We start from the raw sequence: 50,857 nt of genomic DNA on the forward strand, positions 1-50,857 counted from the left end.
GCCCAACTGCTCGACCAACCGGTATCGCTCACCGAGCAGTTGCACGCCGTTCCTGACCGCTCCGCCCATGGTCGGTGCAGTTGCCCGAAGTCGACCTCGCTACACCTGTGCGGTCGTAATCGGTCAGGGAAGTCACCCGTTCAGGCGGTCGCGAGGAGCTGGTCCACCGGCGCGTAGTCGTCGGTGAGCACCCGCGCGTCCCCGATCCACTCGGCCGTCCGCGCCTCGTCGAGCAGCTCCGCCGGCTCGGGGAGCGGCTTCAGGCCGGCCGGGATCCCGGCCAGCGGCAACGGCACGTCCGAGGCGACGATCACGAAGTTGGCCCCGTGCCGGCCGGCGATCGCACCCGGCGGCGCGATCAGCGCGACGTGTTCGAACACGGCGGAGACGGTGGCCAGCTCGGCCCGGATGAACCGGTCCGGCGGGTAGTCGATGACGTTCTGCACGTAGATGCCGTCCGGTCGGAGCACCCGGCGGATGTCGGCGGCCATCTCCCGGGTCGCCAGGTGCCAGGGCACGACCAGGTGACCGAACGCGTCGCCGACGACGAAGTCGCGGCTGTCGGTCGGCTCGGCGCCGAGCAGCACCCGCGCGTCGCCGACCCGGGCGCGCAGCTTCGGCCCGGTGCGCAGGCCCATCTCCCGCCGGTCCAGCTCGACCAGGCCGCCGTCGACCTCGAAGACCAGGTTGTCGCTGCCGGGCCGGGTCGCGGCCAGGTAGTTGGGCACGGTGAAGCCGCCGCCGCCCAGGTGCAGCGCGTCCATCGGCTGCCGCGCCGGCCGGGCCAGGTCCGCGACCAGGCCGATCCACTGCGCGTACGAGTACTTGAGGTGGGTCGGGTCGGCCAGGTCGACGTAGGAGTGCTCGGCCGAGTTGAGGTAGAGGGTGCGCCCATCCGGGGAGTCCGGGTCCTCCTCCACCCGGGCGCAGTGGTAGGCGGTCTCCACGTCGCACGGGTTCGGTGCCGCCGCGGTGAACCCCGCGGCGGCGAGACCGAGCAGCGCGAGTGCCGCCTTGGCCCGGCCCGGCGTCGACGGCGTGGCACCCGAGCGCCGACGCAGCCAGAACCCGAGCGCCAGCCCGGTCACGCCGAGCACCGCGGCGAGCGCCAGCACGATCACCGAGCTGGGCAGCGCGGCGACCAGGATGAAGCCGGTGCCCAGCGTGGCGGTGATGCCGCCGAGCGTGCCGATGCTGGACAGCTTGCCGACCACCTGACCGGTGCGGCGCAGGTCGGCGAGCTGGAGCTTCACCACCAGCGGGGTGATGCCGGCGAGCAGCGCGGCGGGCAGCAGCACGGTCAGCGCGGTCAGCAGGAGCACCGCGCTGGCCGCGCCGCCGCGCAGCACCTCACCGGCGTACCGGACGATGGGCAGGGTGATCGCGGTGGCGATGCCGGCCAGCACCAGCGCCGGGGCGAGCAGGGTGCGCGGGTCCCGCCGGTCGGCGAGCCACCCGCCCATCCACGCCCCGTACGCGATGGCGGCCAGCGCCATGCCGATGACCGAGCTGGTCACCTGGAGGGTCACCCCGACGTACGGGCCGACCAGGCGCAGCGAGACGGTCTCCAGCACCAGCACCGCGCCGCTGGAGAGGAAGACCAGGAACGCGGCGAGCCCGTTCGGCAGGGCCCGTGGCGGGGCCGGCTCGGCGGTCGCCGGTGTGCTGACGGTGTCGGACGATGTGCTGCTCACCGTGGCGAGGGTACGCGGCGTTTCGGACCGTTCGGGTCAATACATCGAGATGTGAACATGGTTTGTGTGGTCGGCCGCCGGGCTGCCGCCGCCGCTGTACGCGCGCCAGCCGGTGTTCGGCATCCAGATCTGCCGATACCAGATCACGTACATGATGCCGAGCCGGTTGGCGTTGTTCTTCGCCCAGTTGGCGAGGCTGTCCCCGTACGACTTGTCGCCGCCGGTGGCGGTGCGGTCCTCGAAGCCGTCGGTGGCGGCGGCGAAGTCGCAGGCCCGTCCCTTCGGGTGCTCGCCGCCCCCGCCGCTGCGGTGGCAGGACGCGTACCGCTTGTAACCGGCCGCCTTCGCCTGCTGGAGCATGTGCAGCGTACGCGGGGTGATGCAGCCGTCCGCCGGCGTCGGGTCGCTCACCGAGCAGGACTCCGACGGCCACGACCCGTCCGAGTTGCGGGGCGCCGGCTTGGCCGACGAGGAGCTGCCGCCGAAACCGGCGCCGGCGCCGGAGCTGACCTTGGCCAGCGCCACCTCGGCGTCCTTCTTCTTCCGGGCCAGCACGGTGACCTGCTTCTGCTGCTCCCGCACCTCGGCGTCGATGGCGAGCTTCGACTCGGCGGCCTCGGCCTTCGCGGCGGCCAGGTCACCCAGCCGCTTGCTGTTGCGCTGGGCCAGCATGTCCAGCTCGACCGCCCGGTGCAGGAAGTCGTCCGGTCCGGAACTGGCCAGCAGCATCGACGCCGGGGTCAGCCGCCCCTGCTGGTACGACTGCACGGCGACCTCGCCGGCCTCGGCGGTCAGCCCGACGAGGCGTACCTCGATGTCCTTGAGCTGGGCGGCCAGCGCGGCCTGCCGGCGCTTGGAGTTGTCCAGCTTGTTCTTGGCGTCGATGTGGCCCTTCGCCGCGGCCTCCAGCGCCGCCCGTAGCTGCTTGCTGCCACCCTCGTCGTCGGCGTTCGGGCTGGGCGCGGCGGCGGCCGGGCCGGCGGCGGCGAGGCCGGCGCCGAGCAGCACGGCCGTCGCGGTCAGCAGCGCGAGCAGCGACCGGCGGACGCGCCGGCCGGTGAGCCTGGTCCTGGGCACGTGATGGTCCTTCCGTCAACCGCCGGTCACGATACCGGACCACGCGCGCCGAGCCGGATTCGTGACCGCCGATGACGGAAAACATCGACGCAGCGTGCCGAGCCCGTCGCTCAGCGCTGGTCAGCTCGCCAGCAGCGCCGCGTACACCTCGTCCCAGATCTCCTCGGTGGCCGCGACCAGCAGGCCCCGGCCCTCGTCCGCCGGGTGGTAGTCGGTGCCGTCGAAGCGGCGGGCGACGCCGCCGGCCTCCCGGACCAGCAGCGTGCCCGGGGTGTGGTCCCACGGCAGGGTGCGCCAGAACAACACGAACTGCTGCGCGCCGGTGAGGATGTCCAGGTATTCCCGGCCGGCGCAGTGCTGGCCGGGCAGCAACTCGCCGATCCGCCGGCCGCCGGCCTCGACGTCGCGGCGGAACTCGGCGGGCAGGAACTTCGTCATCGCGGTGCCGCGCAGCGCCCCCACCTCGGGCATCGACCGGGTGGCCCGCACCGGCGTGCCGTCCAGCCGGGTGCCCGCGTCGAGCCGGCCGGCGGCCATCGTGCCGTCCAGCGGGTCGTAGACCCAGGAGGCCACCGGTACGCCGTCGGTGAGCAGCGCCGCCATCAGCGCGAAGGGCCGCCGCCCGGCGGCGAAGTTGGAGGTGCCGTCGACCGGGTCGACCAGCCAGACGTCGCCGTCGCCGCGCAGGTGCCGCAGCAGGTCCGGGTCGTCGGCGACCGCCTCCTCGCCGACCACCACGGAACCGGGGCGCAGCCGTCGCAGCCCGTCGGAGATCAGCTTCTCGGCCTCGCGGTCGGCGACGGTGACCACCTCGCCGGGTGCCTTCTCGGAGATGTCGGACGGGTCGAGCCGGCGGAACATGGGCACGACCACGTCGGCCGCGGCCTCCCGGAGCAGCGCGGCGACGTCGTCCAGCAGCGGGTCAGCCACGCGGCGGCAGCTTGACCACGCTGACGAAGAACTCGTCGATCTGGCGGACGACCGAGATGAAGCGCTCGAAGTCCACCGGCTTGGTCACGTAGGCGTTGGCGTGCAGCTGGTAGCTGCGCAGGATGTCCTCGTCGGCCTGCGAGGTGGTGAGCACCACGACCGGGATCCGGCGGAGGTGCTCGTCCTTCTTGATCTCCTCCAGCACCTCCCGACCGTCCCGGCGGGGCAGGTTCAGGTCGAGCAGGATCAGGTCGGGCGATACCGCGTCCGCGTACTGGCCCTCGCGGCGCAGGTAGGCCAGGGCCTCGGCGCCGTCGGAGACGACCGTGAGGCGGTTGCGGAGCTTGTGCTCCTCGAACGCCTCCTGGGTCATCAGCACGTCGCCCGGATCGTCCTCGACCAGCAGGACCTCGATCGGGCTCTTGCCGTCGGCCGGCGCGGTCATCCCACCGTCTCCTTCATGCCACCGTTTGTATCGTGTCGGTCCGCCTCCGTGGGCGACTCTTCCCGTGCCGGTCCGTCCGGCTGCCGCACGACGTCCACCGGGGCGGCCTCGGCGCCCTCCCCGGCCGACGCCCCGTCCCCGTTCGACCCCTCCACCGCCTCCGCCGCCGCTTCGGCCGCCGCCGCCTTCTCGGCCGCCCGCGCCGCCTCGATGTCGGCCTCCAGGGCGGGCAGCGTGAACCGGATCGTGGTGCCTTCCTCGACGTCGGTGTCCACCCACACCCGGCCGCCGTGGTATTCCACGATCTTCTTCACGATCGCCAGTCCGATGCCGGTGCCCGGGTACGCGTCCTTGGAGTGCAACCGCTGGAAGATCACGAAGATCTTGTCGGCGAACTCCGGTTCGATGCCGATGCCGTTGTCCCGGCAGCTGATCTCCCACTCGCCGTCGACCAGCCGGGCCGAGACGTGCACCTTCGGCGGCACGTCGGCGCGGCGGAACTTGACCGAGTTGCTGACCAGGTTCGCCAGCAGGTTGGTCAGCAGCGGCTCCTCGCCGCGGATCGTCGGCATCCGGTCCCAGGTCAGCTCCCCGTCGGCGTACTGGCGGGCCGCCTCGGTCTGCCCGGCCACGTCGCCCATCACCTTGTTCAGGTCGACCTCGGTGAACCCGGTGGTCAACCGGCCGATCCGGGAGAACGCGAGCAGGTCGTTGATGAGCCGCTGCATCCGCTGCGCCCCGTCCACCGCGAACGCGATGTACTGGTCCGCCCGCTCGTCGAGCTGGCCGGCGTAGCGCCGCTGGAGGAGCTGGCAGAAGCTGGCCACCTTGCGCAGCGGCTCCTGGAGGTCGTGCGAGGCGACGTACGCGAACTGCTCCAGGTCACGGTTGGACCGGGTCAGCTCCTCCGCCTGCTTCTGGAGCTGGCTGTTGACCCACTCGATCCGTTCCCGGGCCTGGCGTACCTCCTCCAGCTCCTGGGCGATCTTCCGGCGCATCTGGTCGATGTCGTCGGCGAGCCGGCGGAACTCCGGCGGACCGGACCCTTCGATGCGGTGCTGGTAGTCGCCCTCGGCGACCTCCCGTACCTGCCCGACCAGGCCGGCCAGCGGCCGGATCAGGATCCGGTCGAGCGAGAGCAGCATGACCGCGCCGGCCACCGCCACCACCAGGGCGGCGACGATCAGCAGCACGACGAGCGCGTTGCTGGTCGAGTTCACCCGGTCGGCGGCCTGCTGCCGGACGGTGAGGATCTCCCCCTGGAGCGTGGTCACCGACGTCCGGATGCCGTCGAACTGCCGCCGGGTCTGATCGGTGATCAACGCCTGCCCGGCCGCCGGGCCGCTGCGCTCGGTGGTCGTGATCACCGGCTCGGCCACCTGGGCCCGCCACCGCGCCGTCTCCTGCTCGATCACGGCCAGCTCGCGGCGCACGCCCGGATAGTCGGCGGAGAGCCCGCGGATGGACGTGACCAGGCTCTGCTCGCGTCGCAGGCCCTCCTGGTAGGGGGCGAGGTCGTTGCGGTCGCCGTTCACCGCGTACCCGCGCACCGCGGTCTCCTGGTCCAGCAGCGCGCTCATCAGCTCCTGCGCCTGGACCCGCAGCGGGCCGGTCCGCAGCAGCACCGCGTCGATGTTCTGCCGGTTCTTCGCCGCCACCGCGGCCTCCGCGCCGGCCAGCCCGAGCAGCAGCACCAGGACCACGCCGAGCAGCGTTCCCACCCGTCGCCGCAGCGTCCAGCCCTGCGTGTTCACCGGCCACCGCCGCGCGTGACCAGCAGCATCGCCACGTCGTCGGCGAGCGGCCCGCCGTTGATCTGCTCGGCCCGGCCGACCAGCCAGGCGGGCAGGTCGGCCAGCGGGACCGCCCGGTTGGCCGGGTCGGCGAGCAGGCCGGTCAGCCCCGGCACGTCGAGCCGTTCGTCGCCGCCGTCGACCCGACCCTCGATGAGGCCGTCGGTGTACATCAGCAGGGACCAGTCATCGGTGTCGAACTCCAGATCGAAGGCAACGGGACGGCGGGGCCGGACGCCGAGCAGCAGCCCGCCCTTGGCCGGAACCGGGGCGACCTTACCGCCGCTGAGCAGCAGCGGCGGCGGGTGGCCGNGCGGTGTCCAGGTCGAGGCGGGCGGTGGCGACCGTCGCGAAGATCTCCTGGAGCCGGCGCTCGCTCATCAGCACCTGCTCCAACGCGGGCAGCACCTCGTCGTCCGGCACCCCGGCCAGCACCAGGGCCCGCCAGGCGACGCGCAGCTCGACGCCGAGCGCCGCCTCGTCGACGCCGTGGCCGCAGACGTCGCCGACGATCAGGTCGATCCGGTCCGGGCGGGTCTGCACCACGTCGTAGAAGTCGCCGCCGATCAGCGCGGCGTGCCGGCCGGGCCGGTAGAACGTGTGCACCGACACTTCGTCGGTGGTCATCAACGGCTGCGGCAGCAGGCCCCGCTCCAGGCGGGCCGACTCGGCCTGGCGCAGCTCCACCTCGCGCAGCCGGCGGGCGTTCTCGTCGGCCCGCTTGCGCTCCACCGCGTAACGCAGCGCACGGGTCAGCAGGACACCGTCGACCTGACCCTTGACCAGGTAGTCCTGTGCGCCCTCGGCGACCGCCACGATGCCCAGGTGCTCGTCGGAACGGCCGGTCAGCACGCACACCGCGGCGCCGCTGGCCATCTCCAGCACCCGGCGCAGCCCGTCCAGGCCCTGCGCGTCGGGCAGGCCCAGGTCGAGCAGGACGCAGTCGACGCCCATGACCCGCTGGCGGGCCTCGCTGAGGCTGGTCGCGACCAGCAGGTCGATCATCGAGTTGGTCTCGGCGAGCAGCTCGCCGACCAGGAAGGCGTCGCCCTCGTCGTCCTCGACCAGCAGCACCCGCAGCCGCTCGCCCGGCGGCAGGCCGCCGTGGAACCCCGAACCGGCCTGCGGCACGACGGCGGCACCCGGCGCGGCGGGCCCCCGGTGCGGCCGGGCCACCGCCGCGAGACGCGGGAGTTCGCTGGTGATGTCGGGCTCCTTCCGAGCGCCCCGGACGTTCCTGCCTGAGTCAACGGTCGCACACGACACGACCGCCGTCGGCATGGGCGGGCGCGTGACCCGTCCACCCGAACAGCGGCACGACCGACCCACGATGTTACGCGGGAGCGCTGCCAGACCCGCCAGCGCACCGACCGGGGAGTGCCACCGCCGCCGGCGGGGTGCAGGATGATGCCCACCCCCGTAGATCCACCCCCGAGGAGTCCCCGTGGGCGCACCCCCCACCCGCCCCGCCGACCGGGCGCTCGCCAAGCCGCGCCGCCGGCTGCCNGGTCGCGCTGCTCGCCGTCGGGGCGGGCGTCCTGGTCGGCCTCGCCACCCCGGCGCCGCGCCCGGCCGACGCGCCGGCCGGTGAGTTCAGCGCCGCCCGGGCGTACCGGAACGTCGAGGTGATCGCGGCCCGGCCGCACGTCGCCGGCAGCGAGGCCAACGACCGGGTACGCGAACACCTGGTCGGCGCGCTGCGCGGGCTGGGCCTGCAGACCGAGGTGCAGGACGCCGTGGCGCCCGAGGCGGGGCAACTGTCCGGCGCGGCCGGCGGCGCGACGCTGGCCCGGGTCCGCAACGTGGTGGCCCGGCTCCCCGGCACCGACCCGACCGGCAAGGTCTTCCTGGTCTCCCACTACGACTCGGTGCAGACCGGGCCCGGCGGCAACGACGACGCCGCCGGCACCGCCACCATCCTGGAGGTGGCCCGCGCGCTGACCACCGGCCCGCGCCCCCGCAACGACGTGGTGTTCGTGCTCACCGACGCGGAGGAGGCGTGCCTGTGCGGGGCCGCCGGCTTCGCCGCCGACCACCCGCTCGCCCGCGACGGCGGGGTGGTGCTCAACCTGGAGGCGCGCGGTTCCACCGGCCCGGTGATCATGTTCGAGACCTCCCGGAACAACGCGAAGCTCGTGGACGTGTTCGGCCGGGCCGCGCCGCACCCGGTGGGCACCTCGTTCGCGGTGGAGATCTACCGGGCGCTGCCCAACGACACCGACTTCACCGCCTTCCTCGACCGGAAGTTCGTGGGCCTGAACTCCGCCTACATCGACGGCGCCGCGATCTACCACACCCCGCTGGACGTGCCGGCCCGGATGGACCGGGGCAGCCTCCAGATGCACGGCGACAACGCGCTCGGCCTGGCCCGCGAGTTCGGCCGCACCGACCTGGGCGACCTGCGCGCCGGCCACGACGCCACCTACTTCCCGGTGCCGGGCGGGCTGGTCCGCTACCCCGGCTGGCTGACCCTGCCGCTGGCCGTGGCCGCGCTGCTCGCGGTCGGCGCGCTGGGCTGGCTGCTGCGCCGCCGGGGGCGGGCCACCGCCGGCACGCTCGCCGCCGGCGCCGGCCTGGCCCTGGTGCCGGTCGTCGTGGCCCCGCTGGGCGCGTGGCTGCTCTGGGCCGCGATCACCACGATCCGACCCGGGTACGCCGAGCTGCTCGACCCGTACCGTCCGGTCTGGTACCGGCTCGCCGTGGTGGCGCTCGCCGCCGCCGTGCTCCTCTGCTGGTACGCGCTGCTGCGCCGCCGCGTCGGCCCGGCCGCGCTGGCGTTCGGCGGGCTGCTCTGGCTGGCCCTGTTCGGCGTGCTGCTCGCCGTGCTGGTGCCCGGCGGGGCGTACCTGACGACCCTGCCGGCCCTGGCCGGCGCGCTCGCCGCCTTCGCGGCGCTCGCCACCCGCCAGGACGGCCCGTGGCCGGTGGTCGCGGTGACGCTGGCCGGCGCGGTCGCCGTGGTGATCCTGCTGCCCACCGTGGTGCTGCTCTTCCCCGCGCTCGGCATGGGCCTGGGCGCGGTGGCCGCCCTGGTCGCGGTGCTGCTCGGCCTGGCCGCGCTGCCCGTGGTGGACCTGCTGCACCCGCGGGCCGGCGGCCAACGCGGCCGGCTCGCGCTGCGCGCCCNGCTCGCCGGGGTCGGCCTGACCGTCGACCGCTTCGACGCCGCGCACCCCGTGCCCACCCACCTGATGTACGCGCTGGACGCCGGCAGCGGCAAGGCCGCCTGGCTGAGTCACGAGGACCGCCCGCAGCCCTGGACCGACCGCTACGTCGACCGGACCATCTCGGTGACCGACGACTTCCCCGGGCTGGGCGACGGCGAGCTGCGCGCCGGCCCGGCGCCGGCGGCGTCGCTGCCCGCGCCGAAGCTGGAGGTGTTGGCCGACGACCGCACCGGCGACCAGCGGGTGGTGAAGGTGCAGGTGACGCCGCAGCGGCCGGTCCGGCTGCTCACGCTGCACGTCGACACGCGCACCGCGACCGTGCGGTCCGCGTCGGTGGCCGGGCGGAACGTGCCGGTGAAGGTACGCGAGGGCCGCTGGGGCTTCGGCATCGTGTTCCACGCCCCGCCGCCGGAAGGGGTGGAGGTGACGCTGACGCTGACGTCCTCGGCCGAGACGGTGACCGTGCGCGCGATGGACGCCAGCGACGGGCTGTCCGCGCTGCCCGGGTTCCGGCCCCGGCCGGCGAACGTCGGGGTGGTGGGCTCGCACAGCTCGGAGATGCTGGCGGTGGGCCGCTCGTACGCGCTCTAACCGGCCGTTCCGGGGGCGGGCACCGGGCGTTCGGCGGCGCGGCTGACCCGCTCCCAGCCCGCCCAGGTGTCCATCCGCCGGCGGGAGAGGTCGAACGCCAGGTCGTACACCATGCTGCCGAGCAGCAGCCGCAGCGGCGGGTCGTCGCTGTCGACGAGTCGCAGCAGAGCCTCGGCGGCCAGCCGGGGCTCACTGTCGACCGATCCCTCCGCCCACTGCCGCTCCAGTTCGGCGCGCAGCGGCGCGTACGCGTCCATCGGGGTGGTGGCGCTGACGTCGGTGTAGAGGTCGGTCCAGTAGCCGCCCGGCTGCACGATGCTGAGCCTGACGTCGAAGGCCGCCGCCTCCGCCGCCAGGGCCTCGCTCATGCCCTCCAGGGCGAACTTGCTCGCGCTGTACAGCCCCGTGCTCGGGAAGCCACCGAGCGCGGCGATGCTGGAGACCTGCACGATGTGGCCGGACCGTTGCGCGCGCAGGTGCGGCAGCACGGCCTGGCTGACCCAGAGCGCGCCGAAGACGTTGACCTCGAACTGGGCGCGCGCCTGCGCCTCGGTGAACTCCTCGATCATGCCCATGGACAGCGTGCCGGCGTTGTTGACCACGATGTCGAGCCGCCCGAAGTGCGCGACCGCGGTGTCCACGGCGGCGACGACGGCCGCCCGGTCGGTCACGTCGAGGGTCAGGGTCAGCAGCCGGTCGCCGTGCCGGGCGTCGAAGCTGTCCCGGCTGACGGTCCGCGCCGCGGCGACCACCCGGTCACCCCGGTCGAGCGCGGCCTCGACGAACGCATGGCCGAGGCCACGGCTGGCACCGGTGATGAACCAGGTCTTCTGCATGTCGGCTCCCTTTCCGTGAACGAGACGAGACGGTCCGTCTCGTTCTGATACCGTACCCCACATGACGCCGCCCAACACGGCCCGCCGCCGGGAGACCTCCCGCCGCGCCATCCTCACCGCCGCCTTCGACCTGCTCCAGGAGGTCGACTACGCGAAGGTCAGCATCGAGGGCATCGCCGCCCGGGCCGGCGTGGGAAAACAGACCATCTACCGCTGGTGGCCCTCCAAGGGCGCGGTCGTCTTCGACGCCTTCCTGATGCTCAGCGAGGGCACCGAGGGCGAACCGATCCAACTGCCGGACACCGGCGACCTGGCGGCCGACCTGACCGAGGTGCTACGCGCCACCGTCGCCGAGCTGACCGACCCCCGGTACGAGCCACCGATGCGCGCGCTGGCCACCGAGATCGCCCACGACCCCGAGCTGGCAGCCGCCTACGCCGAACGGCTGGACGGGCCGTTGCGGGAGGCCAAACGGCAGCGCCTGCGCAGTGCCCAGCAGGCCGGACAGATCGCCGAGAACGTCGACCTCGACGTCGCGGTGGACCTGATCTGGGGCCCGCTGTTCCAACGCTGGCTCCACCGCGGCGGACCGCTCACCACCGCGTACACCGATCGCCTGGTCGCCACCGCGCTCGACGGGCTGCGACCGCACCGGTGACTTTCTCCCGGCCCCGGCGTCTACCTCCGTGAAGGCATCGACCAGATTCCGAGGAGCCCACCATGAGCAAGGTGACCACCGGCGCGACCATGTCCCTGGACGGCTACATCGCGGACCCGTCGCACGGCGGTTTCGACCACCTCTTCCAGTGGTACGGCAACGGCGACGTGGAGACGCCCACCGCCAACCCGGAGATGACGTTCCGCACGTCGGCGGCCAGCGCCGAGCACATCCGGGCGCTGACCGAACGCACCGGGGCGCTGGTGGTCGGCCGCACGCTGTTCGACCTGACCAACGGCTGGGGCGGCCGGCACCCGCTGGACAAGCCGGTGGTCGTGGTGACCCACCGGGTCCCGGACGGCTGGGCGCCCGAGGGCGAGTCGTTCGTGTTCGTCACCGACGGCATCGAGCGGGCGATCTCCCGTGCCCGCTCCCTCGCCGGCGGAAGGGAGGTCGGGGTGAACGGCGGGACGATCGCGCGGCAGGTGCTGGAGGCGGGGTTGCTCGACGAGGTGCACGTGGACCTGGTGCCGGTGCTGCTCGGCGACGGGATTCCGTTCTTCTCCGGTCTGGGGATCGCGCCTGTCGATCTCGACGGGCCGTTCCGGGTGGTCGAGGGCGTCGGGGTCACCCACCTGGCCTACCGGGTACGCCGACCCGCGTGATCCTGCTCCGGCCAATGCCGGGCTTCCAAGTCAGATCGAACGGCGCGCAGGCCCGTCACCGACTCATCGCATCATAGGGTTGATCTGGTACAACCCCGCCATACCGTCGGATCGTGGAGCTGCTCGGGTTGGATGAGATCGATCAGCGTTGGCCGCAAGGGATTCCCCGATCCGTTCGTCACCTTGCATGATCGCGCCGTGGGAATTCTCTGTGACTACTTCTCGGCGCCCACCGACGAGACGGCCGCCGCGGTCGCCGACGTCCTGGCCGGTCCGCGCGCCGCTGCCGATCCCGGGTTCGAGGTCGTCGAACTGAAAGGGATCGAGCCCACCGTGCAGCTCGGCACGTTGGAGGCGCTCCTGACCGGCCGCGACTACGACGTGGTGACGCGCAGCCCGAGGTGGGGCAATGCCGTCGCGGTCCGTCACGACGGCGAGGTGCTCGTCATCTCGCTCACCGACGAGCTGCACACCGCGCTGGCCGCCGCGTCGGAGAGTCAGCTACGGGAGGTGGCGGTGCCATGGTCGGAGACCGAGGAGTTCTGGGGGCAGGGTGAGCCGTCGATCCTGGCCGAGGTCCTGATCGAGCTGGGGGTTCTGGCTCGTCGAGCGACGGCCCGGGACGAACGGCTCTACTGCCGGGTCTGCGTCTAGCCCACTCCGGCCGTCGGTTCAGCCGTGCAGATCTTGGTATGAAATGGCCCCTATAGGGGCCATTTCATACCAAGATCTCGTGGAACCCGCCACTTCGGCGAAGTGGGGTGGATCAAGAGCCAGCCAAGCGCTACTTCCAGCGGAAGTGGACGAAGAGGCGGCCGAAGTTCTTCGAGTCCTTCTCGACGCGGTGGTAGAGCTGCTTGACGTCCTTCTGGTCGAGGAAGCGCAGCACCTTCTTCTTCAGCGCGCCGGAGCCCTTGCCCGGGATGATCTCCACGAGCGTGGCCTTCTTCGCCACCGCCTCGTCCATGATTCCGCGCAACGCGCGGTCGATGTCGTGGCCCTTGTTGTAGATGTCGTGGAGGTCGAGCTTGAGCTTCACGGGTCCCATCCTAGGTACGCCGAAGGGCAGCCCGACCGGGCTGCCCTTCGACGGACCGTCACCGACCGACCCGACCCTCCACCCGCTTGAGCGCGGTGGTGTAGTCGGTGTTGGTCGAGTACATCGCCGCCGCGATGCGCAGGTGCCGCAGCGCGTCGGCCGGCCGGTTCATCCGCTCCAACGTGCGGCCGAGCACGTGGTGCGCGTAATGGTCGCTCGGGTCCCGGTCGACCAGCTCACGCAGGTGCTCCTCGGCCCGGTTGAGCTGGGCCGACTGGAAGTATGCGCGGGCCAGCAACTGCCGGACCGAGGAGTTGTCGGGCTCCGCCTCGATGATCGGCTCCAGCAGCCGGGCTGCCCCGGTCGGGTCCCCCGAGTCGAAGAACATGGTTGCCCGCCGGTACTCCGCCAGAAGGTCCACTCGACCCACCTCCTCGTGTCGTCAGCCCTTTGTCCGACGCTGGCACAACACCGGCGGAAGCGCGAGTGTTCCACGGGTCCGAGGATCAGGTCGTGGGGTCGTACCGGTCGCCCACCAGCTCCCAGGCCCGGACACCACCGACGATTCCGGCTGTGTTCGGGACGATCACGACATCGTCCCCCATCCGGGCCACCTGTTCCGGGCGGATCAGCCGCGAGTTGCCGCCGCCGAGGTAGAGCCGGTCCCAGCGGAACACCGGCCGCAGGCCGTCCACCACCTGCCGGATCCGCCGGGACCAGAACGCGTCACCGAGGCGCCGCCGTTCCGGCTCCCCGACGTACGTGTCGTAGGTGGTGTTCCACCGCACCGGCGCGTGCGACAGCTCCAGGTGCGGCGCGATCACGCCGCCGTCGAAAAGCGCGCTGCCCAGCCCGGTGCCGAGCGTCAGCACCAGCTCGCAGCCGGTCCCGGCGACCACGCCCGCGCCGTGCACCTCGGCGTCGTTGAGGACCAGCGCGGGCACCCCGAACGCCTCGGCCAGCGCGCCGCGCGCGTCGTACCCGGACCACTGGGCGAGCAGGTCCGGATCGACGCGGCTGCGCGGCCCGGACCGGGTCACGTAGTGCGGGGTGGCCACCACCACGCCGTGCCGGATCATGCCGGGCATCCCGACGGTGAGCCGGTCCGCCGAGGGCAGCCGCGCGCCGAGATCCACCAGCGTCCGCACGAACAAGGTCGGGGGCAGAGGGTACGGCGTGGGCACGCGCAACGGCCGCGCCCGCATCGTGCCGGCGGCGTCCAGCACGGAGGCCTTGATCCCGCCGCCCCCGCAGTCGATCGCCAATGTGGTCGCCACGGCTGTGAGTCTCCCTCACCGGTAGGCTCGGTGGCCTGATGAGCGCCACGTTGATCGCCAAGGATCTCACCGCCGGCCACGGTGACCGCCTCCTCTTCGAAGACCTCAATCTGGTCGTCGCGCCCGGCGACGTGGTCGGCCTGGTCGGGGTGAACGGCGCCGGCAAGTCCACGCTGCTGCGCACGCTCGCCGGCCTCCAGCCCCGGGAGCAGGGCACGGTGGCGTTGAGCCCACCCACCGCCACGGTCGGCTACCTGCCGCAGGAGCCGGAACGCCGGCCGGGCGAGACGGTCCGCGACTTCCTGGCCCGGCGTACCGGAGTCACCGCCGCCCAGGCCGCGCTGGACGCCGCCACCGAGGCGCTGACCGCCGGGGCGGCGGGCGCCGACGACGCGTACGCGATCGCCTTGGAACGTTGGCTCGACCTCGGCGGCGCGGATCTGGACGAACGGGCCGAGCAGGTCGCCGCGGAGCTGGGCCTCGACGTGGGGCTGGACCATCCGACCATCGGGCTCTCCGGCGGGCAGGCCGCCCGCGCCGGGCTGGCGTCGCTGCTGCTCAGCCGCTACGACGTCTTCCTGCTCGACGAGCCCACCAACGACCTGGACCTGGCCGGGCTGGACCGGCTGGAACGCTTCGTCACCGGGCTGCGCGCCGGCACCGTGGTGGTCAGCCACGACCGGGAGTTCCTCACCCGCACGGTCAACCGGATCGTCGAGTTGGACCTGCACCAGCGGCAGGTCAACCACTACGGCGGCGGCTACGCGGCCTATCTGGAGGAACGCGCCGTGGCGCGCCGGCACGCCCGCGAGGAGTTCGAGGAGTACGCCGACACGAAGGCCGGTCTGGAGGCGCGCGCCCGGACCCAGCGCGCCTGGATGGAGAAGGGCGTGAAGAACGCCCGGCGCAAGGCCACCGACAACGACAAGATCGGTCGCAAGTTCCGGTCCGAGGCCACCGAGAAGCAGGCGGCGAAGGCGAAGCAGACCGCCCGGCTGATCGAGCGGCTGGAGGTGGTCGAGGAGCCGCGCAAGGAGTGGGAGCTGCGGATGGAGATCGCCGCCGCGCCCCGCGCCGGCGCCGTCGTGGCCTCGCTCCGAGCCGCCGTGGTACGCCGGGGCGACTTCACCCTCGGCCCGGTGGACCTCCAGGTCGACTGGGCGGACCGGGTGGCGATCACCGGGGCGAACGGCTCCGGCAAGAGCACCCTGCTGGCCGCGCTGCTGGGCCGGCTGCCGCTGGACGAGGGGCACGCCGCGCTCGGCCCGGGCGTGGTGGTGGGCGAGGTGGACCAGGCCCGGGGACTCTTCCTCGGCGACCAGCCACTGCTCGGCGCGTTCGCCGCCGCCGTACCCGATCTCAACCCGGCGGACGTGCGGACGCTGCTGGCCAAGTTCGGCCTGCGGGCCGACCACGTGCTGCGGCCGGCGGCGACGCTCTCCCCCGGCGAGCGGACCCGGGCGGCGTTGGCGCTGCTCCAGGGGCGCGGGGTCAACCTGCTGGTGCTCGACGAGCCGACCAACCACCTGGACCTGGCCGCGATCGAGCAGCTGGAGTCGGCACTGGCCACCTACCCCGGCACCCTGCTGCTGGTCACCCACGACCGCCGCATGCTGGACGCGGTGACCCTGACCCGGCGACTGCGCGTGGCGAAGGGACGAATCACCGAGGACTGACCCGCCCCCTCCCTCCCTCCCTTAGCGTTGATCATGAAGTTGACGGCAGCGTGTGCCCCAATTTGTCGCCGCCAACTCCATGGTCAACGGACCTTGTCCGGCGATTGCTGCCGGCCGGGCGGCTTCGGGTGCACTTGTTGTCGCCTGGGCGACGACAAGTGCACCCACACCGGGCGGCCCCGACGGAGGTCAGCGGATCCGCTCGCGCCGGTGGGGATGGGGCGGGGTGGGGGGCGTGTATCGGGGTGGAATGGGGGTAACGCGCCGCCGGAGGTGGCACATGGTGGCGATGGGGCAGGTCGCGCTCTCGGGTGAACGGCTCCGGCAGNGCGCGGCACCGCCGTCGAGGTGCGCTTCGACCGAGGTGTGGCACACCTGACCGGCGAGGTCGCCGACCCGGCGGAGCTGCGGCTGGTGCGGGAGCTGATCGGCCGGCTGTCCGGGGTGCTCGGGGTCTGGTGCCGGGTCGGGGTGGCCGGTCGGCCGCCGGTGGTGGTGGACCTGGGCTGCGGTGCCACCAAGCAGTGGCCGGGCAACCTGGGGTTGGACATCTATCCGGCGCCCGGGGTCGACGCGGTGGCCAACCTGGCCGGCTCACTGCCGCTGCGGGACGACTCGGTGGACGTGTTCTTCGCGGTGCACATCGTCGAGCACCTGATCGATTTTCTGCCGCTGTTCGACGAGTGTCACCGGGCGCTGCGGCCCGGCGGAGTGCTGCACATCATGAGCCCGTGGTGGCGGCACGTCAACGCGGTGGCCGACCCGACCCACGTACGCCTGCTCGACGTGCAGACGTTCAAGGGCATCTGCGGTCAGCGCCCGCCCGGCACCCCGCGCTGGTATCCGCTGCACGTCGGCTGCGACGGCGCCTCCGTCTTCGCCGACCTCACCCCCCTCCCCACGGACGCCCCCGCCCCACCCCCTTCCCACCTGGCCCGCTTCTTCGACTGACCACCCAACCACCCACCCCACCCACCCACCCACCCCACCACCCGGACCACCCCGTTGATCATGAAGTTAGCGGCAGTTTCGGAGATCCACATCGCCGCTAACTTCATGATCAACGAGACCGGGGGTGGGTGGGGGTGGGGGTTAGGGGGCGGATTCTCGGAGGGAGAGGTGGTAAGGGGCCACCAACTCGCGGGGTGGGGCTTCTCGGTCGGTGGTCAGGCGGCCGGCGAGCAGTTCGACCGCCAGGCGGGCGATGCGTTCCTTGTCCGGGGCGACCGTGCTCAGGGTCGGGATCGAGAAGCGGCCGTCCTCGATGTCGTCGAAGCCGGCGACCGCGACGTCCTCGGGCACGCGCAGGCCGGCCTCGTGCAACGCGCGCAGCGCCCCGAGGGCCAGCGTGTCGTTGAAGCAGAAGACGGCGTCGGGGCGTACCCCGGTGGTGAGCAGGTGCCGCATGGCGGCGGCGCCGTCCGCGCGGTGCCAGGCCGGCGCGGGCGCCACCAGCCGGTCGTCGTAGTCGAGGCCGGCCTCGGCCAGCGCGGCGGTGTAGCCGGCCAGGCGTAGCCGGGCGCTGGCGCCCTCGGGGGTGCGCTGGGAGCCGATCGCGGCGACCCGTCGGCGACCGAGGCCGATCAGGTGGGCGGTGACCTCCCGGGCGGCGGCCACATTGTCGATCATGACGTGGTCGGCGGGGCCGTGGTCGACCCGCTCGCCGAGCAGCACCATGGGCAGGCCGGCGAGGCCGGCGAGGTCGTCGGCGGTGAGCGCGAGCGGGCTGAGGATCAGGCCGTCGATCATGTGGTCGCCGATCCCGCTGGCGGCCTTGCGTTCCTGCTCCGGGCCGCCGCCGGTCTGGTCGACGAGCACGGTCCAGCCGTGCTCGGCGGCGGCGTCGACGACGTGCCGGGCCAGCTCGGCGAAGTAGGGGATGTCGAGTTCGGGCACGGCCAGGGCGATCACGCCGGTGCGCCCCTTGCGCAGGTTGCGGGCCGACAGGTTGGGCCGGTAGTGCAGCTCGGCGATGGCCTCCTCGACCCGGGCCCGGGTGTCGGCGCGGACGTGCTGGTAGCCGTTGACCACGTTCGAGACGGTCTTCACCGACACGCCGGCCCGCTCCGCCACGTCCTTCAGCCTGTGCCGCACCGAACGTCCTCCCCGCCGACCGCTGGCCGAACTCTACCGCGTCACGACGCCGTAACAGCCTCTTTACATCGTTGCTTACAACGTTGTACAAACCAGGGGAACCGGTGACCGGGGTCACCGGGAACGGCACCGACGGAAAGGTGGCACCCGTGCCCAACGCACAGCTCACCATCGACCCGGCGTTCCGCGTCGGCCAGGCCGACCGCCGGCTCTTCGGCTCCTTCGTCGAGCACATGGGGCGTTGCGTCTACGGCGGGGTCTACGAACCCGGGCACCCCGACGCCGACCCGCACGGCTTCCGGCGTGACGTGCTGGAACTGACCCGGGAACTGGGCGTCTCCGTGGTTCGCTACCCGGGCGGCAACTTCGTCTCCAGCTACCGCTGGGAGGACGGCATCGGCCCGGCCGGCGACCGACCGCGCCGACTCGACCTCGCCTGGAAGACGATCGAAACCAACGCGTTCGGCCTGGACGAGTTCATGACCTGGACGGCCGAGGCCGGCGTCGAACCGATGATGGCGGTCAACCTCGGCACACGAGGCATGCCCGAGGCGTGCGACCTGCTGGAGTACACCAACCACCCGGGCGGCACCCGCCTGTCCGACCTGCGCCGCAAGCACGGCGCCGAGCAGCCGTACGGGGTGCGGCTGTGGTGCCTCGGCAACGAGATGGACGGGCCGTGGCAGGTCGGGCACAAGACCGCCGACGAGTACGGCCGGCTGGCCGCCGAGACGGCCCGCGCGATGAAGCTGATCGACCCCTCGATCAGCCTGGTCGCCTGCGGCAGCTCGAACCGCAGCATGCCCACGTTCGCCGGCTGGGAGGCGACCGTGCTGGAGCACACCTACGAGCACGTCGACTACATCTCCGCGCACACCTACTACGACCCCTCCGACGGGGACCGGGCCAGCATCCTCGCCTCCGCGGTCGACATGGACGCCTTCATCACCGAGGTGACCGCCACCGCCGACCACGTCGGCGCGAAGCTGCGGCAGAAGCGCAAGCTCAAGGTCTCCTTCGATGAGTGGAACGTCTGGTACCAGTCCCGCCTCCAGGCCGACCTGGACCGGCGCGGCTGGGTGGAGGCCCCGCCGCTGATCGAGGACGACTACACCGCCGACGACGCGGTGGTGGTCGGGGACCTGCTGATCACGCTGCTCCGACACGCCGACCGGGTCGGCGTGGCCTGCCAGGCGCAGCTCGCCAACGTCATCGCCCCGATCCGCACCCGCACCGGCGGCCCCGCCTGGCGGCAGAGCATCTTCCACCCGTTCGCGCTCACCGCCCGGTACGCCCGCGGCACCGTGCTGCGCACCGAGCCGGTCGGCCCGACGTACGCCACGAAGCGGTACGGCGACGTGCCGGTGCTCGACACCGTCGCCGTGCACGACGAGGAGACCGGCGGCCTGGCCGTCTTCGCGGTGAACCGGGGCCCGGCCGACCTCCCGATCGACCTGGACCTGCGCGGCCTGCCCGGGCTGCGCGGCGCGGCGCACACCACGCTCGCGGCCGGGGCCGACCCGGCCGCCACGAACACCGAGGCCGACCCCGAGCGGGTAACGCCCCGGGACCTCACCACCCCCACCCTCGACGGCGGCCGCTGCACCGTGGCGCTGCCCGCCACCTCCTGGAACCTGCTGCGCTTCACACCACAGCGGTGACCCGGACATACTCCACCCCGTCCCCCAAGGAGTTCCCATGATCCAGAACGAGATGAGCCGGCGGCGCCTGCTCGGCCTCGGCGTCGGCCTCGGCGCGGTGGCCTCGCTGACACTGGCCGGATGCGGCGGCGGCAGCAGCAGCCCCGACCGGGCCGGCTCGGCCGGCAACGGCGGCAAGGACTACACCGGGCCGAAGGTCGACCTGAAACTGTGGAACGGCTTCACCGGCGGCGACGGCGACATCTTCAAGGCGCTGGTTCAGCAGTTCAACAGCGAGCACCAGAACATCGCGGTCAGCGTGGTCACCTACGAGTGGGCGGACTACTACAGCAAGCTGCCCGGCGCGGTCTCCAGCGGCAACGGGCCGGACATCGCGGTCATGCACATGGACCAACTCGCCACGTTCGCCGCCCGCGGCACGATCAGCGAGTTGGACGACGTGGCCAAGAACCTGGAGCTGAGCGAGGGCGACTTCGCCCCCACCGTGTGGAAGGGCGGCCTCTACCACGAGAAGCGGTACGGTATCCCGCTGGACATGCACCCGCTGGGCTTCTACTACAACAAGGCGGTCATGCAGAAGGCCGGCCTGGACCCGAACAAGCCGCCGACCACCCGGGACGAGTACACCGCCGCGCTGACCGAGCTGAAGAAGTCCGGCGTGCAGGGCTTCTGGGTCAGCCCGTTCCAGTTCACCGGCGGGATGACGTTCTACAGCCTGCTGCACCAGTGGGGCGGGAAGCTCTTCGACGACGAGGTGGCCAAGGCGACGTTCAACTCCGACCCGGCGGTCGAGGCGTGCACCTGGCTGGTCGACATGATCAAGCAGGGCCACTCGCCGGCCAACGTCGGCCAGGACGCCGACTACCTGGCGTTCAAGAGCGGCAAGAACGCGTTCACCTGGAACGGCATCTGGCAGATCAACGACCTGAAGAAGAGCCCGAACGTGCAGTGGGGCGTGGCCCCGCTGCCGCAGATCGGCAGCCAGCAGGCCGCCTGGGCGAACTCGCACAACTTCACCATCGTCAAGCAGCGCGCGGCGAACGAGAACAAGGTCTCCGGCGCCAAGGTCTTCATCAACTGGCTGAGCCAGCACTCGCTGGACTGGGCCAAGGGCGGCCAGGTGCCGGCGCGCAAGACGGTCCGGGAGAGCGGCGAGTTCAAGGCGCTCACCGAGGTCAACGCGCTCGCCCCGGAGCTGGAGTACGCGGCGTTCCCGCCGGCGACCCCGGGCCTCGGCGAGGTCGTCCTGACCTTCTACAACGCCTTCAACGAGGCGGCGCTGAACAAGAAGTCACCGAAGCAGGCGCTGGACGACGGCGTGGCCAAGGCGAACAAGCAGCTTGAGGACAACCGCAAGAAGTACGGGAACTGATCCGTCGTGGCGGACGTGATCGAGGTCGGGGCGGCGCGTGACGACGCGCCGCCCCCGCCGGGGCGTACCCGTCGCCGGAGCGTGACGGAACGCGGCAACCGGGCGACGCCGTACCTCTTCCTCGCGCCGTACCTGGTCCTGTTCGGCGCCTTCGGTCTGGCGCCGATCCTGTTCGGGGTCTGGATCAGCCTGCACCAGTGGGACCTCCAACTGCCCAACCGGCCGTTCATCGGGCTCGGCAACTACCGGGACCTGTTCTCCAGCGACTCGGCCATCTACGGCGACTGGTGGTCGAGCGTCCGGGCGACCGGCACCTTCACGCTCCTCTCGGTGCCGCTGCTGGTGGTGATCCCGTTGGGCCTGGCCCTCCTGCTGAACGAGAAGTTCCCCGGCCGGACGTTCTTCCGGGCCGCGTTCTTCGCCCCGTACGTGCTCGGGGTGGCGGTGATCGGCCTGCTCTGGCGCTTCCTGCTGGACGCCAACCTGGGCCTGGTCAACCTGCTGCTCGGCGCGGTGGGGCTCCCCTCGGACACGCCGTGGGTCACCGACGTGCCGTGGGCGTGGGTGTCGCTGGTCGGCGTGACCGTGTGGTGGACCAGCGGCTTCAACGCGGTGATCTACCTCGCCGGTCTCCAGGACATCGCGCCGGAGCTGTACGAGGCGGCGCAGGTCGACGGCGCCGGCAGGTGGGACCGGTTCCGCCATGTGACGATCCCCGGCCTGCGCCCGGTCATGCTCTTCGTCCTCACCACCACGATCCTCGCCTCGGCGAACGTCTTCGGGCAGGCGCTGCTGATCACCCAGGGTGCGCCGGGCGAGCAGACCCGGACCGTGGTCTGGCGGATCGTGGACGAGGGCCTGCGCGACTACGACGCCGGTCGGGCCGCCGCGATGAGCGTGTTCTTCGCGCTGATGCTGGCCGTGGTGAGCGTCGTCAACTTCCGGCTGTTCCGCTACCGGGAAGACTGAGGGGCAGACCATGTCGAAACTAGGCACGGTGGCGCGTTACGCCGTACTGCTGCTGATCACCGCGGTCTTCGTGACCCCGCTGGTGTGGATGCTGCTGACATCGGTGAAGACCTACGACGACGCCCAGCAGGATCCGCCGACCTGGCTGCCGAACCCGTTCTCCACCTACGGCTACGACCAGATCCTGAACAGCACCGCCAACCCGGTGCTGCGCTGGTTCCTCAACAGCATGCTGGCGGCCAGCCTGCACACGTTGCTGGTGCTGGCGACCGCGTCGATGGCCGCGTACGCCCTGGCCCGGATGCGGTTCCGCGGTCGCGGCCTGCTGTTCGCGCTGATCGTGGGCACGCTCTTCCTGCCGCCCACCTCGCTGATCATCCCGAACTTCATCATCGCCGAGCGGATCAACTGGATCGACACGCTGACCATCGTGGTCGTGCCCGGCGCGGCGAGCGCGTTCGGGGTGTTCTTCCTGCGCCAGTTCTTCCTCTCCATCCCGGCCGAGTTGGAGGAGGCGGCGGTGCTGGACGGGGCGAACCAGTGGCAGATCTTCCGCCGGGTGCTGCTGCCGCTGTCGAAGCCGGCGCTGGCCACGCTGGCGGTGCTGTCGTTCCTGACCAACTGGAACGACTTCCTCTGGCCGGTGTACGTGCTGTTCAGCCCGGAACGGCTGACCCTGCCGGCGGGCCTGGGCCTGCTCCAGGGCGCCTACGTGACCGACTATCCGGTGATCATGGCGGGCGCGATGCTGGCGAGCGTGCCGGTACTGGTCCTGTTCGTGTTCGCCCAGCGCCACGTCATCCAGGGCGTCTCCCGCAGCGGCCTGAAGGGGTGACCGGCCGGATCCGGCGCGGCGCGGCGGCCCTGACCGCCGCGCTGCTCGCCGCCGGTTGCGGCGGCGGATCAACCCCATCGAGTACGCCGGAGGACGCGAACGTGTTCACCAACCCGGTCGTGGCCAGCGACGCACCCGACCCGCAGGCGATCCGGGTCGGCGAGACCTGGTACCTGTTCCACACCAACGCCGGCGGTCGGAACGTCCCGGTGCTCACCTCGCCCGACCTGGTCGACTGGACCCCGGCCGGCGACGCGCTGCCGGAACTGCCGGACTGGGCGGACGCCGGGAAGACCTGGGCGCCGGAGGCGATCCAGCTCGCTCCCGACCGGTTCGTCCTCTACTACACGGTGGCCGACCGGGCCTCCGGCCGGCAGTGCCTGGGCCGGGCGGTGGCCGACACGCCGCTCGGCCCGTACCGGGACGACTCCGACGAGCCGCTGGTCTGCCAGCCGGAGCTGGGCGGCTCGATCGACGCCAGCCCGTTCCGGGACACCGACGGCAGCCTGTGGCTGCTGTGGAAGAACGACGGCAACGCGATCGGGGTGGACACCTGGCTCTGGTCGCAGCGCCTCACCCCGGACGGGCTGCGGCTGACCGGCCCGGCGACGAAGCTGCTGCGGCAGACCGAGCCGTGGGAGGGCAGCCTGATCGAGGGGCCGTTCCTGCACCGGCACGACGGCACGTTGTTCCTGTTCTTCGCCGCCAACGCCTACGACAAGGACACGTACGCCGAGGGGTACGCGGTCTGCGAGAGCCCGGCCGGGCCGTGCGTGAAGGCGCCGGAGAACCCGATCCTGAAGAGCAACGATGTGGCCACCGGGCCGGGGCACGCCTCGATCGTCGAGCGGGACGGCCGGACCTGGCTGCTCTACCACGCCTGGCCGCCGGGCCAGGAGGGCACCACCGACCCGGGCCGCCAGATCTGGCTCAACGAGCTGCTCTGGACCGACGGCAAGCCCTCCGTGCGCGGCCCCCTCCGCCAGGTTCAGCGGTAAGGCGGGGGCCCCGCTTAACGTTTCCGGTAGAGGAAGGGGCCCCGCTTAACACTCAGGTGTTAAGCGGGGCCCCTTCCTATCATCTGGCCGGGGTCAGGGTCAGGGTCAGGGGGTGGGGGCGGGGGTGGGGGTGTCCTCGGCGTGTTCGCGGCGGGCCAGGCGGTTCTTGCGGTGGCCGTAGCCGAAGTAGATGACCGCGCCGAGCGCCATCCAGATCAGGAACCGCACCCACGTCTCCACCGACAGGTTGAGGCTGAGGTAGAGGCAGGCCACGGCCGTGACGATCGGCAGCACCGGCGAGAACGGCACCTTGAACGGCCGCTCCAGGTCGGGGCGCTTCTTGCGCAGGATCGGCACCGCGATCGCGACCAGCATGAACGCGCAGAGCGCGCCGATGCTGACCAGGTCGGCGAGCGCGTCGAGCGGCAGGAAACCGGCGAGCAGCGCGACCGCGACCGTCATGATCGCGGCGATCCGGTACGGGGTGCCCCAGCGCGGGTGCACCTCGGCGATGGCGGGCGGGATCAGTCCGTCCCGGGCGATGGCGAAGCCGATCCGGCCCATGGCCACCAGGTCGACCAGGATCACGCTGGTCAGGCCGGCGACGGCGGCGATGGAGACGAGCGTCGCGGCCCAGCCGGCGCCGACCGCACGGAACGCGGACGCGATCGGCGCGCCCTCGTCGATCTCGGTGTAGTTGACCATGCCGACCACGACCAGCGAGACGCCGATGTAGAGCACGGTGGAGATGACGAGCGTGCCGAGCAGGCCCAGCGGCAGGTCGCGCTTGGGCTTGCGGGTCTCCTCACCCAGGTTCGCCACGGCCTCGAACCCGGTGTACGCGAAGAACACGACCGCGGCGGCGGTGAGCACCCCGACGAAGCCGAAGACGGAGGGCTCCAGCCCGAAGAGGGCCTGGGTGACGGGCTGCTTGAGGCCGTCGTCGCCGGCGCCGGCCGGCTCGGCGGACGGGATGAACGGGGTGAGGTTGGCCGCCTTCACGAAGAACAGCCCGGCGATGATGACGAAGGCACAGATCGCCACCTTCACCAGCACCAGGACGTTGGTGACCCGGGCGGACTCGCGGATGCCGACGATGGCCACCACGCCGAGCAGCAGCACGATGCCGATCGCGCCGAGGTTGACGACGCTGCCCTCCTCGGCGAACCAGGTGCTGGGCAGGCCGAACAGGTCGGCGAGGTACCCGGACCAGCCTCGGGCCACCACCGCCGCGCCGAGCGCGAACTCCAGCAGCAGGTCCCAGCCGATGATCCAGGCGACGATCTCGCCCATGGTGGCGTACGCGTAGGTGTAGGCGCTGCCGGCGGTCGGCACGCTGGAGGCCAGTTCGGCGTAGCAGAGCGCGGCGAGCAGCGCGACCGCGCCGGCGATGCCGAAGGAGATCACCACGCCGGGGCCGGCGCTGTTCTTCGCCTCGACGCCGGTCAGCGTGAAGATGCCGGTGCCGATCACGATCCCGATGCCGAAGCCCATCAGGTCGAACGAGCCGAGCCGGCGGCGCAGCCCCGGCTTGCCGTCTTCGCCGTCGGCGTCGCCCTGGGCGATCACGTCCTGGATCGGCTTGGTGCGCAGGACTGACATGGTTCACCTCCCCCTACGGTGCGACCACCATGGTTGGCGGTCTGTGACCGGCCAAGCTACCCAGCGGTTCCTCCGGCCAATCCCCCATCGGAGGTGTCGGAATCATCACGAAGTGCCGGTGCCGGGGTCTTGCGCGGGATCGGGATTGATGAAAGTTTCCTACCGGTGGCCTGCACCGGTCGGCGAATCTTGACGATCTTCGCCGGCGGCCGGTCACCGTCCGTCCCCCGGACCCGATGAAGGGACCGCACCGCATGAAGGCAACTCGACTCGGCGCCGCCACGCTGGCCATGGCGCTGCTCGGCGCGCTGCTCGCCGGCACCCCCGCGCAGGCCGCCCCGATATCCTCGACCTCCACCGACTGCGTCACGAACCCGGCCACCCCGAAGCGGGAGTTCCGGGCCATGTGGATCGCCTCGGTGACCAACATCGACTGGCCCAGCAAGGACTCCTGGACCGCCCCGGACCAGGTCGCCAAGCAGAAGGCCGAATACCTGGCCTGGCTCGACCTGGCCCGGAAGCTCAACCACAACGCCGTCGTGGTCCAGGTCCGCCCGACCGCGGACGCGTTCTGGCCCTCACCGTACGAGCCGTGGTCGGAATACCTGACCGGCGTACGCGGCAAGGACCCCGGCTGGGACCCGCTGGCCTTCCTGGTCGCCGAGTCGCACAAGCGGAACCTGGAGTTCCACGCCTGGTTCAACCCGTACCGCGTCTCCATGCCGGCGCCCGGCGGCGCCGGCGCCGACCTGTCGCAGCTCGCGCCGAACAGCCCGGCCCGGGCCCACCCGGACTGGGTCTTCGCCTACCCGCCGGCCGGCGTCGCCGGCAGCCGGCTCTACTACAACCCCGGCATCCCCGAGGTCCGCGAGTTCGTCCAGACCGCGATGATGGACGCGGTCAAGCGGTACGACGTCGACGGCGTGCACTTCGACGACTACTTCTACCCGTACCCGAGCGGCACCCACCAGGTGCCCGACGACGCCACGTTCGCGCAGTACAACCGCGGCTTCACGGACAAGGCCGACTGGCGGCGGGACAACATCAACCTGCTGATGCGGGAGATGAACGCCAAGATCAAGGCGGCCAAGCCGTGGGTGAAGTTCGGGGCCAGCCCGTTCGGCATCTGGCGCAACGCGTCGGCCGACCCGAACGGCTCGGACACCACCGGCTCGCAGTCGTACGACATCATCTCCGCCGACACCCGTAAGTGGATCAAGGAGGAGTGGATCGACTACGTGGTGCCGCAGCTCTACTGGTACATCGGCCAGTACCCGGCCGCCGACTACGCCCGGCTGGTGCCCTGGTGGGCCGAGCAGGTGCGTGGCACCGACGTGCAGCTCTACATCGGCCAGGCCGACTACAAGAGCGGTGACCCGGCGTACGGGTCGTTCTGGATGAACCCGCAGGAGCTGTCGAACCACCTCACGCTGAACCGGTCGTACCCGGAGGTGCTCGGCAACGTGCACTTCTCGGCCGTGCAGGTCCGGGCGAACCGGCTCGGCGCCACCGACATCTACGCCGCCGAGCACTACTCCCGCCCGGCGCTGGTGCCGACCATGACACACCTGCCGCACAAGCCGCTGCTCTTCCCGGTGGTCACCGGAGCCCAGCGGGAGGCCGACGGCGTGCGGCTGAGCTGGCGGCAGCCCGCCGACGGCAAGGGCCCACTCGGCACCGCCACGTCGTACGCGATCTACCGGTTCGACGGGCTCGGCCTGGCCGGTCGGTGCGACTTCGCCGACGCGTCCCACCTGGTCGGCACCGTCCGGGCCACCGACGGCGGCACCCAGTCCTGGGTGGACACCACGGCGGCCCCCGGCGCGCGGTACACCTACCACGTCACCGCGCTGGACCGCCTGTGGAACGAGAGCCCGGCCAGCCCGCCGCGCTTCGTCCGCTGACCCACCGGACGCCCCCGGCCCGCCACCGCGGCCGGGGGCGTCCGCACGCTCAGCCCGCCGTGCTGCGCGGCTCGGCGGCGGGGCGGGGCCCGGACCCGCCGAACCAGAACGANNTCGACGTGCAGCGCCAACGCCGCCGCCTCGTCCAGCCGGAGACCGGCCCCCGCGCCGTACGCCGCGTCGAACGCCTCGTCGCCCAGCGTCCGGCGCAGCTCCGCCTGCCGGGCCAGCCAGTACGGCCCGTAGATGCCCGGCGTGGCCCGCAGGCTCGCCCGGGTGGCGTGCGCCGCGCCGAAGAGCCGGGCCGCGGCCACCGCGTCCCCGGCCAGCGCGCAGCGCACCGCGATCGCATTGATCGTGTCGCAGGCCCGGCCCAGGTAGCCGTGGCTCATCCGGGACCGCAACGCCACCAGCAGATGCTCGTGCGCGGCGACCAGGTCGCCCCGGGCCAGCGCCACCATGCCCAGCAACATGTCCACCGAGCGGCGGCCCCGCTCGGCCGGGCGGGACGCCTCCACCGGCCGGGCCGCGCCGAGCACGTCGGCCGCCTCGTCCAACGCGCCCCGACGCCAGAGCAACTCGGCGAGGTTGTAGACGGCCAGCAGCGCGTCGCCGACCACGTCCTGCGCGTACGCCCAGTCGATGACCTCGTGGCAGACCCGCTCCGCCTCGGCGAACTGCCCCATGTCGACCAGCGGCGCGGCGCGACCGGCCAGCACCCGGGCCAGCAGCCCCAGGTCGCCGGCCTGCCGGGCGGCCGCCTCGGCGCGCTGCGAGTAACGCAGCTCCTCGGCGAACTCCCCGTCGGCCCCGGCGTGCAACGAATGCATGTGGTACGCGGCGGCCAGCTCCGCCTCCGGGATCGTCTCGCCGGTCTCGGCGATCCGGCCGTAGAGCCGGAACAGCCAGAGTCGCCCCTCCCGGGCCAGCCCGCGCTCCCGCCACCACTGGTCCAGACCGCCGGCCAGGTGCAGCCCCGACCGGGCGCTGCCGCCGGTGGCGCACCAACGCAGCGCGGCCCGCAACTCCCCGGCCAGCGGGTCGAGCGCGTACAGCGAGAGGGTCACCGGCCGGCCGTCCGGACCCAGGTGCGCCCGGTCCAGCGCGTGCCGGGACCAGGCGACGTGCCGGTCCCGGGCGGTCTGCTCCTCGCCCGCCTCGATCAGCCGGCGGGCCGCGTACGCCCGGATCGGGTCCAACATCCGGTAGGTGCTGCCCGACGCGTGCGGCTCGGCCAGCACCATCGACTTGTCCACCAGCACCGACAGCGGGTCGAGCGGGTCCTCGTCGAGCAGCCACTGCACGCTCGGCAGGTCCACCGGGCCGGCGAAGACCGCCATCCAGCGCAGCAGCCGGGCCGAGCGCGCCCCGAGTGTCCGGTACGACCAGGTCACCGTGGCCTGGATGGTCAGGTGCCGCTCGCTGGCGGAACGGTGCACCGCCCGGGTCGCCGGGGTCGGCGGCGCGGACCCGGTCGCGGCCGCCACCAGGTCGACGGTGTCCCGCTGGTTGCCGCTCCAACCGGCCTCCACCGGCGGCGGCTCGGCCGTCTCCCGGCCGGCGTCCAGGGTGCCGAGCATGTCGTCGAGGCGCTCGGCGAGCTGCCCGGCCGACAGCACCCGCAGCCGCGCCGCGGCCAGCTCGATGGCGAGCGGCAGCCCGTCCAACCGGCGTACCACCCGGCGCAGGTCGGCCTGCTCGGTCGGGTCCGGCGGCCGGCCACCCCGGGCCGCCGCGGTGCGGGCCAGCAGCAGGGCCACCGCGTCGCTGCCCCCGCCGCCCGGGCCCTCGTCCACCGACAGCGGCGGGATCCGCCACACCACCTCGCCGGGTACGCCGAACGACTCCCGGCTGGTCGCCAGCACCCGCACGTCCCGGCCGCCGGCCAGCAGCCGGGAGATCACGTCGGCCGACGCGGCCGGCTGGGCGTCGCAGGTGTCCAGCAGCACCAGCATCCGGCGCGACGCCGCGTACTCCACCAGGGTGTCGACCATCGGGCGGCCCGGCTCCGGGCGGAGGCCGAGCACGGCGGCGATCTCGAAGGCCACCAGCCCCGGGTCGGTCACCGCGGCGATGTCGACGAACCACACCCCGTCCGGGTACTCCTCGACCATCCCGGAGGCCAACTCGACCGCCAGCCGGGTCTTGCCCGCACCGCCCGCGCCCAGCACGGTCACCAGCCGGTACGCCTCGACCAGCCGCCGCAGCTCGGCCCGCTCGAAGTGCCGGCCGACGAACGAGGTGGCCTGGGTGGGCAGGTTGTGCGCCGCCGCGTCGGCGGTGCGCGGGCGCGGGAACCGCCGCTCCAGGCCGGGCGCGACGAGCTGGAACAGCCGCTCCCGGTCGTCGAAGCCGCGCAGCCGGTGCAGGCCCAGGTCGATCAGGGACGCGCCGTCCGGCAGCGGGTCGGCGTGCCGCGCGGTCGCCGCCGAGCAGAGCACCTGCCCGCCGTGCGCGGCGGCGGCCACCCGGGCCGCCCGGTGCACCTCGGGGCTGGCGTACTCGCCGTCGCGGGCCTCGGCGTACCCGGTGTGCAGGCCCATCCGGACCCGGGGCGTGGCGTCGGGGTTGGGCCAATCGTGGCCGGCCAGCGCGCGTTGGGCGGTCAGGCAGGCGTGCACCGCGGTGGCCGCGTCCGGGAAGGCGAGGAAGAACGAGTCGCCCTCGGTCAGCAGCTCCGCCCCGTCGGTGCCGGCCAGCGTGTCGCGCAGCAGCCGGCGGTGCTCGTGCAGCACCGGGCGGTAGACCGGGCCGAGCATCCGGGCCAGTCGCGTCGAGCCCTCGATGTCGGTGAACACGAAGGTCACCCACCCGCTGGGGAGGTGGATCCGTGGCGACATACGTCGAACCTCCGCCCGCTGACGTCGGATTCATGCTGCCCCATGACCGAGTCGTCACGCATCGTGAGAACGGCCGGGCAGATTCCGACCAAAGAGTCACCCGGGCGGCGAGCACCGGCCGGGCGGGAAAAGATCAGCAGCCGCAGGCGCCGCCGCAGCAGCCACCGCCGGCGGGAGCGGACGGACCGCCCCCCGCGCCGCCCCGGCCGGTCACCGCGACGGCGGAGAGCAGCTTGACCGTGTCGGCGTGGCCCTGCGGGCAGGTCGCGGGCCGGCCGGCCTCGGCCATCGGACGGTTGACCTCGAAGGTGTCGCCGCAGGCGCGGCAGCGGAACTCGTACCGGGGCATGCGACCAGCGTACGGCCGGGCCTGACGACGCGACACGGATGGGTGATACTCGACAGGTGGTGGACGGCGAACGGCGAACGACGGCCCGGCCCCTGCGACCCGCCGCGCCGCCCGACGGCGGCGCGGGGCCGATTCCGCGAGCCCGGCGTGTCCCCGCCGCCGAGCCGCCGTCCACACCGGACCCCCGGCCCGGGGCCGGCGCGAAGCCCGCGACCAGGGCCGATGCGAAGGCCGACGCCGGGTCGGGCGCGGAGCCCGAGGCCGGGGCGGGCGCGGAGCCCGCAGCCGGAGCCGGCGCGGAGCCCGGCGCCGGAGCCGGCGCGAAGCCCGAGGCCGGCCCAGGCGCGGAGCCCGGCGCCGGAGCCGGCGCGAAGGCCGGCGCGGAGCCCGAGGCCGACGCGGGGAGCGGCGGCGAGGGGAGCGGCGGGGTGCCGGCCGTGGCCGGTGGGCGGCGCCGTCGGGTGCCGTTCGCGCACGCGGTCCGGGTGCAGCCGCGACAGCTCGCGGTGAGCGCCGCCCGCGCCACCCACGCCTGGTCGCGCCGCCCCGGCGGACGCACCGCCCTGCCGGCGCTGTTCCTGCTCGTGCTGGTCGGGGTCGCCGTCGCGGCCGGTGCGGTGTTCGTGCCGGCGGCCGTCCGCGAGCCCGGCCCGGTCGCGGTCGGCGCCACCACGGCCGGGCCGGGTCAGAGCGTGCCGCAGACCGCCGCCGTACCGGGGGCGACCGCCGCGCCCGCGCTCCCGGGACCGACCGGCCTGCCGGGCACCGTCGGGCCGACCGGCACGCTGCCGCCCGGCGCAACCGCCGCCCCGGTCCTGCCGACCGGCCGCCCGGCCGACGCGCTGGCCGGCTGGGCGCAGCAGGTCGGCCGCACCACCGGCATCCCGGTGGTGGCGCTCCAGGCCTACGGGTACGCCGAGCTGGTGCTCACCCAGACCCATCGCAGTTGCCAGCTGAGCTGGACCACGCTCGCCGCCATCGGGTATGTGGAGTCCGGGCACGGCTCGGCCAACAAGGCCACGCTGCGCCCCGACGGGGTGGCCGCGCCGGAGATCCTCGGCGCCCGCCTCGACGGCCAGGGCGGCCGGTCCCGGATCACCGACACCGACCAGGGCCGGCTCGACGGCGACCGGGAGTTCGACCGGGCGCTCGGCCCGATGCAGTTCATCCCGAGCACCTGGCAGGAGATCGGCGCGGATGCCGACAACGACGGCGTGAAGAATCCGCACGACATCGACGACGCGGCGCTGGCCGCCGGCGAATACCTCTGCAAGGGCGGCCGGAACATGACGATCCCGGGCGACTGGTGGGGCGCGATCCTGTCCTACAACGATGTACGGCGGTACGCTCAGGACGTCTTCGCCAAGGCCGACGAATACGGGCGGCACAGCGGCACGTGATGTGACCGCTCGCGTACATTCGTGGACTCAACCCTTCCCCCGAGCTGCGGTTGGCGGCAAGCTAGACGGGTGATGGTGCGCGAGTGGGACCCTCGGACCGCGTCGTCCGCCGAGATCGCCTCGCTGGTGGACACGCTGAACGCGGTCCTGGCGGCTGATCTGCCCCAGGATCCGCCCTGGCGGGGGACCTCCATGCGGGAATACCTCTCCGAGGTGATGTCCGACGAGCGCCGGATCTCCTGGCTCGCCCAGGACGACCCGGCGCCGGACGGCACGCCCGGTGCCGTGCTCGGGCACGTGCACGTGCTGCTGCTCGGCGGGATCGGCGTGCTGGAGGTGCTGGTGCACCCGGCGGCCCGGCGCACCGGCCTGGGCCGCGAACTGGTCCGGGTGGCCGCCCGCCGGGTCTGGGACGAGGGCTTCCAGTCGATCGGCGTCGAGGTGGTCGGCGACACCCCGGCCATCGCGTTCTACGAGGCCCTGGGCTTCGCCCGGGAGTACGTCGAGACGCGCAGCGTGCTCGACCTCGACACGGTGGACTGGTCGGCGCTGACCGAGATGGCCACCGGGGTGGGCGCGGGCTACCACGTCGAGTTCTGGCCGGGCGGGCCGCCGGACGGCCTCATCGAGGCGTACGCGCGGGCGAAGGCCGAGGTGCGCGACGTGGACGACGGCGAGCTGCGGCCCAGCTCCTACGACCCGGAGCGGCTCCGCGACAGCCTCGCCACGCTGCACCGGCGCGGCATGAAGCCGTACATCGTGCTGGCGCTGCACGAACAGACCGGCGAGGTGGCCGGGTTGACCGAGGTGGTGGTGCCGGCGCAGCACCCGACCCGGGCCGACCAGTACGACACCATCGTGGTCCGCGACCACCGAGGTCACGGCATCGACCGGGCGATCAAGGCGCGGATGCTGCTGGAACTGCGCTCGGCCGAGCCCGAGGTGGCCGAGGTGCAGACCTGGAACGCGCAGGACAACGAGGCAATGCTCAAGGTCAACGCCGAGCTGGGCTACCGGCCCGACCGCGACTGGTGCGAGTACGGCGTGGACGTCGCCGAACTGGTGCACCGGCTGGACAGTCACCGCTGACGCCCGTTCACCAAACGGCTGCCCGGGGGATGGACGACGGACGGCCGTGACCCTTAACGTGCGTTAGTTCCCGCCCACCCATCGTGGAGGCTCCATGCGCCCGCGCCGCACACTGGCCGCGCTCGCGACCACCGCCGCCGTCTCCGTCACGGCCATCGGGGTCGCACCCCCCGCGGCCAGCGCCGCGCCCACCGACCTGTTCATCTCCGAGTACGTCGAGGGGTCGTCCAACAACAAGGCCGTCGAGCTGTTCAACGGCACCGGCGCCCCGATCGACCTGGCCGCCGGCGGTTACCAGCTTCAACTCTTCTTCAACGGCGCGACCACCTCGACCAACGTGGCGCTGACCGGCACCGTCGCCGCCGGGGACGTGTTCGTCTTCGCCGCCGCGTCGGCCGCGCCGGCGATCCTCGCCCAGGCCGACCAGACGTACACCGGGTCGCTGTTCAACGGCGACGACGCGATCGTGCTGCGCAAGGACGGCACGGTGGTCGACTCCCTCGGCCAGGTCGGCGTCGACCCGGGCACCGAGTGGGGCAGCGGGCTCACCAGCACGGCCGACAACACGTTGCGTCGGCTGCCCTCGATCAGCGCCGGCGACACCGACCCGACGGACCCGTTCGACCCGGCCGCGCAGTGGGCCGGCTTCACCACCGACACGTTCGACGGGCTGGGCAGCCACACCGTCGACGGCGGCGGCCCGGTCGACCAGCCACCGACGCTGACCTGCGGCGGCGCGCTCACGCTGGAGGCGGGCGCCACGGCCACCCGCGAGGTGACCGCCACCGACGCCGACGACACGATCACCGACCTCGCGGTCACGGCGGTCGTCCCGACGCCGACGAGCGGCTCGATCAGCCGTACCGCGTTCACCCCGGCGACCGCAGCCGGCGGCACGGCCCGTGCCACGCTGACCGCGACCGGCCTGCCGGCCGGCGGCTACACGGTCACCGTCACCTCGACGGACGCCGAGGGCGGCACCGCCACCTGCACACTCGCCGTGCAGGCCACCAGTGTGCTGTCGGTGGGTGAGGTGCAGGGCCGCACCGCCGACGACGAGAGCGGCCGCGACGACCGGTCGCCGCTCGCGCCGACCACCGGCAACGGCACCAGCACCCTGCTGTACGACGTGCGGGGTGTGATCACCGGAAAGTCGCTGACCCGCAGCTCGGCCGGGGCCGACCAGTGGGGCTTCTACCTCCAGAGCCGGCTCGGCAGCGAGGACGGCGATCCGCTCACCTCGGACGGCCTCTTCGTCTTCATGGGCTCCTTCACCACGCTGATCGGCGGCTACGCCCCGACCGTCGGGGACGAGGTCGTGCTGCGCGGCCGGGTCTCGGAGTACTTCAACCAGACCCAGCTCTCCGGTGCTTCGCTGGTACGCAAGCTCGCCTCCGGGCTGGACGTGGACACCGCCGTCCGGGTGGACGACGCGGTCCCGCCGGCCGAGGCGGGCGCGGCCGACCTGTTCTGGGAGCGGCACGAGGGCGAGCGGATGCGCGTCCGCGCCGGCAGCGGCGTCTCCGCGCCCCGGCACATCTACGCCTCCACGGCGGACTCCGAGATCTACGTGCTCGACCGCGAGGACCCGATCATGAAGCGGTCCGACCCGTACGCCCGCCGGGTGTTCCGGGACGCGCACCCGCTGGACGACATCCCGGGCACGCTCTTCGACAACGGCAACAACCAGCGGATCCTGCTGGGGGCCGGCGGGGTGAAGGCGACCGCCGGTGAATCCGGGGCGCTGCTGCCCGAGGCGCGCACGTTCGACACGCTCACCGAGGACGCCTACGGCTCCGTCTCGTACGCGTTCAGCAAGTACAGCGTGCAGCCCGAGCAGCTCACCCTGACCGGCGGCGCGGACCCGGCGCAGAACCACCCGCCGCAGCCCGCCGACCGCGGCAGCGAGGTCGCGGTCGCGACCTACAACGTGGAGAACCTGTACGACTACCGGGACGACCCGTTCGACGGCTGCGACTTCGCCGGCAACAGCGGCTGCCCCGGGGTCAGCCCACCGTTCGACTACGTGCCGGCCAGCCCGGAGGCGTACGCCGCGAAGCTGGCCACGCAGGCCCGGCAGATCGTCGCCTCGCTGCACAGCCCGGATCTGATCCTGGTGCAGGAGGCCGAGGACCAGGACATCTGCTCGGTGGTCGACGGCAGCCTGGCCTGCGGTGACACCAACAACGCCGACGGCGCGCCGGACACGGTGCAGGAGTTGGCGTTGGCCATCGCCGCGAACGGCGGGCCCACCTACGCCGCCGCGTACGACCGGACCGGCGCGGACGCCCGGGGCATCGCCTCGGCGTTCCTCTACCGCACCGACCGGCTGACGCTGGCCCAGGCAACCGCCGGTGACCCGCTGCTCGGGTCCGCGCCGACGGTGCAGTACCGGTCGGCGGCGCTGCCGTCCAACGCGGACGTGCAGAACCCGAAGGCGTTCAACGCGGTGCTGCCGGCCGACGTGGACCGGTCGACCGGTGTGGACGGCAGCAACGTCTACACCCGCGCCGCGCAGCTGGCCCGGTTCACGGTCCGGGCCACGCCCGGTTCGACCGAGCGCTTCACGCTCTGGGCGGTGGCCAACCACTTCTCGTCCGGGCCGGACAGCCGGGTCGGCCAGCGTCGCGAGCAGGCCGGGTACGGGGCCGCGCTGGTGCGGGCCGTCGAGGCGGCCGACCCGGACGCTCGGGTGGTCTACGGCGGCGACCTGAACGTCTTCCCCCGCCCCGACGACCCGATCGCCACCGGGCAGAACCCGACCCCGTCGGACCAGCTCGCCCCGCTCTACCAGGCCGGCCTGCACAACCTCTGGGACGACCTGGTCTCGGACGCCCCGGCGGCGGCCTACTCGTACACCTTCAGCGGGCAGGCGCAGACGCTGGACAACATGTTCGTCAACGACCCGATGCACGAGGACCTGGTGCAGGTGCGGACGGCGCACATCAACGCCGACTACCCCACCGACGCCGTGGACCTCGGGGACCGGGGCGCCAGCGACCACGACCCGACGGTGGCCCGGTTCCGCTCCCGCGCCGCGCTGCGGGTGGCGGACACCTCGGTGGCCGAGGGCGACAAGGGCACCACCACGATGACGTTCACTGTCACCGTGTCCCGCCCGCTCTCCGAGCCGGCCCTGGTGTGCGCGGCCACCTACGGCACCACCGCGCAGGCCGGCGCGGACTACGACCCGTACGTGGGCTGCCGGGTGCTGGCCGCGGGCCGCACCTCGCTGGCCTTCCCGGTCACCGTCCGCGGTGACCGCAAGCGCGAGCCGAACGAGCAGCTCACGCTGTACGTGGCCGGGGTGCCGGGGCTCCGGCTCGCCGACCCGTCCGGCGTCGGGACGATCCTGAACGACGACTGATCGACACCCCGCGCGGCGGCCCGTCACTTCGCTCTCCAGCGGATCGGCGGGCCGCCACGGTATCCGCACCGTTGCGGGTCGGGCGGGGGCGGCACATTGCGGTACTTGGCCACCCGCACCTCCCACTGGCTGCGGCGCCGCAGCGCGTCCCGGACGGCCCGGTCCCGGTAGAACGTCTCCGGTGGCCGGGCGAGCCCGTACCGGTCGGCCCACCACTCCCCCGGCTCCGGATCCGTGACGACGTCGAGGTGGGACGGATACCGCCGCTCCGCCCCGTCGCGCAGGTCGGCCCGGTCCCGCATCGGCTTGAGCACCGTGCCGGCCTCGTCGACCACGACGAGCCGGAAGCCGGCCGTGCCGACGATCCGCGACAGCATGGCGAGACTGGGCGCCAGGCTCCCGGCCTCGATCCGCCCGACGGTGGTCGGGTGCACCCGCGCGTACCGGGCCAGCTCACGTTGGCTGGCGTCGGCACGGCGACGGACCGCACGGACGATCCCGGCCGCCGGAAAGGGCACATCGAATGGCTCGGTGAGAAGCGCCGCAGCGTCGGGCGGGGTGGCGGCGTCGGCCGGGGTGGCGGCGTCGGGCACGGTGTCGGCGTCGTCTGTCACCCCGCCACGCTCGCTCTCTCGCGGGGCTCCGGCAACCCCGTCCTGCCCGGCTGTGGAAAACCGGGCATCCGCCGCCCGATTGCCCCCCCCCNAGTGCTACGTGCGCCAGCCACCCACGCCTCACCACCAGCCACACGAAAGCCCTCATATAGGGGCAAAAGTGAGCAGCGCTGGGCACCGGACCACCCCACCCCTTCCCGACTTTGCTTTGCAGCCATCGGATCAGCGGTAACCGATGGTGACTGGTGCGTGGGCGGCTGCAGAGCAAAGTGGCGAGAAGGTGATTCCGGCGGCGGACAGGATGTAACTTTCTGTTACTGGCACGGTGCGAGAGTCAAGGATTATTGGGCGAGGGGCGGGGCACCGCACGCCGCGAGCGGGCGCCGCCGGATGCGGCGGGACACCGCCACGAACGGCATGGCCCGGCACGGCGGGGAACAGCACCGCCCAACCCCGCGCAGAACCGCACCGCCTGGCACAGCGGAGAACCGCACCGCCGCGAGCGGGCACCGCCGGACGCGGCGGGGCAGGCCGCCGGGGTAGACGGCAGCACCGTGACCCGGGCGTGCACGCAGGCGAGGGTGAGCAGCGCCTACGGAGGTCCGGCGGGTGTCAGCTACAGGTCACAGAGCCGACGCCCGGAGTGGGTGTCTTCCAGGGCGGCGTGCAACACGGCGATGCGCCGTTCCGCCTCGGCGGTGAGCCGGTCATGCAGTCGCTGCCAGTCGGCCAGGCTCGGCTCCGGAGGCAGGGCGGCGAGCAGGTCCCGGATCTCACCGACGCTCAGGCCGATCCGCTGCGCCACCCGGGCGACCCGCACCCGACACGCCGCCTCCGGGCCGAACCGCCGCTGGTTGCCGCTGGTCCGGCTGGCCTCAATCAGGCCCTGCCGCTCGTAGAAACGGATCGCGGAGCCACTGACCCCGCTCTCGCGGGCGACCTCGCCCACCGTCAGCATGCCCACGGTCGCTCCTGAACAGCGGCTTGACTTCAACAATCGTTCAAGTCATAGCGTCCATCGTATGACGACACAAGAACCGCCGCTCACCCTCGCCGTGCTCGTCGGCAGCGTTCGCCGCCCCCGGATGGGGCGGATGATCGCCGACTGGTTCGTCGACCACGCCGGTCGCCACGAGGGTCTCCGCACCGACCTGGTCGACCTCGCCGAGGTGCCGCTTCCGCTCGCCGACACCCCGCCCGGCGGCAACCCGGCCAGCCCGATCGCCGGCCGCCTCGACGCCGCCGACGCCTTCGTCGTGGTCACCCCGGAATACAACCACAGCTTCCCGGCGGCGCTGAAGAACGCCATCGACTGGCACCACCGGGAGTGGATGGCCAAGCCGGTCGGGTTCGTCTCCTACGGCGCCGGCTCGGGCGGGATCCGGGCGGTCGAGCAGCTCCGGCTGGTCTTCGCCGAACTGCACGCCACCACCACCCGCAGCGGCGTGGTGCTCACCGCGCCGTGGGAGCGCCTCGACCGGGAGGGCCGGCTGGTCGCCGACGAACCGCTGGAGCGGGCCGCCGACGCGACGCTCGGCGAGTTGGTCTGGTGGGGCGAGGCGCTCCGGGCCGCGCGCCGGCGGCGACCGTACGGTCAGTAACGCTCGCGGAGCATCTGGGCCGCCTCGACCGCCCAGTAGGTCAGGATGATCTGGGCACCCGCGCGGCGGATCGAGGTGAGCGTCTCCAGCATCGTCCGTTCCCGGTCGATCCAGCCGTTCGCGGCGGCGGCCTCGACCATCGCGTACTCGCCGGAGACCTGGTAGGCGGCGACCGGGACGTCCACCGCGGCCCGGACCGCCGACACCACGTCGAGGTAGGGCAGGGCCGGCTTGACCATCACCATGTCGGCGCCCTCGGCGACGTCCAGCTCGACCTCGCGCAGCGACTCCCGCAGGTTCGCCGGGTCCTGCTGGTAGGTGCGCCGGTCCCCCTCCAGCGCCGACTCCACCGCGTCACGGAACGGGCCGTAGAAGGCGGAGGCGTACTTCACCGCGTACGCGAGCACCGAGACGTCCTGGTGCCCGGCGGCGTCCAGGGCCCTGCGGACCACGCCGACCTGGCCGTCCATCATCCCGGACGGCCCGACCACGTGGACCCCGGCGTCGGCCTGGGCGACCGCCATCTCAGCGTACGCGGCCAGCGTGGCGTCGTTGTCCACGCCGCCGTCCGGGGTGAGCAGGCCGCAGTGCCCGTGCGAGGTGAACTCGTCCAGGCAGAGGTCGCTCATCACCACGGTGGCGTCGCCGACCTCGGCGATCACGTCCCGGATCGCCACGTTCAGGATGCCGTCCGGGTCGAGGCCGCCGGAGCCGGTCTCGTCCCGCGTGGCCGGCACCCCGAACAGCATGATCCCGCCGACCCCGGCCTGGACCGCCTCGACGGCCGCCTTGCGCAGCGAGTCCCGGGAGTGCTGGAGGACCCCCGGGAGCGACGCGACGGCCCGCGGCTCGGTCAGCCCCTCCTTGACGAACATCGGCACGACCAGTTCGGCCGGGGCGACGCGGGTCTCGGCGGCCAGCCGCCGCACGGCCGCGTTGCGGCGCAGCCGGCGGGGCCGGATCTCCGGGTACGGCATGGGGGCCTCCTGTCAGCGGAACCTCAGGGCGGTCGGGCCCTGCACCTTCGAGCCGCGGCGCTGCTTCGCCGGCATGGCGGCGAGCTTCTCGCGCAGCTCGACGGCGTAGGCGGCGAGCGCCTCCACCAGGTCGGGCACCGAGGCGTGCGGCGGCTGCACGTCGACCCGCAGGCCGAACTCCGTCGCGGTCTCCGCCGTCTTGGGCCCGATGACGGCAACAACGGTACGGGCGTGTGGCTTCCCGGCGATGCCGACGAGGTTCCGGACGGTGGAGGACGAGGTGAAGAGCACCGCGTCGAACCCGCCCGACTTGATCGCGTCGCGGATCTCGGCCGGCGGCGGCGCCGCCCGCACGGTCCGGTACGCGGTGACGTCGTCGACCTCCCAGCCTCGCTCGGTCAGGCCGGCGGCGAGCGTCTCGGTGGCGATGTCGGCGCGCGGCAGCAGCACCCGGCCGACCGGGTCGAGGATCTCGTCGTGCGGCGAGAACTCGGCCAGCAGCCCCTCGGAGGACTGCTCGCCGGCGGGGACCAGCTCCGGCTGGATGCCGAACGCGCGCACCGCGTCGGCGGTCGCCTCGCCGATGCAGGCGATCTTGACGCCGCCGAAGTGCCGGGCGTCGAGGCCGTGCTCGCCGAACTTCTCCCAGACCGCCCGGACCGCGTTCACCGAGGTGAAGATCACCCAGGCGTACCGGCCGTCGACCAGGCCCTTGACCGCCCGCTCCATCTGGGCCGGGGTACGCGGCGGCTCGACCGCGATGGTCGGCACCTCGCACGGGATCGCCCCGTACGCGCGCAGCCGCGCGCTCATCGCGCCGGCCTGCTCCTTGGTGCGGGGCACCAGCACCTTCCAGCCGTACAGCGGGCGGTTCTCCCACCAGCTCAGCCTGTCGCGGTCGGTGACGCCCGCGCCGACGGTGAGCACGACGCGGCCGGTGAAGCCGAGCGCCGCCGCGACGAACGAGTCAACGGTCGACGTGGTGGTGTACTGCGTCTCGCCGGTGCCGTCGCCGGTCACCCCGACCGCCGTGGCGCCGTCGACGCCGGCGGCCAGCAGGCCGTCCCGGACGGCGGCCAGGTCGCCGGCGTCCACCGCGAGCGCCAGCGAGCCCCGGCCCACGGCCGCGGCGAGCGCGTCGAAGTCCAGCGCGGTGACGTCCTCGACGTCGGCCGCGGTGCGTACGCCCGGCAGCGGGACACCCGCGTAGGTGGCGACGCCCTCGGCCTGGCCGACGCCCGGCACCACCTCGAAGTGCGCGGCGGTGCGCGCCACCGCCTGCACCTCCTTGACCACCGAGTCGTGGCCGAACGGGTCGCCGGAGACCAGGTGCACGGCGTTCTGTCCGGAGCGGGCCGCGGAGATCAGCACCTTCGCCACGTCCCCCGGCACGCCCTCGGCGGGGCTGAACTCGGCGTCGGACCGGGCCTGGGCGCGGACGTGGGTGAGCAGCGACTCGGGGACTCCCCGGTCGTACACCACGTGGTCGGCCTCGACCAGGGCGTCGAGCGCCCGGCGGGTCAGCAGGCCCGGGTCGCCGGGGCCGGCCCCGACGAAAGCGATCCGGCCTACGGGCTTACGGGTGCGGGTCATTCTGTGCTCCCAAGTTGCTGGGTCCCCGGGCCGGCGTGTCCTTCTTGGCCGAGGATCGAGTCGGCGCCGAGTTCGAGGAGTTCGGCGGCGAGTGCCTTGCCGATCTCCGCCGCGTCGGCGGGCGTTCCGGTGCGGGACAGTCGGAGGTCACGGGAACCGTCCGGGCTGATCACCGCACCGCGCAGGTAGATCTCCTCACCGGTCTCACCCTCCGCGAGTTCGCCGTAGGCGGCCACGGGCGCGCTGCACCCGGCCTCCAGGGTGGCCAGCAGCGCCCGTTCCGCGGTGACCGCGGCCCGGGAGGGCGCGTGATCGAGCCGCGCGAGCAGCTCGATCAGGTCGTGGTCGTCGGCCCGGCACTCGACCGCCAGCGCGCCCTGGGCGGGTGCGGGCAGCATGAGCATCGGGTCGAGCGTCTCGGTGATCACGTCGGCGCGACCGATCCGGGTGAGCCCGGCCCGGGCCAGCACGACGGCGTCGAGGTCGGCGTCCGGGCCGAGCACCCGGCCGATCCGGGTGTCGATGTTGCCCCGGATCGGGGTGACCTCGAACTGCATGCCCAGCGCGTGCAGCTGGGCGATCCGGCGCAGCGCGCCGGTGCCGATCCGCGCGCCGGGCGGCAGCTCGGCGAGCGTGCGACCGCCGGTGGCGACGAGCGCGTCGCGCGGGTCCTGCCGGGGCGGCACGGCCGCGATGTGCAGGCCGGACGCCGCCGCGGTGGGCAGGTCCTTGTACGAGTGCACGGCGAAGTCGATCTCACCGGCGGTCAGCGCGTCCCGCAGCGCGGAGACGAAGACGCCGACGCCGAGCCGGTGCACCGGTGCGGTGGAGCGGTCCCCGGCGGTCACCACCTCGACCAGCTCGACCGGGCGACCGGTGGCCGCGGTGAGCGCCTCGGCGACGTGGCCGGACTGGGCGAGCGCCAGGACGCTGCCCCGGGTGCCGAGGCGCAGGGGGGCGGTCATCGCGCACCTCCGGTGGGCGGGACGCCGGCCGCGTCGAAGGACGACCGGCCGTCGATGTCGGTGGCGACCACGTCGGGCACGGTGTCGACCGGGGACGTCTGCGGCACTTCCAGGTCGAACAGCTCGCGCAGCAGGGCCGCGTACTGGTCGCCGCCAGGCTCGGCGGCGAGCTGACGGACCCGTACGGTCGGCTGGTGCAGCAGGCGTTGCACGACCCGGTGCACCGTGCGGGAGACCTCGGCACGCTGGTCGTCGGTGAGGTCGGGGCGACGCTGCCCGAGCCGGCGCAGCTCGGCGGCGACCACGTCGTCGGCCCGGCCGCGCAGGGCGGCCACGGTCGGCGCCACGTCGGCGCCGCGCAGCCAGCTCAGGAACGCCTCGACCTCGCCGGCCACGATCCGGGTCACCTCGGCGGCGTCGGCGGCGGCCGGACCGTCGGCGAGGACGGCGGCCATCCGGTCGATGTCGATCACCTCGACGCCGGGCAGTTCGGCGACGCCCGGCTCGACGTCGCGCGGGACGGCCAGGTCGAGCAGGACCAGCGGCCCGCGGTCGGCGTCCCGGCGGGCCACCGCCCGGGTCACCACGTCCCGGGTGAGCACCGCCTCGGTGGCGGCGGTCGCGGCGACCACGATGTCCACCGTGGAGAGCGCGTCGACCAGGTCGGCCATCGGCACGGCGGTCGCGCCGTACGACTCGGCGAGCCGGACCGCGCGGGCGGCGCCCCGGTTGGTGACGGTGAGCGGGCCGGCGCCCAGCCGGGACAGGGTGGCCACGCTCAGCGAACCCATCGCCCCGGCGCCGACCACCATGGCCGGCCGGCCGGTCAGCTCGCCGTCGAGCAGGCCGGCGGCGAGGTCGAGGGCGGCGGTGACCACGCTCTGCCCGGCCCGGTCGATGTCGGTCTCGGCGTGCGCGCGCTTGCCGACCCGCAGCGCCTGCTGCATCAGCTCGTGCAGCAGCCGCCCGGCCGAGTCGGCGCCGCCGGCCCAGTGGTAGGCGTCGCGGAGCTGGCCGAGGATCTGCGCCTCGCCGACCACCATGGAGTCGAGCCCGGCGGCGACCCGGAAGACGTGGTCCACGGCGGCGGCGTCGTAGTGCACGTAGAGGTGCGGAGCGAGCGCCGCGGGCGGGCAACTGGCCTGTTCGGCCAGGACCGCGCAGATGTCGCCGAGCCCGCCGTGGAACCCGGAGACTGCGGCGTAGATCTCCACCCGGTTGCAGGTGGAGACGAGGACCGCCTCGGCGACGTACGGCTGCGCGACCAACCGGTCCAGCGTGCGGGTGAGGTCCGCGGGCGGGACGGCCAGCCGTTCCAGGGTGGCGACCGGGGCGGTGCGGTAGGACGCGCCGACGACGAGCAGTTTCACGTGCCGATCGCCTCCTGGGAGTCGGGGGCCGCGAGCCCGCCCGGCAGCGCGGTCAGCGACGCCTTGCGGTGCTCGTGGAAGGACAGGATCTGCAGCTCGATCGCGAGGTCGACCTTGCGCACGTCGACCCCTTCCGGGACCGAGAGTACGCACGGCGCGAAGTTGAGGATGCTCGTCACGCCCACGGCGACTAGCTGGTCGGCGACCGCCTGGGCGGCCGGCGCCGGGGTGGCGATCACGCCGATCGAGATCGACTCCTCGACGGCCACCCGGGGCAGTTCGTCGACGTGCCGGACGATCAGACCGTTGATCTCCTCGCCGACCCGGGACGAGTCGGCGTCGAGCAGTGCGGCGATCCGGAACCCGCGACTGGCGAAGCCGTCGTAGCCGGCCAGGGCGTGACCGAGATTACCCACGCCGACCAGCGCGACGGCGCGGCACTGGGTGAGCCCGAGCACGGAGGAGATCTGGTCGACCAGCAGCCCGACGTCGTAGCCGACGCCCCGGGTGCCGTACGAGCCGAGGTGGGACAGGTCCTTGCGGAGCTTGGCGGAGTTGACGCCGGCGGCGTTCGCCAGGCCCTCGCTGGACACCGTCTCGTGGCCGGCGTCGGCGAGCGCGTGCAGCGCACGCAGGTATTCCGGGAGCCGGGACACGGTCGCCTCGGGCAGGTCCGGAAGCGCCGGTACGGCACCGGTGCGGCCGGGCGCGCCGGTGGGACGGTGCTGACTCATGAGACTCCGTGCGGTGCGATCCTCGACCAGCGACGGAGGCCGGCCGTTTCGGGACTCCCGCTGGCGACCGATGTTGCTGGCTGTGCTAGCAGGGCGCGTCGGAACTACAGAGTAGGCGCTTGTGAAGAGGTGCACAAATCGCGATCTTGATGACCGGCGACGCGCCTCCACCTGCCCCTCCATTCCCACAAGATCGATCAATCGCGCTCCTCCACGGCGCCTGGCGATTATTGCTCAATCCCGACTTCTCTGACCAATCGCGCGTGCCCCGTAGCGCTCCGTGACCGGAGCGGAGAGGCGCTTCTCACGTCTGCGGTAGGGAGAACCCCACCTTCGATCCACTGGCGAGCGGGATGGGCCGCCCGGTGGGTACGTCCCTAGCCTCGGACCATGACCGCCGTACCGTGGACCACCGCGCCCGCCCCCTCGCCCGTCCGGGGCCTCCTGCGCCGGCTCGCCGGCGACTCCGGCTACGTGCTCTTCAGCCTTCCGCTGGCGCTCGTCGGCTTCGTGCTCGCGGTGACCGGGATCGCGCTGACCGCCGGGCTGCTGGTCACCACGCTCGGCCTGCCGGTCCTCGCCGGCGTCCTCTACGCGGCCCGCGGGCTGGCCGACCTGGAACGGCTCCGGCTCCCCGGCGTGCTCGGCCGTCCCCGGGTCCGCCCGCTCTACCTGACGCCCGCGCGCGGTTCCCGGTTCTGGCGGCGGGTGTTCACCCCGATGCGCGACCCGCAGTCCTGGCTCGACCTGCTGCACGCCCTCCTCCGGCTGCTGGTGACGCTGCCCACGTTCGTGGTGCTGCTGGTCTGGTGGGCGCTGGCGCTGACCGGGACGCTCTACGGCGCGTACGACTGGGCCATCCCGCGCGGGCCGGACGACCAGGACCTCAGCCAGCTCCTCGGAATGGGCGACGGGACCGGCGCGCGGATCGCCATGAACACCGCGATCGGGCTGTTCGCCCTGTTCACCCTCCCGCTGGTGGCGCGGGCCTGCGCCCGGATCCAGGCCGGCCTGGCGTACTCGCTGCTGACCGGCGTGGCCGAGATGCGCCAGCGGATCACCACGCTGGAGGAGCAGAAGCTGGCCGCCGCCTCGGCCGAGGCCACCGCGCTGCGCCGGCTGGAGCGCGACATCCACGACGGCCCGCAGCAGCGCCTGGTCCGCCTCGCCATGGACCTGGGCCGGGCCCGCCACCAGCTCGCCGCCGACCCCGAGGCGGCCCGGCGCACCCTGGACGAGGCGGTCACCCAGACCCGGGAGACGCTCGACGAGCTGCGCGCCCTCTCCCGGGGCATCGCGCCGCCGATCCTGGTCGACCGGGGGCTGCCCAGCGCGCTCGCCGCGCTCGCCGCGCGGGCCCTGGTGCCGACCGAACTGGTGGTCGACGACGAGCTGGGCCGGCTCGAACCCGGCCTGGAGAGCACCGCGTACTTCGTGGTGGCCGAGGCGCTGACCAACGTCGCCAAGCACAGTCGGGCCACCGCCTGCCGGGTGGAGGTGGCCCGGAAGGTGGGCCGGCTGGAGATCACCGTCGGCGACGACGGGATCGGCGGCGCCCACCTGGCCAAGGGACACGGCCTCAGCGGCATCGCCGACCGGGTGCGGGCGGCCGGCGGCACGCTGGAGGTGGCCAGTCCGGCGGGCGGACCGACCCGGATCCACGCGGAGCTGCCCCGGTGATGTCCCCCGGATGGGACCCGGACGTGGTAGACACCGGACCCATGCGGGTGGTGATCGCGGACGACGCCGTACTGCTCCGGGAGGGGCTGATCCGGCTGCTGACCGACTTCGGGCACCAGGTGGTGGCCGCCGTCGGCGACGGGGACGCCCTGGTCGAGGCGGTGGTCGCGCACCGCCCGGACGTCTCGGTGGTGGACGTGCGGATGCCGCCGTCGCACACCGACGAGGGGCTGCGCGCGGCGGTGACGGCCCGCCGCCGGGTGCCGGGTACGCCGATCCTGGTGCTGTCGCAGTACGTCGAGGTCTCGTACGCCGACGACCTGCTCGACACCGCGGGCGGCGCCGGTGGCGGGATCGGTTACCTGCTCAAGGACCGGGTGGCGGCGATCGACGAGTTCCTGGATGCCCTGGCCCGGGTGGCCGGCGGCGGCACGGTGCTCGACCCGGAGGTGATCAGCCAGCTCCTGGTGCGGCGCCGACGCGACGACCCGCTGGCGGCGCTGACCCCGCGCGAGCGCGAGGTGCTGGCGCTGATGGCCGAGGGGCGCTCGAACACCGCCGTCGCCCGCGCGCTGGTGGTGAGCGACGGCGCGGTGGAGAAGCACGTCCGCAACATCTTCACCAAGCTCGACCTGCCCCCGGATGCGACCACCCACCACCGCCGGGTCCTGGCCGTCCTGACCTGGCTGCGCGCCTGACCCCCGGGCTCAGGGGAGGGCTCGGGCCAGGGTCACCGCCTCGGTGAGCGTGTCGGCGGTCGGGTGGGCGCTGGCGCGCAGGGTGGCCGGGTCGGAGAGGCCGCCGGTGTAGAGGACGCAGCGGGCGCCGACCGCGGTCGCCGCGTCGGCGTCGTCGAGCGAGTCGCCGATCAGCACCACCTCGCTACCGGCCACCCCCAGCTCGGCCAGGTGCTTCTCCAGCCACCCGGCCTTGAGCCCGCCGCCGACCGTGGCGCGCAGCCCGTCCACGCGCCGGAAGTGCGGGGTCAGCCCGTACGTGTGCACGGTCGGCACCAGCTCGTCGTGGAACCACATGGACAGCAGGGACTGGGTGCCCGGCCAGGCGGCGATCGCGGTGGTGGCGTCGGCGGCCAGCGCGCAGCTGGTCAGCCCGGCCCGGTACGCGTCGTGGAAGATCCGGTCGAGCGCGCCGAACGCCTCGGCGTCGACCGCCCGGCCGAGCATCTCGGCGTAGTAGTCGACGATCGGCCGGCGGAACCGCATCCGGTGTTCGGCGGCGGTGACCGCCGGACCGCCGGCGCTGGCGAACGCGACGTTGGTGGCCCGCACCACCAGGTCGAGGTCGTCGAGGAGCGTCCCGTTCCAGTCCCACACCAGGTGGCGCCGCGTACCCGTCATCGAAGCACCATAGATCAGAGCTGCGGGGTGGTGAGGTCCCGCAGCAGCCGGTCCTCCTCGACCCGCCAGTAGCCGTGCTCCCTGCCGTCGAGCAGCACCACCGGCAGCCGGTCGCCGTAGTCGCGTTCCAGCTCGACGTCGCCGGTCACGTCCTTCTCCACCCACCGGTCGCCGGTGACCGCCACCACCCGGTCGAGCGCCGCCTTCGCGTCCTCGCAGAGATGGCAGCCGGGCCGGGTGATCAGGGTGAGCCGCGGGGCGGTGGTCATCGGTACCTCCGTGCTGGTGTGGTCGCAGCTCGATCCTGCGCACCTTACCGGCCGCTCGCCGGCAACTGCGATGAACGCCAGACGGGATTCCCAGGCGCGGGAAAACGATCTCCATGGGCCGCCGGACGGGCAGCGGGAACCGGCTCGGCGGCACCCTTCCCACGACACGCCGAGCGGAAAGAAAATCCGCTCCGACCTGGGCTTCCACTCTGGACCACCGGATCGCCGGAAAGTCAACCACCGGCGACGGACAACCGGTCCGGCGACAGTGCGACGGCGCGGGAAATACTTCCGCTCTGTGTAACGGACTTGCCACGCGCGGGTGACGTTGGCCCTATCATCACTCGGGTCGGCTCACCCCATTTGCCGTGAGTCGACACCCCTCAGCCCGAGGAGGCCCCCGTGCCTGTCAGCGCATTGGACCAGCACCTCAAGGGGATCTGCCGCCCGCCGGCACGTCCCCACCCGGCCACGCCCGGCCCGGCCGTACCCGGGCCCGCGCCGCGGCGCTCCACGAGGTCGCTGCCCACCTGGACCGGGGAGGCACGGTGACCACGTTCGGTTACGCCGACTGGCCGGCCGGTACGACCGGCCCGACGCAGCGGAACCCGCTCAACGAGCGTGCGGAGCCCGCACCGCGCGGCGAGGCAAGATGGATACGCAGCCGCGCCCACCACGCCAACGAGGCTCCACCCCGCCCGGCGCTGCCCGGCGGCAACGCGAAGCCCACCGCCGGCCGGCTCGCCCCGGGCCGCCCCACCATGCCGGCCCAGGCCCGGCGCGGTGACGCGCCGACGGGCAACGAGCCCTCCGCCGCCGAGACGGCCGTGCTGCCCGCGGTCACCGCAGGCGACACGGCGGTGCTGCCGGCCGTCCCGGCCGCCACGCCGGCCACCGGCTTCCCCAGCCGCCCCGACCCGTCCGACCCGGCCACCGAGGTCTGGGGGCTGGTCGAACGGGCGCAGGCCGGCGAGGCCGAGGCGTTCGGGCTGATCTACGACCGGTACGTCGACACCGTCTTCCGGTTCGTCTACTTCCGGGTCGGCAACCGCCAACTCGCCGAGGACCTCACCTCCGACACGTTCCTGCGGGCGCTCAAGCGGATCGGCAGCTTCACCTGGCAGGGACGCGACCTGGGAGCCTGGCTGGTCACCATCGCCCGCAACCTGGTCGCCGACCACTTCAAGTCCGGCCGCTACCGCCTGGAGGTGACCACCGGCGACGTCCTCGACGCCGACCGGGAGGACCGCGGGCCGGAAGGCAGCCCGGAGGCGGCGGTGGTCGAGCACATCACCAACGTCGCCCTGCTCACCGCCGTCAAGCAGCTCAACCCGGAGCAGCAGGAGTGCATCGTGCTCCGGTTCCTCCAGGGCTTCTCGGTCGCCGAGACGGCCCGCGCCATGGGCAAGAACGAGGGCGCCATCAAGGCTCTGCAGTACCGCGCGGTGCGCGCCCTGGCCCGGCTGCTCCCCGACGGCTTCCACGGCTGAACCGCTTCCGACCGCCTCCGCTCCGCCGGCGCCGCTGCCGGTGGTCGGCGTGTGCCCGACGCGCCCGGCCGCATCGGTCACGCCCGGTGATTTCCGCGCCGCCCGGGCCGTAACCGGCGAGCGGCGCGAACCGTTTCTCCGGGTGCGACCAGTGGTTGTCCCGGCGTCCCCCGGGCCCACCCGGTCCGGCGGGTCGGGTCGGCCGTTCCGGTCGACCCTCGGCCACACGCTGCCACGGGTCGCTGGTGACGACGACGGCCGCCCGGCCGTGACCAGCGAGAGGGGGTGCCGCGGTGGACAGCGACCTCTTCTCCCGTCGGCGAGCCGAGCGCTTCGCGCAACTCCTCGACGAGGCCAACGGCGGACGCCGGCACCACGTCCGCTCCCGGGCCGACGGCGAACTCGCCACCCTGGTCGAGGTGGGTCGCCGGCTCACCGTCGAGCGGCCCACGGTCGACGTGGACCCGGACTTCCGCACCGGCCTGCGGGCGATGCTCGTGGCCACCGCGGAACGCGAGGGCGTCGCCGCCGCCACCGACACCGGCGTACGCGCCGCCCTGCTGCCCGCCATCACCGGTCGGCGGGCCCGCGCCCGGGGCGCGATCCTGGTCGGCGTGGCCGCCGGCGCGATCGCCCTCTCCGGCATCTCCGCCGCCAGCGAGAACGCGCTGCCCGGCGACGCCCTGTACGGCATGAAGCGGTCCACCGAACGCGCCCAGCTCGCCCTGGCCAGCTCCGACATCAGCCGCGGGCAACTCTTCCTCGACTTCGCCCGGACCCGGCTCGACGAGGCCGCCTCGGTCCGCAACGACCGGCTCGGCTTCAGCGCCGTCCTGGACGACATGGACGCGGACACCCGGCAGGGCGTACGCCTGCTGACCACGGTGGCCGCGCAGCGCTCCGACCCGACCGCGCTGGACGCGGTGGACACGTTCCTCGCCGGCCAGCGCCGGATGGTCATCGGTCTGCTGGACCGGCCCGACCACGCCGAGCGGGAGCGCACCCGGCGTTCACTCGCCCTGCTGGACGCGGCCGGTCGGCGTGCCGGCGCGCTGCGCGAGGCGATGGCCTGCGGACAGCCCGCACCCACGGCCAGCGACACGTTGGGGCCCGCACCGACCACCTGCCCCGGCGAGCGCTGAGCGCGCGGCCACACTTCTCCCGGCGGACACCCGACCGCCACACCGTCGGCGGATAGGCTCGGCGGAGGCACGCGGTCGTCGAGGGAGGGAGGTCGCCGTGACCGAACCCCGCAGGATGACGGTCAGCACCGACGCCCACGGGCACACCGCCGGTTGGTCGGAAGCCCCCGGTGCGCCCGCGACCACGATCGCGCCGGACCCGACCGCCGCCGCCTTCTTCGACGTCGACAACACCATGATGCAGGGCGCGTCGATCTACTGGTTCGCCCGCGGGCTGGCCGCCCGGAACTACTTCACCGCCGGTGACCTGGCCCGCTTCGCCTGGCAGCAGGCCCGGTTCCGGTTGCTCGCCACCGAGCACGCCGGCACCATGTCGCAGGCCAAACAGGCAGCGCTCGCCTTCGTGCAGGGCTGGCGGGTCGACGACGTGGAGCGCCTCACCGAGGAGATCTTCGACGAGCTGATGGCGCCGCGCATCTGGGCCGGCACCCGTCGGCTGGCCCAGCGTCACCTCGACGCGGGCGAGCGGGTCTGGCTGGTCAGCGCCGCCCCGGTGGAGATCGGCCGGGTGATCGCGGCCCGGCTCGGCCTCACCGGCGCGGTCGGCACGGTGGCCGAGGTCGTGGACGGGACGTACACCGGTCGGTTGGTCGGCGACCTGATGCACGGGCCGGCGAAGGCCGAGGCGGTCACCCAGCTCGCCGCCGTGGAAGGGCTGGACCTGGCCCGCTGCGCG

General features: G+C 73.1%; 42 protein-coding genes and 2 pseudogenes. 21 read left to right on the forward strand and 23 right to left on the reverse strand.

Going from position 1 to position 50,857, the window contains the following annotated elements; translation table 11 throughout:
- Nucleotides 1-140: 140 nt before the first annotated feature.
- The 6 genes and pseudogenes from B1205_RS09980 to B1205_RS10005 all read right to left on the reverse strand — a co-directional run bounded on the left by B1205_RS09980 (nt 141) and on the right by B1205_RS10005 (nt 7,115).
- A complete protein-coding gene (locus B1205_RS09980) occupies nt 141-1,694 on the reverse strand; it encodes a fused MFS/spermidine synthase (RefSeq protein ID WP_089155317.1) in 1,554 nt (517 codons plus the stop codon).
- Between the two features lie 36 nt (nt 1,695-1,730).
- Nucleotides 1,731-2,771: a coiled-coil domain-containing protein gene (locus B1205_RS09985; RefSeq protein WP_089155318.1), complete on the reverse strand. Its 1,041-nt coding sequence runs from the start codon at nt 2,769-2,771 to the stop codon at nt 1,731-1,733.
- A gap of 120 nt (nt 2,772-2,891) precedes the next feature.
- A complete protein-coding gene (locus tag B1205_RS09990) occupies nt 2,892-3,701 on the reverse strand; it encodes an inositol monophosphatase family protein (RefSeq protein ID WP_089155319.1) in 810 nt (269 codons plus the stop codon).
- On the reverse strand, nt 3,694-4,146 hold the full coding sequence (locus B1205_RS09995; protein WP_089155320.1) for a response regulator: 453 nt from the start codon (nt 4,144-4,146) through the stop codon (nt 3,694-3,696). Before B1205_RS09995 ends, B1205_RS09990 begins: the two co-directional genes overlap by 8 nt.
- Nucleotides 4,143-5,900, reverse strand: a complete 1,758-nt coding sequence (locus B1205_RS10000; RefSeq protein ID WP_254909819.1) for a sensor histidine kinase — start codon at nt 5,898-5,900, stop codon at nt 4,143-4,145. Before B1205_RS10000 ends, B1205_RS09995 begins: the two co-directional genes overlap by 4 nt.
- Nucleotides 5,897-7,115, reverse strand: a pseudogene (locus B1205_RS10005) (PP2C family protein-serine/threonine phosphatase). The gene B1205_RS10000 and the pseudogene B1205_RS10005 overlap by 4 nt, the downstream one beginning before the upstream one ends.
- 629 nt (nt 7,116-7,744) lie before the next feature.
- On the opposite strand from B1205_RS10005, the gene B1205_RS10010 reads away from it, so the two are divergent.
- On the forward strand, nt 7,745-9,697 hold the full coding sequence (locus tag B1205_RS10010; RefSeq protein ID WP_441338464.1) for a M28 family peptidase: 1,953 nt from the start codon (nt 7,745-7,747) through the stop codon (nt 9,695-9,697).
- Here B1205_RS10010 and B1205_RS10015 read toward each other — a convergent pair.
- On the reverse strand, nt 9,694-10,533 hold the full coding sequence (locus B1205_RS10015; RefSeq protein WP_089155322.1) for an SDR family NAD(P)-dependent oxidoreductase: 840 nt from the start codon (nt 10,531-10,533) through the stop codon (nt 9,694-9,696). The genes B1205_RS10010 and B1205_RS10015 overlap by 4 nt on opposite strands.
- A 61-nt stretch (nt 10,534-10,594) precedes the next feature.
- On the opposite strand from B1205_RS10015, the gene B1205_RS10020 reads away from it, so the two are divergent.
- The 3 genes from B1205_RS10020 (at nt 10,595) to B1205_RS10030 (ending at nt 12,510) form a co-directional block, all read left to right on the forward strand.
- Nucleotides 10,595-11,191 (forward strand): TetR/AcrR family transcriptional regulator, encoded by a 597-nt coding sequence (locus tag B1205_RS10020; protein WP_089155323.1) that lies wholly within the window; start codon nt 10,595-10,597, stop codon nt 11,189-11,191.
- 62 nt (nt 11,192-11,253) lie between these two features.
- Nucleotides 11,254-11,856 (forward strand): dihydrofolate reductase family protein, encoded by a 603-nt coding sequence (locus B1205_RS10025; protein WP_089155324.1) that lies wholly within the window; start codon nt 11,254-11,256, stop codon nt 11,854-11,856.
- 198 nt (nt 11,857-12,054) lie between these two features.
- Nucleotides 12,055-12,510 carry a hypothetical protein gene (locus tag B1205_RS10030; protein ID WP_089155325.1) on the forward strand — a complete coding sequence of 152 codons (456 nt, stop codon included), beginning with the start codon at nt 12,055-12,057 and terminating at the stop codon, nt 12,508-12,510.
- A gap of 130 nt (nt 12,511-12,640) precedes the next feature.
- Here B1205_RS10030 and B1205_RS10035 read toward each other — a convergent pair whose 3' ends face one another.
- The 3 genes from B1205_RS10035 to B1205_RS10045 all read right to left on the reverse strand — a co-directional run bounded on the left by B1205_RS10035 (nt 12,641) and on the right by B1205_RS10045 (nt 14,172).
- The gene (locus B1205_RS10035; RefSeq protein ID WP_013288724.1) at nt 12,641-12,895 is read right to left on the reverse strand and encodes a Smr/MutS family protein; all 255 of its coding nucleotides are present in this window, start codon (nt 12,893-12,895) and stop codon (nt 12,641-12,643) included.
- Between the two features lie 58 nt (nt 12,896-12,953).
- Nucleotides 12,954-13,316, reverse strand: coding sequence for a tetratricopeptide repeat protein (locus B1205_RS10040; protein WP_089155326.1), 363 nt, complete (start codon nt 13,314-13,316; stop codon nt 12,954-12,956).
- 85 nt (nt 13,317-13,401) lie between these two features.
- Nucleotides 13,402-14,172 (reverse strand): ROK family protein, encoded by a 771-nt coding sequence (locus tag B1205_RS10045; protein WP_089155327.1) that lies wholly within the window; start codon nt 14,170-14,172, stop codon nt 13,402-13,404.
- A 38-nt stretch (nt 14,173-14,210) separates the two neighbouring features.
- Between B1205_RS10045 and B1205_RS10050 the strand changes: the two genes are divergently transcribed.
- Together B1205_RS10050 and B1205_RS10055 are read left to right on the forward strand one after the other, a co-directional pair.
- Complete coding sequence (locus tag B1205_RS10050; RefSeq protein ID WP_089155328.1) at nt 14,211-15,848, forward strand: ABC-F family ATP-binding cassette domain-containing protein; 1,638 nt, start codon at nt 14,211-14,213, stop codon at nt 15,846-15,848.
- A 280-nt stretch (nt 15,849-16,128) separates the two neighbouring features.
- Nucleotides 16,129-16,799: pseudogene (locus tag B1205_RS10055) on the forward strand (methyltransferase domain-containing protein).
- Between the two features lie 141 nt (nt 16,800-16,940).
- Here the strand turns inward: B1205_RS10055 and B1205_RS10060 are convergent.
- Nucleotides 16,941-17,942: a LacI family DNA-binding transcriptional regulator gene (locus tag B1205_RS10060; protein WP_089155329.1), complete on the reverse strand. Its 1,002-nt coding sequence runs from the start codon at nt 17,940-17,942 to the stop codon at nt 16,941-16,943.
- Between the two features lie 149 nt (nt 17,943-18,091).
- Between B1205_RS10060 and arfA the strand changes: the two genes are divergently transcribed.
- Genes arfA through B1205_RS10085 form a run of 5 tightly spaced genes read left to right on the forward strand, consistent with a single transcriptional unit; the run spans nt 18,092 to nt 23,777 of the window.
- Entirely contained in the window at nt 18,092-19,603 is a 1,512-nt protein-coding gene (arfA, locus tag B1205_RS10065) for an arabinosylfuranosidase ArfA (RefSeq protein ID WP_089155404.1), read from the forward strand.
- 37 nt (nt 19,604-19,640) lie between these two features.
- Nucleotides 19,641-20,975, forward strand: a complete 1,335-nt coding sequence (locus tag B1205_RS10070) for an ABC transporter substrate-binding protein (RefSeq protein ID WP_089155330.1) — start codon at nt 19,641-19,643, stop codon at nt 20,973-20,975.
- A gap of 6 nt (nt 20,976-20,981) precedes the next feature.
- A complete protein-coding gene (locus B1205_RS10075) occupies nt 20,982-21,944 on the forward strand; it encodes a carbohydrate ABC transporter permease (protein ID WP_089155331.1) in 963 nt (320 codons plus the stop codon).
- Between the two features lie 10 nt (nt 21,945-21,954).
- Nucleotides 21,955-22,779, forward strand: a complete 825-nt coding sequence (locus B1205_RS10080; protein WP_089155332.1) for a carbohydrate ABC transporter permease — start codon at nt 21,955-21,957, stop codon at nt 22,777-22,779.
- On the forward strand, nt 22,776-23,777 hold the full coding sequence (locus tag B1205_RS10085) for a glycoside hydrolase family 43 protein (RefSeq protein ID WP_089155333.1): 1,002 nt from the start codon (nt 22,776-22,778) through the stop codon (nt 23,775-23,777). The genes B1205_RS10080 and B1205_RS10085 overlap by 4 nt, the downstream gene beginning before the upstream one ends.
- Before the next feature lie 105 nt (nt 23,778-23,882).
- On the opposite strand, the gene B1205_RS10090 is transcribed toward B1205_RS10085, so the two are convergent.
- The gene (locus B1205_RS10090) at nt 23,883-25,379 is read right to left on the reverse strand and encodes an APC family permease (protein ID WP_089155334.1); all 1,497 of its coding nucleotides are present in this window, start codon (nt 25,377-25,379) and stop codon (nt 23,883-23,885) included.
- Nucleotides 25,380-25,633: 254 nt separating this feature from the next.
- On the opposite strand from B1205_RS10090, the gene B1205_RS10095 reads away from it, so the two are divergent.
- Nucleotides 25,634-27,283: a glycoside hydrolase family 10 protein gene (locus B1205_RS10095; RefSeq protein WP_089155335.1), complete on the forward strand. Its 1,650-nt coding sequence runs from the start codon at nt 25,634-25,636 to the stop codon at nt 27,281-27,283.
- On the opposite strand, the gene B1205_RS10100 is transcribed toward B1205_RS10095, so the two are convergent.
- Nucleotides 27,214-30,123, reverse strand: a complete 2,910-nt coding sequence (locus B1205_RS10100; protein WP_254909820.1) for an ATP-binding protein — start codon at nt 30,121-30,123, stop codon at nt 27,214-27,216. The two genes, B1205_RS10095 and B1205_RS10100, sit on opposite strands and share 70 nt — an antisense overlap.
- Nucleotides 30,124-30,256: 133 nt before the next feature.
- Nucleotides 30,257-30,472, reverse strand: a complete 216-nt coding sequence (locus B1205_RS10105; RefSeq protein WP_089155336.1) for an FmdB family zinc ribbon protein — start codon at nt 30,470-30,472, stop codon at nt 30,257-30,259.
- Nucleotides 30,473-30,510: 38 nt separating this feature from the next.
- Here B1205_RS10105 and B1205_RS10110 point away from each other — a divergent pair, with 38 nt between their 5' ends.
- From B1205_RS10110 to B1205_RS10120, 3 genes are all read left to right on the forward strand, one after another.
- Entirely contained in the window at nt 30,511-31,872 is a 1,362-nt protein-coding gene (locus B1205_RS10110; RefSeq protein ID WP_176308509.1) for a lytic murein transglycosylase, read from the forward strand.
- Nucleotides 31,873-31,944: 72 nt separating this feature from the next.
- Nucleotides 31,945-32,961: a GNAT family N-acetyltransferase gene (locus B1205_RS10115; RefSeq protein WP_089155405.1), complete on the forward strand. Its 1,017-nt coding sequence runs from the start codon at nt 31,945-31,947 to the stop codon at nt 32,959-32,961.
- Nucleotides 32,962-33,055: 94 nt separating this feature from the next.
- Nucleotides 33,056-36,328, forward strand: coding sequence for a lamin tail domain-containing protein (locus tag B1205_RS10120; protein WP_089155338.1), 3,273 nt, complete (start codon nt 33,056-33,058; stop codon nt 36,326-36,328).
- Nucleotides 36,329-36,351: 23 nt separating this feature from the next.
- Here the strand turns inward: B1205_RS10120 and B1205_RS10125 are convergent, their stop codons facing one another.
- Both B1205_RS10125 and B1205_RS10130 read right to left on the reverse strand, forming a co-directional pair.
- A complete protein-coding gene (locus B1205_RS10125) occupies nt 36,352-36,942 on the reverse strand; it encodes a helix-turn-helix domain-containing protein (protein ID WP_089155339.1) in 591 nt (196 codons plus the stop codon).
- 616 nt (nt 36,943-37,558) lie between these two features.
- Nucleotides 37,559-37,900, reverse strand: coding sequence for a MerR family transcriptional regulator (locus B1205_RS10130; protein ID WP_254909832.1), 342 nt, complete (start codon nt 37,898-37,900; stop codon nt 37,559-37,561).
- Between the two features lie 64 nt (nt 37,901-37,964).
- Between B1205_RS10130 and B1205_RS10135 the strand changes: the two genes are divergently transcribed.
- Entirely contained in the window at nt 37,965-38,543 is a 579-nt protein-coding gene (locus B1205_RS10135) for an NADPH-dependent FMN reductase (RefSeq protein ID WP_089155341.1), read from the forward strand.
- Here B1205_RS10135 and hemB read toward each other — a convergent pair.
- From hemB to B1205_RS10160, 5 genes are read right to left on the reverse strand one after another with little or no spacing between them, the layout of a single operon-like run.
- Nucleotides 38,537-39,520: a porphobilinogen synthase gene (gene hemB / locus B1205_RS10140; protein ID WP_089155342.1), complete on the reverse strand. Its 984-nt coding sequence runs from the start codon at nt 39,518-39,520 to the stop codon at nt 38,537-38,539. The genes B1205_RS10135 and hemB overlap by 7 nt on opposite strands.
- Before the next feature lie 12 nt (nt 39,521-39,532).
- Entirely contained in the window at nt 39,533-41,113 is a 1,581-nt protein-coding gene (locus B1205_RS10145; RefSeq protein WP_089155343.1) for a uroporphyrinogen-III synthase, read from the reverse strand.
- Complete coding sequence (hemC, locus tag B1205_RS10150; protein ID WP_089155344.1) at nt 41,110-42,078, reverse strand: hydroxymethylbilane synthase; 969 nt, start codon at nt 42,076-42,078, stop codon at nt 41,110-41,112. Before hemC ends, B1205_RS10145 begins: the two co-directional genes overlap by 4 nt.
- Nucleotides 42,075-43,448 (reverse strand): glutamyl-tRNA reductase, encoded by a 1,374-nt coding sequence (locus B1205_RS10155; RefSeq protein ID WP_089155345.1) that lies wholly within the window; start codon nt 43,446-43,448, stop codon nt 42,075-42,077. The genes hemC and B1205_RS10155 overlap by 4 nt, the downstream gene beginning before the upstream one ends.
- A complete protein-coding gene (locus B1205_RS10160) occupies nt 43,445-44,182 on the reverse strand; it encodes a redox-sensing transcriptional repressor Rex (protein ID WP_089155346.1) in 738 nt (245 codons plus the stop codon). Before B1205_RS10160 ends, B1205_RS10155 begins: the two co-directional genes overlap by 4 nt.
- Before the next feature lie 390 nt (nt 44,183-44,572).
- Between B1205_RS10160 and B1205_RS10165 the strand changes: the two genes are divergently transcribed.
- Together B1205_RS10165 and B1205_RS10170 are read left to right on the forward strand one after the other, a co-directional pair.
- Nucleotides 44,573-45,862 carry a sensor histidine kinase gene (locus B1205_RS10165; RefSeq protein ID WP_089155347.1) on the forward strand — a complete coding sequence of 430 codons (1,290 nt, stop codon included), beginning with the start codon at nt 44,573-44,575 and terminating at the stop codon, nt 45,860-45,862.
- Nucleotides 45,863-45,903: 41 nt separating this feature from the next.
- On the forward strand, nt 45,904-46,560 hold the full coding sequence (locus B1205_RS10170) for a response regulator (RefSeq protein ID WP_089155348.1): 657 nt from the start codon (nt 45,904-45,906) through the stop codon (nt 46,558-46,560).
- Between the two features lie 9 nt (nt 46,561-46,569).
- Here B1205_RS10170 and B1205_RS10175 read toward each other — a convergent pair whose 3' ends face one another.
- Both B1205_RS10175 and B1205_RS10180 read right to left on the reverse strand, forming a co-directional pair.
- A complete protein-coding gene (locus B1205_RS10175) occupies nt 46,570-47,220 on the reverse strand; it encodes an HAD family hydrolase (protein ID WP_089155349.1) in 651 nt (216 codons plus the stop codon).
- A gap of 14 nt (nt 47,221-47,234) precedes the next feature.
- Entirely contained in the window at nt 47,235-47,489 is a 255-nt protein-coding gene (locus B1205_RS10180; RefSeq protein ID WP_089155350.1) for a glutaredoxin family protein, read from the reverse strand.
- A 548-nt stretch (nt 47,490-48,037) separates the two neighbouring features.
- On the opposite strand from B1205_RS10180, the gene B1205_RS10185 reads away from it, so the two are divergent.
- The 3 genes from B1205_RS10185 to B1205_RS10195 form a co-directional block, all read left to right on the forward strand.
- Nucleotides 48,038-48,979 (forward strand): ECF subfamily RNA polymerase sigma factor, BldN family, encoded by a 942-nt coding sequence (locus B1205_RS10185; RefSeq protein ID WP_089155351.1) that lies wholly within the window; start codon nt 48,038-48,040, stop codon nt 48,977-48,979.
- 293 nt (nt 48,980-49,272) lie between these two features.
- The gene (locus tag B1205_RS10190) at nt 49,273-50,121 is read left to right on the forward strand and encodes a DUF5667 domain-containing protein (protein ID WP_089155352.1); all 849 of its coding nucleotides are present in this window, start codon (nt 49,273-49,275) and stop codon (nt 50,119-50,121) included.
- A 115-nt stretch (nt 50,122-50,236) separates the two neighbouring features.
- Nucleotides 50,237-50,857, forward strand: a 621-nt coding sequence (locus B1205_RS10195; protein WP_254909833.1) for an HAD family hydrolase, incomplete at its 3' end; no start/stop codon positions are given.

It is taken from the genome of Micromonospora sp. NBS 11-29, from assembly GCF_002140155.1.
Classification (GTDB): Bacteria; Actinomycetota; Actinomycetes; order Mycobacteriales; family Micromonosporaceae; genus Micromonospora.

Excerpts from the sequence above, each read along its gene's own strand:
- B1205_RS10120 (WP_089155338.1), top strand. The coding sequence starts at position 33,056 with ATGCGCCCGCGCCGCACACTGGCCGCGCTCGCGACCACCGCCGCCGTC.
- B1205_RS10165 (WP_089155347.1), top strand. The coding sequence starts at position 44,573 with ATGACCGCCGTACCGTGGACCACCGCGCCCGCCCCCTCGCCCGTCCGG.
- hemB (WP_089155342.1), bottom strand. The coding sequence starts at position 39,520 with ATGCCGTACCCGGAGATCCGGCCCCGCCGGCTGCGCCGCAACGCGGCC.
- B1205_RS10095 (WP_089155335.1), top strand. The coding sequence starts at position 25,634 with ATGAAGGCAACTCGACTCGGCGCCGCCACGCTGGCCATGGCGCTGCTC.
- B1205_RS10160 (WP_089155346.1), bottom strand. The coding sequence starts at position 44,182 with ATGAGTCAGCACCGTCCCACCGGCGCGCCCGGCCGCACCGGTGCCGTA.
- B1205_RS10070 (WP_089155330.1), top strand. The coding sequence starts at position 19,641 with ATGATCCAGAACGAGATGAGCCGGCGGCGCCTGCTCGGCCTCGGCGTC.
- B1205_RS10110 (WP_176308509.1), top strand. The coding sequence starts at position 30,511 with ATGGGTGATACTCGACAGGTGGTGGACGGCGAACGGCGAACGACGGCC.
- B1205_RS10105 (WP_089155336.1), bottom strand. The coding sequence starts at position 30,472 with ATGCCCCGGTACGAGTTCCGCTGCCGCGCCTGCGGCGACACCTTCGAG.
- B1205_RS10020 (WP_089155323.1), top strand. The coding sequence starts at position 10,595 with ATGACGCCGCCCAACACGGCCCGCCGCCGGGAGACCTCCCGCCGCGCC.
- B1205_RS10170 (WP_089155348.1), top strand. The coding sequence starts at position 45,904 with ATGCGGGTGGTGATCGCGGACGACGCCGTACTGCTCCGGGAGGGGCTG.
- B1205_RS10180 (WP_089155350.1), bottom strand. The coding sequence starts at position 47,489 with ATGACCACCGCCCCGCGGCTCACCCTGATCACCCGGCCCGGCTGCCAT.
- B1205_RS10090 (WP_089155334.1), bottom strand. The coding sequence starts at position 25,379 with ATGTCAGTCCTGCGCACCAAGCCGATCCAGGACGTGATCGCCCAGGGC.
- B1205_RS10135 (WP_089155341.1), top strand. The coding sequence starts at position 37,965 with ATGACGACACAAGAACCGCCGCTCACCCTCGCCGTGCTCGTCGGCAGC.
- B1205_RS10130 (WP_254909832.1), bottom strand. The coding sequence starts at position 37,900 with ATGCTGACGGTGGGCGAGGTCGCCCGCGAGAGCGGGGTCAGTGGCTCC.
- B1205_RS10145 (WP_089155343.1), bottom strand. The coding sequence starts at position 41,113 with ATGACCCGCACCCGTAAGCCCGTAGGCCGGATCGCTTTCGTCGGGGCC.
- B1205_RS10015 (WP_089155322.1), bottom strand. The coding sequence starts at position 10,533 with ATGCAGAAGACCTGGTTCATCACCGGTGCCAGCCGTGGCCTCGGCCAT.
- B1205_RS10175 (WP_089155349.1), bottom strand. The coding sequence starts at position 47,220 with ATGACGGGTACGCGGCGCCACCTGGTGTGGGACTGGAACGGGACGCTC.
- B1205_RS10080 (WP_089155332.1), top strand. The coding sequence starts at position 21,955 with ATGTCGAAACTAGGCACGGTGGCGCGTTACGCCGTACTGCTGCTGATC.
- B1205_RS09995 (WP_089155320.1), bottom strand. The coding sequence starts at position 4,146 with ATGACCGCGCCGGCCGACGGCAAGAGCCCGATCGAGGTCCTGCTGGTC.
- hemC (WP_089155344.1), bottom strand. The coding sequence starts at position 42,078 with ATGACCGCCCCCCTGCGCCTCGGCACCCGGGGCAGCGTCCTGGCGCTC.
- B1205_RS10025 (WP_089155324.1), top strand. The coding sequence starts at position 11,254 with ATGAGCAAGGTGACCACCGGCGCGACCATGTCCCTGGACGGCTACATC.
- B1205_RS10050 (WP_089155328.1), top strand. The coding sequence starts at position 14,211 with ATGAGCGCCACGTTGATCGCCAAGGATCTCACCGCCGGCCACGGTGAC.
- B1205_RS10115 (WP_089155405.1), top strand. The coding sequence starts at position 31,945 with ATGGTGCGCGAGTGGGACCCTCGGACCGCGTCGTCCGCCGAGATCGCC.